This window comes from Zhongshania aquimaris, from assembly GCF_019312595.1.
In the GTDB taxonomy this organism is placed as follows: domain Bacteria; phylum Pseudomonadota; class Gammaproteobacteria; order Pseudomonadales; family Spongiibacteraceae; genus Spongiibacter; species Spongiibacter aquimaris.
The window spans coordinates 1,610,597-1,668,267 of record NZ_JAHWDQ010000001.1; the positions used below are offsets into that span (position 1 = coordinate 1,610,597).

The window sequence follows — 57,671 nt, forward strand, 5'->3', positions numbered from 1 at the left end:
CGACTGGGCGATCTGGATGGCAGGTCATGTCACCGTACCGCTGTATCCCACACTCAATGCCGAAACTGTGCGCTACATTCTTGACCACAGCGAGGCACGGCTGGTGTTCATCGGCAAACTTGATGACTGGGAGATGATGCGCGGCGGTATTCCCAAAGATCTACCCGGTGTGGTTTTGCCGCTGGCGCCCACTGATACCGGCTATACCGACTGGGCTACGCTTTGCGCTACGCAGACGCCGCTGGCCGGCGATATTGAACGCGATCCGCAGGAAATGGCCACCATCGTCTACACCTCAGGCAGCACTGGCCAGCCCAAAGGCGTGATGCATAGTTTCAATACATTCCGTGTCGTTGGAGAGATCTATTCCAAAATTCTCGGGTTCGGCCAGGAGGATCGCTGCCTGTCGTATCTGCCACTGGCGCACATCTACGAGCGCATGGGCGTGGAAATTCCGTCCTGTTACGCGGGTTTCAAAGTCTTCTTTGCAGAAAGCCTGCAAACGTTTCCGGCGGACCTGCGTCGCGCACGACCCACTGGCTTTCTTTCCGTGCCACGACTGTGGACCAAATTTGAATCCGCGGTGGACGCCAAGATACCGAAGAAAAAACAGCGAATCCTTTTTCGCATTCCCATTATCGGCAAGAAGGTCAAGCACAAGATCCTAATCCAGCTCGGCCTTCAGGATTGCCGCTTCGCTGCCACCGGCTCGGCGCCGCTGCCACCGACAACGGTCGAATGGTACCGCAGCCTGGGCCTAGAGTTGCTAGAAGGCTATGGCATGTCCGAAGATTTCGGCATCTCACACGTCACACGGCCTGGCGAGTCCAAAATCGGCTACGTCGGGCGGCCCAACGAAGGCGTCGAGGCGCGCATTGAAGCCAATGGAGAGATAGTAATCAAGAGTCCCGCAGGCATGATGGGCTATTTCAAAGATCCGGAGAAAACCGCTGAATCCTTCACCGCCGACGGCTTCTTCAAGACCGGTGACATGGGTGAGTACGACGCACAGGGCAAGCTCAGAATCACCGGTCGTATCAAGGAATTGTTCAAGACATCCAAAGGCAAGTACGTGGCGCCGGTACCCATCGAGAACCGCCTTGGCAGAAGTTCAAATGTGGAAGTGGCCTGTGTCGGCGGTGCTAATCAGCCTGCCACCCACGCCCTGATTTTGCTCTCTGAAGATCTGCGTGTAGCACTCGACAAGGGCGCCGATCGCAAGTCCGTAGAGAAGGAACTAATGCAGGCCATGGAAGAAGCCAACGCCGAGCTAGACCCACACGAACATCTGCAGTTTTTAGTTGTGGTCAAGGACGTGTGGACCATCGAAAACGAATTCCTCACGCCGACGATGAAGATCAAACGCAACGTCATTGAAAAGCACTACGCCGACCGAACAGATGGCTGGTACTCACAGCAGCAGAAGGTAATCTGGGAGTAGTGCCGCAGTTTACGCTCAATGCCTACGCAGTTAGGCATTGAGCCTTTCACACTCCAGCTTGGTTTAAACGACTGCATTCTTCTTTTCAAATTTTGTAAATTAAGAGCCACAGCACTACAGTTAGAACAGCGCTATGAAGGCAGAATAAATGCCATTAATAGATTGTGGTTTTAAAATAATCGGAAGTGGCTAACTTACCGTACTGATTAGTAGTGGACTGAAAAAGGCTTAATTATGCGTAAAAAACCCATCATCAGTACCTTGGCCACCTTGGTATGCCTGACCTTAGCAGGATGTGGCAATGATGGCTCGACGGCGAATGGTAAAGTACGTGCAGTCAGTGACATCAAGGCCTCTGGCGAACTTAGAGTGCTGATGCGCAATGCACCTACAATTTACTACTTAGATAAATACAACCATCCGGCTGGGCCGGAATACCAGATGGCCGAGGCATTTGCCGAGCATCTTGGGGTTAAGCTTGTTGTTGTGCTTGAAGAAACTATCAACGACACGTTGACCGCGCTGAAAGCCGGAAAAGCCGATATGGCGGCGTCTGGCCTCACCATCACGGACCAACGCAAATCACAGTTCCTTTTCACTAAACAAATTGAGAGCGTTACTGAGCAGTTAGTCTGTCGACGTGGTGGCAATGTAGCGAAATCATTAGAGCAGCTTAGCAAGGTCTCAATAGAGGTAGTCACGGGTAGTAGCTACGAAGAAACACTAGAGACCCTTAAACTTAGCAACCCTCAGTTAAGTTGGAAAAGTAATACGCAAACGGGCACTGAAGCGCTATTGCAAAAAGTGTGGAATAGCAAAATTGATTGCACCATAGCAGATTCAACTATTGTCGACGTGAATCGCCGCTTCATGCCAGAGCTTATAGTTTTACTAGACGTGAGCAAGCCGAAGTCACAAGCCTGGATGATGCCTAACAGTGGCAAATCACTCAAATCTGAAGCGGATACGTGGCTGAATAGCAGCGCAGGTAAAGCTATCGCCAAGACAGTACACAACCGTTATTACAGTTACATAGAGCAGTTTGATTTCGTCGATATACGCACTTTAACAAAGCGAATTGAAGACCGGCTGCCTAAGTATGAGTCGATCTTTGCCAAAGCGGCTAAAACGCACAATATCGATGAATCGCTAATGGCCGCGCAGGCCTACCAGGAATCGCATTGGGATGCCCAAGCCAAAAGCCCCACCGGGGTAAGAGGCATAATGATGCTGACTCAAAACACCGCAAAATCTTTGGGCGTAAAAGATCGCCTAAACCCCAAGGAAGCCATTCCGGCTGGCGCCCTGTATCTAGATCAGATGCGAGAAAAATTTGACGAGGCGATTCCCGAACCAGATCGCACCTATATGGCATTGGCTGCCTACAATATAGGTCGAGCGCATATGCACGATGCTCAGACCTTAGCGCGGAAACTCGGCAAAGACCCCAAAAAGTGGTCTGATCTTAGAGAAGTCCTGCCCATGCTGTCGGACAAGCGTTACTACAAAGATTTAAAATACGGATACGCACGGGGCTTAGAGCCGGTGCGCTATGTACAACGCATCCGCAACTACGAAGATATCATTAAAGAATACGACAACTGAGCCAGTGGTGCCGCCTAGCGCAAACACAAGCTTGTTTGTGCTAGACGGCATTGAATGGCTAAACTAATTTCCATCCACCTAAGATATTTGCAGAACTATAAAAGCAGCCTAACTACCCCCTAGCGAACACTGCCAATTCACATCCCTCCTCCATACAGGTGATCACTATCTCGGCCATAGCGGCTATCCTTGTCTCATTGTCACCATTAGATGGTAGGCGCCCAAGGATACGTTGATCTTCGTTTATTTTTGCGAGCTCAATCTTGATTCCGGCGTTTATAAGTGCTCAGCGAGTACGCTGATTTCGATCTCACATAATATAAACATCAAAAGAGCCTGATTATGCCAGCACCCCAATCCGCGTTTAGCCCTCTCACTATCGGGCCCATCACCTTGGCAAACCGTTTTATCAAGTCTGGTGCCAATGAAAATATGTACCGCAAGGGCTTCCCAACCAAAGCCTTGCTCAAACACCATCGCGAACTGGCAGCGGGTGGCGTGGGCTTAACGACCTTAGCCTATGCTGCAGTAGCCAAGATTGGCCGCACGTTGCCTGACCAACTTTGGCTGCGCGACGAGGTGATACCTGACCTAAAGGCGATCACTGATGCCATACACGCGGAGGGCGGCAAGGCGTCTTTGCAAATCACCCACGGCGGCTCGTTTGTTACCAGTATCTGGGTTCCTCGGCCCACTATCAGCGCGTCTAGCGGATTAAATGTCGCAGGCCTATTCCACGGTAATATCTGGCAACGGGCTATGAACGAAGACGATATGAGCCGAGTGATCAACGAATTTGCAGAGGGCGCAAAATTCGCCGAGCGCGCTGGCTTTGACGCGGTGGAAATTCACATGGGTCACGGCTACTTGCTGAACCAATTTATTTCACCGCTAAGTAACAAACGCAGTGACGAGTACGGTGGTAATGCCGCAAATCGCGCGCGCTTTCCTGCCCGCGTGCTTAGCGCTGTTAAACAAGCGGTAGGTGACAAACTCGCGGTTATCGCCAAAATCAATGTCGCCGATGGTGTGAGGCGCGGTTCGAACGCCGAAGATGCAGCGGTTACAGCGAAGGTACTGGAGGAGGCCGGAGCGGATTTGCTGGTACTTTCCGGTGGTCGCAATGTGGAATCCACGTGGTTTATGTTTGGCAGCCCAATGAATCAAGAGGCCTTTGCTGAGGTGTTTAAGTACAAACCCTTGCAGCGCCTGTTAATGAAAGCCGCCGCGATGGGAACACCCAAAGACCTAAAATTCAAAGAGATGTATTTTCGGGATTACTCCCTCAAGGTTAGAGAGGCGGTAACAATGCCGCTTGCCTATCTGGGCGGAATTAAAAGCTTAGCAAATATCGAACAGGCCATGTCAGATGGTTTTGATGCAGTAGTCATGGCTAGAGTACTGCTGCACGACGCCGCATTAGTGAACAAATTAAAAAGTGGCGAAATCTCCGCGTCAGGCTGCACTAACTGCAATGCCTGTATTCCACAGATCTACAATGAAGCGGGCACCTACTGTGTGTTAAACACACCCAACGATCCAGCACTGAATAAAATTCGCGCCGCTGAGTAGCATTTTCCCTTCAATGCAATTCCAAAACACTTAACAATAAATTTGCCCTCAGTCCCTTAGACGGGATCGAGGGCGGGGCGCACACACAAAAACAAACCGTCACCTATTTGACAAACTTATACCTACAGATTTGTTATCATCGCTAACATTTAGGCGCGATCTACGCGCCCATTGCTTAATAGAGGGAGTGGCAATGCGACTGATCAAGACTGTACTGCTGTTATTACTGCTGGTGCTTGCCATTGGCTTGTTTCTTATTAGTCGCCCGCTGACACCAGTCGGCCCTGCACTTGTGGCTAATACTCCAGTTGACCGCGCTGCAGCAGAGCTGCAAAGCGCCGTTGTGGTGGGCAGCAATTGGGACGGCACCGCCGAGGTATTCGACCCCGAATCCTTTGCGATTTTAGCGCGCTATAACCTGGTACCGGATATTGAGGAGCGCTTTGCCGAGATTAACGACAGCCTCTATCGACGCATTGCCGCGCGTTTTATTCGCACCGTAATCGGCGAAGGCAACGACCAGTTGGTAGACGACCTTTTCCCCTCAAAAGATGGCCGTTATCTATTTGTGTCTCGCCCAAGTTTCGCCGATGCCATCGCACTGGACGTCACGACCGGGAAAATCGCGTGGCGCACCAAGGTGAAAGGCGTTCGCTCTGACCATGCTGCGCTCTCGCCAGACGGCAAGATCTTTTTAATTTCTGCGTCTACCGGTGGCGTCGTTCATGCCATTGATACCGCCACCGGCGACATCGTCGATAACTTTTACCCAGGCGACCAGCCTCACGAAAGTAACTACTCCAAAGACGGCCAACGCATTTACCATGCCTCTATTGGCCGCGTGTTCGTACCCACAACAGCCGACTGGCTAGATGGACTCAAGGGCGAACGTCGCTTTGTCATTGCCGACGCCAACACCTACGAGGTACTAAACACCGTGGACATGCGCGAAAAGCTCGAGGAGTACGGCATGGACTGGGTGGATTCTGCAGTGCGCCCTATGGCGATCATGCCTGATGAAAGCTACGCCTATATGCAAATTTCCTTCTATCACGGATTCTTCGAATACGATCTGAAAAAACACCGCATCACTCGTCACCTTGAATTGCCGGTACCGCCACAAATTCAGGCGATGCCCCTGCGACAATACCAGCTTAATTCCGCCCACCACGGCTTGGCACTCAACCACACAGGCACAAAGCTATGTGTTGCCGCCACTATGTCTGGTTATGCGGCCATTGTGGATCGGGAAAGTTTCGAATACACCATTGTTACACTGTCAGAAGAGCCACTGGGCTCCAAGCCTTACTGGTCAACTGAAAGCGAAGACGGCAAGCACTGTTACGTGTCGAGCAGCGAACAGGATACCGTTGTCGTCATCGACTTTGAGACGGCTGAGCAAGTGGCCACCGTGCCGGTAGGTAACCACCCGCAAAGGATTCGCACCGGCAAATTATTGCTGCCCGCGCGTTAAGACTATTGGATGGATAAGTGCGGCAGTGAGATCCGCACTTGTCCTATTCAAAGGCCACCGACGGCTTTGCCAGTTGCTGCCATGATGAACATCCCATAAATCGTGACCGAATAAAATCGCGCCGCAACTCAACGCTACACGAAATAAAAAATTATTTTTTATGAAATCGTCACTTCGCGAAACTAACTAAAGTCTCGCCATTCAATGCTGCGCATTGCCTGCACCGCCGTTGACCGACGGCGATACGTAAACTACACCCAATCCAAATCTGATTTAGGCTTCCTTATTCAAACTGATGGCGCGCAAACAGCTTAAGTTTTAACGAAAATCCATATTGCTTCTAAGCAGAAGCGCTACCCGTTTTACTTAAAATATCGGTTATTGCACAGACACCAAAGAAACTATTTCCTTATTATTTCCAATAAGATCGGCCGCAGCAAACCCGCTTTTTTCAAACCAAAACTTGACTTAATCTCATAACATGCTAATTTTTTAGCACATGCTACATTTTTAGCAGACAACGAGAGCAATGAAATGGCAGAAAAGCTGAGTCGCAGAGAGCGCCAGATTATGGACGCGCTCTATGAGCAAGGTCGGATTAGTGCGCGGGATGTTCAAGACGCCATCCCCGAAGCGCCAGGATACTCGGCGGTGCGAGCACTATTAGCACGCTTGGTCGAAAAAGGCGATGTGGTGTCGATTCAAGAGGGACAGCGATTGTTATATCAACCCGCCAAACCCTTACAGCAGGCGCGTGGCTCAGCGTTGAAACGTTTGGTAAGTACCTTTTTTGGCGGCTCTGGTTTTAATGCGGCCACCGCGCTACTGGAACAAGAAGAGCTCAAGCCGGACGAACTCGAAACGCTCCAACGCCTAATTGATCAAGCACGTAAGCGCGACTAGGAGAGCAGCCATGCTCAGTGCCCAGTTGATATCTTCACTCTTCGAAACAACCTTGCTGCTAATAGCAGGTCGAGAGGTTTTAGAGTTGTGGCGCCACCGCCCCTCAAGATTACTTCAACGCTGCACATTCGTTCTGCTTACGGCAGCATTACTAAGTCTATTAATTAGCCCCTGGTTACGCCCACTGCTTTTACCTGTGCTTCCACACACTGTCATTCTCGACCCGATTACACTTACCCCTCAGAACGAACAACTGGCAAGCAACCCGCTGGTCGCGCTGCTCATGAAAATATATCTCGTGGGCGTATGCATATTAATTAGCTACTGGCTTATTAGTCTTCTCACATTGTTGTACAGCCACTACCACGCCACAGCGATACCCAATTCTCCCTGGCAAAGTCATTTATTAAACTTAAGTTCGCGCCGTATTCGCCTGCGCTGCACTCATCAGATAACTGGGCCAATGACGTGGGGCACGGTCTGGCCAGTAATCGCCGTACCAACGAAAGCATTGAACTGGTCGGATGCGCATATTCGCTGGGCACTGCAACACGAGATTAGCCACATTGAGAATCACGACTGGCTCACACAACAACTTGGGCGTTTGAGCTGTATATTTTTCTGGCCCATTCCGATTGTGTGGCAGATTTACCGAAGCATGTGCCAAGAAGCCGAAGTTGCCGCCGACCAACGTGCGCTACATGCAGGTGCAGCGCCAGCAGAATACGCAGCATGGTTGCTTTGTCAGGCGAGAGGTGTGCGCACCACGGCGGGTGTTGCATTGGCGCCGACATCCAGTCTGGGATACCGCTTACGGAATATACTAGACCCGCGGCAAGGCGAATCTTGTAAAGCTTCACCCACGATTTTGCCGTGGCTATTACTAGCGTTAGTAATGGCTTTACCGCTAGCTGCGATTCAATTCACCACCTTGCAAGTAACTCACACACCTCAATTTGGTGAAGCGGCGTGGCAAAGATCCCGGCCGGTTGTCATTGCCGAACCCGGTACTGCGCTCTTAAAACGTTTAGCTTCACCGCTAGAAGCACAGGCCATCCAACTCCCGCCCGCCCCTCCCACGGTCGACCGCGCGCCGCGGTATCCGCCCGCCAATGCGCCACCGTAATCTTCATTGAAGTAAATCAACTCATTTATCTTTCGTAACCACCTATCGGTTTCCAAAACAGGACACCGAGAGGGATATCTGCGCGTTAACAACGCGATTGGAGAGTAACTATGACTGCAATAAGTGCCAATGCACAGGCAAATAACGCCATTCCAATTCCGCACCAGCTATATCGCATACCCTGCCTAATACTTGGAGCACTCGCGGTAACAGTACTGATCTTGCTATTGATGGAACGATTAGTACACAACGATATGCTCGCCCCACCCGAGCAGGGGCCTCACAAAATTAACACCGTAGTAATGGACCCACCCGGACCGCCGGAGATACTGCCGCCACCATTTGTTCGTCCCGAGCCTGTTGAACCTCCGCCAGAAATGCCACCAATAACCCAAACTATTGCGAAGAATGTCGATTTCACAATTGACCTAACACCACCTTCACATAGCGAAAAAATTAGCCACAATCATTCGGGGCCGACCGATTCCACCGCCATTCCAATCGTGCGAATAGCACCAGATTACCCCAACAGAATGGCCACCCGAGGCATTGAGGGCTACGTGGATTTAATATTTGATATTTCTACTGCCGGTGTACCCACAAATATACGAGTCACCGAATCAGAACCAGAAGGTGCTTTCGACAAAGCTGCAATACGCGCCTTGGCAAGATGGAAGTATCGACCTAAACAAGTCGATGGTTATCCGGTGACACAAACCGGCCAGCAAACTCGAATTCGATTTGACCTGAGCGACTGACCCAACAGTCACAGCGCCACGAAAGACAACTCGTATTAAAAATTTCGGCGCGTGAGAAAACTGATTTCCCTAGTATTCACGTAATAGAAAAGACATTCAGAGAGTCGTCGCCGCAGGCCGATGGGGCGCGAATAAGGTCGCAGCGCGATTCTCTGCTAATGTACTGAAGCCGCATACCGTAAAATTTATTCAGTATTGGCCAGCCGACTAACGGATCTATAAAAATGTGTGTATTGCTAAAACTATGACAGACACCCTCACCTCGGCGCTACTAAACAATCCGCAGTATGCCCTCGCTATTGTGTTCCTAAATGCGCTCTGCGAGGCCACTGTCTTAGTGGGGCTGTTTGTTCCCGGCGCGGTGCTTGTGGTCGTCACGACATTTATTTACTCACAGGGCATTGCGACTATTCCAGAGATTATGTCCGCCGCGTTTATGGGCGCCTTGCTTGCGGACAATGCCGGTTATCACCTGGGAAAGCTCGCCGGCCCTAAATTTCACGAATCGGGCTTTGCGCTGCGTTACGCTTCTAAATTGCAAAAAGCCGAGAATTTAATACAGCGCTTTGGCTGGGGCGCGATACTTATTGGTCGCTTGTTAACGGCCATCCGCAGTATTGTTCCACTGTTGACTGGCATCAGCGGTTTTTCTGCGTGGCGGTATTTGATCTTTGATATTCTTGCCTGTGCTATTTGGGCAATGGGGCTTGGCTTAATTATCACCGGCGTGGATGGCGTTATAGGCTGAGACATACGCTAAGCATCCCAGCGCTTTCGCTACGCCAATATCCAAGACTCGAAACGCGCTTGCAATAGCCTCTCTGTTCCCCGACTATCGGGGTTGGATATCTGCCTCACTCGTCGTTCAACTTACGCCTCGGGCGACGTTGGCAACGCCAATAGATATTAGAATAAGGCCCTCGCAGCGAACTCAGTATTTACTATGCCGACATGCTCTCTCATGCAATTACCTAAACGGCGGCACTTAGCCTTTGGCGCGGCGCTTGGTATTGTATTGATTCCCGGCCCTGCGCTGGCGCACAGCTTCGGTGAGGTCTTCACCCTGCCGATGCCCTTCTGGCTCTATGGTTGGGGCAGCGCCGCTGCACTTATTTTGTCGTTTTTACTTATTGCCCTTAGCGCCGGAAACGCACTACCCGCAACAAGCACAGGCCGCGATTTAAGCCAACATCGCTCGATCAGATTGATGCGCAAACTACACCTGAAAACCCTGGCGCAATCTCTTAGCGTTGGCGCGCTGTTACTCTGCATTGTTAGTGGCCTTTGGGGCGTTCGCAGCCCCTATGGCAATTTCAATATGACTTTCTTCTGGATTGTTTTTTTACTCGGAGCCAGCTATGGCAGCGCGCTGTTTGGCAATATTTATTCAGTCATCAATCCCTGGTATTGCCTAAGCGCCGCCATCAACCGCTTCTGCAGGGCCTTTGACCGTGCCCGCGTCACATGGCCTTCATGGCTAAGCTATTGGCCGGCAATTTTGCTTTATGGCGCGCTCATTTGGCTGGAACTTCTCGGCGCCAGTACGCCCTATGTACTATCTATTATGCTACTGGCTTATAGCCTATTGAACCTTGTGGCGGTCGCCGTTTTCGGTAGCCGCAACTGGTTTCGCTACGGCGAAATATTCAGCGTCTTATTTGCTCTGCTCTCGCGACTTTCGCCACTGGAATATATTGCAACTGACCGAGGACAAGCTGCAAAACACACTGAGCCCGGCAAGTTACAGCTGCGCTGGCCGCTGGCGCACTTAACCGACTTGCGAGTAGGCCATTGGAGTTTGCTGATCTTTATTTTGTTTATGCTGTCGTCTACTGCCTTCGATGGTCTGCATGAAACCACATTATGGAAGCAATGGTTCTGGCTAGATTTGTATCAAAATCTGCTACGCGATTTCAGCAGCAGCAATCCCTTGGCGGCGTTTCCACAAATGCGCCAGTGGTTTGTTTACTGGCAAGGATTCTGGTTGTTTGCGTCTGTGACGCTATATTTGCTCGCCTATTTATTAAGCCTGCAGCTGGGCAAGTGGCTGGCGAATAGTTCGCACAGTATCACCGAACTAGCACTGGGTTTTGCGCCGTCACTGCTACCCATTGCACTGGCATACCACATAGCGCATTACTACACCCTCATTCAAACTCAAGGCATTAAAATTATTAGTCTGATATCAGACCCGCTAGGCCGCGGCGACAATATTTTTGGCACCGCCAACTGGCTGCAGCGGCAGTTTATTCCCGATGCAAATACCGTTTGGCATATTCAATTAGGCAGTATTTTAATTGGCCACGTTCTCGGCGCACTGGTGGCACACCGGCTCGCGCAGCGTTTGTTTGAAGGTGAGCGGAAAGTCATTCTGAGCCAGCTACCGATGCTGGCGCTAATGGTCGGCCTGACCACCAGCGGCTTGTGGATTCTATCGCTACCCCACTGACGCACGGCAAACCTGATAAAGCACAGGTAAAAAAAAGCCCGGACATAGCCGGGCATATTAAAGAACAACTTATTTAAGGCGCGAAACTACCTTCCGGTGGTGCCGGCCGCAATATACCGCCGGGATTAATCACGCCGCCTCGTCCTTGTATAGCCGCACTCGATGCTTCGGTGAGCTCCCAGGTTCGCAGATAGGCCTCGGCAGAGTTAAATAGGTGCTTGGTCTGCTGTGCAGGCTTATCACTATCAATGACCACCTCTTCAACAAAGTCGGCGAGCATACCGTAGTGCGCATTGCCGTCCACGTCTTCATGCCACGTGCGCACCACTTCGCCGTCGACATTGGCACTGGCGGGTTGCGAAAAGACAATCGGCTGCACATTGGCAAACCCGGTCAAACTAGTGAACGGCTCGCCATCAAACAGGGTGAACGGATAGGTGATGGGGTTTTCAGGGTTGTTGCGCGGGCCACTCTGCGCCGACAGACCATTGGTGTCGGTGCCGTAGCCAAAGCCGAATAATAGTGGCTCCAACCCTTTGGCAGCGCGCAGCGCCATTGCCGCGGTGTATATGCCAGCGGTTTCGTCCATATCTTCACGGAAGCCACGACTTGACCCGTTGCTGGGATATAGGAAGCCGCCGTTAGCCAACATCCGCGTCGCCTGATCTATAGTGGTGCCACCAAACGTGCCATGAGTCGAGACAAAGGGGTAGGCCGGCGTCTGCGCCTCGGCCAATTCTAGGGCTTGGGTTTTCATGCCCATTTCCATGTGATCCCAGTCAAACAGGAATCCCAACTCCATCATTTTACTGTAGGTATACAGACCTGCCGGCGTCATCCAGCGCGCATTACACTGATTTATGTCTGCCGGATAACAGGGCGTAGAACCGCCGGAACGCCCTCCCTGACCAGTTGGAATACATGGAGGCTGGGGCAAATAGCTTTGAACGGCGCCGCCGCTGCTACCCCACAGATAACCACTAAAGCCCGGCGTTACACCCTCAATCGGACAGTTATAAGTTGTCCACCATTCGCCGGTAGGAAGCTCCGTATTCGGCAGATTGGCTATCAATGATTCAAACTGGGATTGATTGGGCTGACCAGAAAATAGGTCTAGCAATCCAGCGATATCACCCGAGGGCACACCGCCGCTATTTTCGCGGTTACCTAGGTTAAGAATGAGGCCATCGAAAATACCGTTCCCACCAAAGGCATTGTCAAATTCGTGGATGGAAATAATCTGCCGCACACCCCAGTCCTTTATCCGCTGCATCTGGGTAAGTATCGAGTTAGGTTTGCCCTCTTCCGTGGTGCAGTTGTACTTATTCTCCAAGAAGCCGCTGTTATCCGAAGGCTCCTCTTCAGGACCCAGCTGACGCAGCGGGTTGTACTTGACCTTGCAATCAAACAAATTGGAAATTTCTATGCCCAACACCACGGCGATTTTGCCGTCTTCGATAACGCTGCGCGCCTTACTCGGCGTGTGCACTATCTGGAAAAAGCCTTTGCCGGGGCCACCGTATTGCGCGTCGATGTAATTTTCCATCGCGTACATAGTGCCGGCCTGACGACCCGCATTGTTCATTGAATTACAGTCGCGCAGAGGATCGGAGCTCACGTTACGCTGAAGCTCACAAAGCGTTTCATTGTCGACCAAGTCGTTGACGATCACTCGTAATCCGCCCGCCCAAGCGCGCTCTATCCACTTCCAGTAAATGGCTTCGTGGGTAAGATTGTCCCGCGATGGCCAATCAGAAAAGCTTGGATAGCCGTCAGTGGCATGACCATCAACGTCCTGTGTGAACAGACCACCGATCAGATCTAAATGACCGGTCTCGCCGTGAGCGCCACTGCAGTTGCCCAGGGCGTGCTCTACGCCGAATTTATGAAAGGGGTGCCCCCAATGGCCGCCGCCTAAAAATTCAGTTGCGCTTATATGAACATGGGCGTCGGCATGGCCCAGTACGCTGCCATCTGGCTGTGTGCCTTTGAAGGGTTCGCCGGTAAAATTACTCTGCGCCTCAGGGAAGTTAGCGCAGCCACTCGTTGTTTCAAAACTAAAACTATCAAGGTTGCCGTCGGCATTGGCGGCGGTTTTAGCCGCACCGCTGCCATCGACTATCAGTTCCCTCGCAGTAACATCAGAGCCAATCGTGAAAGCATTTGAACGGACCAGCGGGTCCTGGAATTCTTGCCACAAGGTCACTTGTTCAGCGCTGGGTTCAACATTAATAGCCGGAGTTGCGGGATAATCCGTGGTATCTCCTACCGCCAATACGGTCCACTCGGCGTTATCGGTCGCCGCTGCAATAGCCACATTCGCTAGATTACCATTGCCAGCGGCGGCTACTAGCTCACGGCTGGCACTGTAAATCATGTATTTACCCAAAGCCGTGGGTTTCAAGTAAAACGGTTCTGCCCCAGCCACGTCGGCCGCCGAGGCGCGATAACCCGCGCCATCAGCGGCGAGATACTGACCGCTGGCGTTGTCTTTAATCGCCCAGCAGGCATTGCTCAAATCGTAACGGGTAAGGCGGTTGTCTTCATTGTCGTCAGCGGCGTCGGCGCAACCGTCGTCGGCCAAGTCAATTTTGCCATCTAGATCATTGTCGATACCGTCGGCACACTGAACTGGGGCTACCGGATCGGTTTCATCGTTATCTGTCGCGCTGTCGCAGCCGGGGTCGGCTAAGTCAATTTTGCCGTCTGAGTCGTTGTCGACGCCATCGGCACACTGGGCTGCTGGCACTGGATCGGTTTCATCGTTATCTGCAGCGCTATCGCAGCCGGGGTCGGCTAAATCAATTTTACCATCTGAGTCATTGTCGATACCGTCGGCACACAGCGCTGCAGGCACTGGATCGGTTTCGTCATTATCGCCTACGCTATCGCAACCGGGGTCAGCCGAATCAACTTTGCCATCTTCGTCATTGTCTATGCCGTCTGAACATTCCGGCGGTGTCACCGGATCAATTTCATCGTTGTCACTGGGGCTAGTGCAGCCGGGATCGGCTAAATCAATTTTGCCATCTTCGTCATTGTCTATGCCGTCAGAACATTGCGCGTCTGCTACTACCGGATCGGTTTCGTCATTGTCGCTAATGTTCGCGCAACCGGGGTCGGCCAAATCGATTTTGCCGTCCAGGTCATTGTCGATCCCGTCAGCACATTGCGCCAATGGCGCAGGATCCGTTTCGTCGGTATCACTCGCGCTACTGCAACCGGGGTCGGCGGGAAAGTCGATCAAATTGTCACCGTCGTTATCGCGGTTGTCAGAACACGCCGCAGGCGTCGGGTTAGAGCGTGGGGTGGTAGATACGGAATCACCGCCACAGGCCGCCAATAAGAAAGTGATACTGAGCGCAACTAAGGCTCTGGATATATACAACATCGGTGGTGCTCCCATAATTATTCTAGCACTGCGGCGACGGGTGGAACTGACCACAGCGGTTCTCAGGGCATTACTAAGCTATAGCCTAGCACTAGTTTTGCTAAATTGCGGGCGCTAAACGCGGCACAAAATCACATTATAATCACAAAGTGTCATAGCCACACTAACCAGCGCCACTGCCTGAGCAGTATCTAGTAAAAAAACCACACTGATCGATAAGGTATTGTGAATTGACTAGGTGAACTTACGGGCTTACCGGCTTAGCCGCAATTGAGGCAACAAACCACATTACAAGCGCAAAAAGTGGCTTCCAAAGATTAAAAACAATGGGGAGTATTGATGGCCGACTAATGATTTAGTAGTCGGCTGGGTCTTTGAAGATAATGTCTAGCGGACTGTCTTGCGAAGCTCATCGCTAGACGCCCTATGACTAAATCGCTTTTGCTGGAATAGCAGACCGCCCAAATGCAACCAAGCCCGCGCCATACGCGTACATAGTTAAGCCGTATACCATTGACGGAATTGCCATCTCCTGCGAACCAAGAATTGTGGTCGCTACCAGAATGCCGATAGTACTGTTTTTGATTCCCAGCTCTACCGCGATGGCCACCTGATCACCTTTTGCCACACCCGCAAGGCGCGCAATACCAAAGCCAGCGCCTATTCCCAGGATATTAAGAAGTAGGCAAGCGGGCCCCGCTTGTATCAACAGCTCTAAAAGATGATCGCGCAGCCCGTAGGAGATAATGACGATTAATACCAGCAGTACCAATGCACCGAAACCATTCAGTGGTTTTTCAGCGCGCAGGGCTAGCATCGGCGCTTTGGCGCGAATGAGCATACCAATGCCAGTGGGTAGCAAGACAATAATGACTAACATGGTAATCGTGTCGACAACCGGCATTGTGACATCCGCCGACTTACCGAGCTGCCAGCTCAGCGCTTGGTTCACCAATAGCGGTAAAGTCATAATCGTCGCGATGCTAGCAATGGCGGTCACCACTATTGATAAGGCCACATTCCCTCTGGCTAAGTAGGTAATCACATTAGACGTCGCCCCGCCGGGGCACGCCGCCAATATCACCAAGCCAACGGCAATCGCCGGCGGTAGCCCTAAGCCCCACGCCACCAAAAATCCCAGCGCAGGCAAAACCACCAATTGCCCAATACTTCCCACTATTGCTGCACGAGGATGCTTGGCCTCCTTTGCAAAATCGCCAAGCGTTAAACCAAGACCCATGCCAATCATGATAATAAAAAGGGAAACCGGTAGACCGATACTAATAAACAGACTCTGTCCCATCTTTCTTTTGCCTTATTGTTATAACCGAATTGTTTAGAACGCTAGTGTAGAGTGAAACGCGGCCTTTATCTGTTACAAAGGTGACAAATTTGTTTAGTTCGCAGTCGCCCGAGACTTAGCGTTCGCTCTGACTTATCCAGCTCTGCAGATCAAGCCATAAGCGCTCTGCAACATCGGAATCATTTGCCTCTGCACTGGCCACAGCGACCTGCATATTGCGATAGTAGGCACCAGAAACTAATTCGTCTTTGGCGGCAGTGGCGCAATGAATTTGTGTTTGCGCGCCCTGCTTTGGCGTTTTCATAAAAAAGCGTTCAATCGGCGCCAAAGCGTTTCGCACCGCCGCAATCGAGCCAGTGCCCGCCAGCCCCTTGTCCGCCACATTGGTGTATACCGCGCCCGGATGCAGGCAATAACTAGTAATACCATCTCTCGCAAAATGCCTATCAATACTGCGTGTTAAATGCACCAGAGCCAGCTTTGACTGCCCATAGGCATTCCAGGAATTATAGGGTCGTCGCGGTTGAATAAACTCGCTATTCAGACCTCGGCTGTGCAGCTGTGACACGACATTCACAATGCGACTGTCACCGGAAGTCGCGGCCGAGGCTTGCAGTAAAGGCAATAGGCGATACGTTAAATGTGCCGAGCCCAAATAATTAACCCGCCATTGAATCTCAAAACCATCGCCGCTTAATGTTGGCGAAGTCCATCTCGACATGAGATCAAGATGAATACCCGCATTATTTATTAGCACATCTAAGGCTAAGCCCGCTGTTTTATAGGCTTGGACAAAGGCTTCAACAGAATCATAGCTCGCTAAATCCAGATCAAAGGCATGCATATGTGGATGATAGGAAGCTGCCAATTGCTGGCGTAGAGCATCGGCAATCACCGCGCTATTCTTGCGCACCGTTACTGATACCACCGCGCCCTGCTCCAGTAGCTGCAAGGCGGTAGCATAGCCCAATGAGCCTTCGGCACAGCCGGTCACAATAAAATGACGCCCTTGCAATTTGAACGTTTCCGCCATTTTTGCGCCGCTTACAAAGCCCTGTATTTTTCCAAACATGCCCGTCATAATCCCTTGCTATAAGCTTAAATTAATGTCTCAAGCTCTCTTGCACGAACCGCGATCGCAGTAAATTTTGATTGATGTGCAGTAGTCGCAGCGTAATCTAGTCTAATACCAGCAATCAACGAGCAATCTCTTCGAGCCCATGATTACACAAAGCAAAGACAAGCTACTCAGTAAATATCGCACACGCATCCGCGAAGGCGCCATCGCCAATGCTAAGAAGCAACTGGCACTTCGAGGTATCACCGCTGCGGAATTAGATCCCGATGAGCTGGAAATTCTGGTACATGACGAGGAAGTGAAGCTGCGGGGAAGGCTTAAGAATTATAGCCTTGCCGCGCTTATTGCGGCATTAACACTGGGCCACTTTTAATGTTGATCCCCTTACTGCGCAGCGGTGTGCTGTATATGATTTGGCGGCGCCATATTAAGCAGCGCGCGCTAGGGATCATCGCGACGGTGCTCTTTGTGCTGGCGGTGAATTTAATTCACTCAGAAGCCCTGGCTTTTTTCAGCGCCACAGATAAATCGACTTTAGCCCCATTCGCTTTCTACTTTCGATGGCTGGCATGGTTAGCAGCAGGCGTTAGCTATCTGTGGTTTGTTGAACGCAAAATAGCCAAAACCGCTGAAGCCCAAAGAAATGCCTCCAGTAAAAAAAACCAACCACAAAACAAGCCAAAAGCAGAGCCAATTGAACAGCACGATGGTTTCGACAGCTTGCGCCATAACACGCCCTTGCGCTCGCGAGCAGACATTATGCTAGAACGGAAAAAGCGTGATAAGCCAGACTGAACTTAAACACCTCATTACAGATTGGGACGAGCGCGACAAAACCATTCTGGCCATACTCTGCGATCTCGGCGAAAACAACACCGCGACTGATGCTATCGTCGACAAGATACGGTGGATGTACAACTCGCGAACGAGGCACCGTATTACACGGAATTTTAAGCGCGTAACAAGACAAGATAGTAGTGAAGAAATGCCATGCCCAAGCTACGAGACACTGCTCGCTGGCGCGGCAAAAAAGCTACGCATTCACAAACACTGCAAGACGGTGGACGAATACGAACGTTATATTCCTCAAGCTATTATCATTGCGGCACTTGCGAAAATGAACCCCGCGCAACGAGACCGATTTTTTAGCGAAGAATTTAACGCGACACCAATGTGGGACGCCGCAGGAATCAAAAGCCGCAACATCACGGGCCTACGCACGGCGGCAAGCGTATTAGCGCTGGCCAATGCATCTGGCTATGCGGTGTATGCAGGCGCGACCACCGCGCTTGGTTTTGCCACCCACGCCATGGGCATCACCCTACCCTATGCCGCGTATACCGGATTATCTGCAACCATCGCCCAACTCATTGGCCCACCAGGCTGGCTCGCGCTAGCGACGTATAGCTTTTTTAAAGTCACCGGCACCGACTGGAATAAATTAATGCCGGTGCTGCTGACCATTATCGCCACAAAACATCGCTATGACATTTTGGCTCGCGGTCACACTCAATAAGCCCAGCAAGTTCAATATCGCAGACAGAACTCAGATAAAAACCCCGTTAATTATCGCGATAGGCATTAACTTCAACTTCTGAATAATCCTGCTATCCGCACAATATCTAGCCGTCGAAACAAATCTCAAACTGTATTTTCATCCACAAAATGTCCGCTTTGGTCGACGAATGTTAAAACCGAAATGTATTGTGCAAAGAAGCGCCGTTGTTGATAAGAGCGGACCGTCAAAAATCCAAATATGATGAAATATGGTAGGTTTTTTACAGCCTCAACGCTTGGGTAATGTTCGGCAAACCGCAGGTTTTGGAGTCGCACTGACCTATTTGCTGCAACTTGCCTCATTTGTGGCATATTGCTACAATATTAGCAATATTGACCCCAAAGAGGATATAACAGTGGCAACTACTAGCATACGATTAGACCAAGACCTTATTGATAAAGCCACTATTATGGCAAGGGCTCTGAACCGAACACCACCCAAGCAAATTGAGCATTGGGCTAAAATTGGTGAAATGATGGAAGACAACCCGGATTTGCCATACGAGTTCGTTAAGCAAGCAATAATTGCGAAAGCTGAAAAAGAGGCTGGAAAACTAGAGAGCTACGATTTTGGCTAAGGCAACTGGTGTTTTACAAACTCCGAGTTTCAAAAAAGCTGTAAAGAAACTTAAGCCCAATCAAAAGAAAGATCTGGATAATGCCATTAAAGAACTAATGTCGAAACCGACGCTTGGTGAGCAGAAAAAAGGAGATCTCTCTTTTTTGCGTGTACACAAATTCAAGATGAGTAAGCAGCTTACACTATTAGGATACAGTTTTAATGATGGCACGCTGACTCTTGAATTAATGGCACTTGGTTCACATGAAAATTTTTACCGCGATATCAAACGCAGCACCTAAAGTCGTAACGCTCGCCGCAGCCGCGCCGCTTTTTGGCGTCGGCCTGCCGGCGCTTGTTATGTCTATTTTTGATACTGCTCGTCAATTTCTTCAGCAATTTTTGCGAATGCTTCATGCTCGTTACGGAGATATGACCAGTATATGCGAGCATCTGGCTCTTCCATTGACTCACTGTTGCCGGATAAATAGCCTTCTACTCTCTCTATTGCATGAAAGTATTGGTCAAGATCGAATTTGGTATATTCGCCAAGCTCGTTCCTCTCTTCCATTGCGCATTGGAAATTTTCGTACGTCTCTTTTAGCATTCTAGGATTAGCTTGCCCAAATTCCCGGTCACCTGACGAATGAGCCCAAATACCTTGGCCTATTTTTTCGAAGAAGTAACCCATGGCCGACGGAAAAACATCTCGGAGTCGTGACTCTTTAAACCTATCCTTATGCATTTTATCGGCCTCTGCTAATCTATTTGCGATTTCCGTGTATCCCAAGATCACTTCGGCTAGCTGCTTTCCGACCATAGCCTGAATATCCACATTGATCATGTCAAAGCTTCTGTGTTCGGAATGCCGCAATAGGTCGAATCCATGCTTTGACATCGACACTCTCGATATATAGTTATGGAAACGTGTGCCCTTCTGATTCTGCTTGGTTGGGTGTCCTATCGACGCGTTACGTATACCTCTTATTTCCATAAGGATAGGCGAGGGACTGAGCTGAATATCGAAGGCCTCACTCAGGTGACGCAAGGCATCTTGCTGCAAGAAAAGGGACTGCAGCAAACCGTACGTATAAATATACTTGAGCCCAGAGTCCTTTGGGAATTCACTAACTTCATACGAGCCTATTGCGTAAATCGTGTCTCCAATAACATCAAGTGAGCTGCATATCTGATTCCAATTTGACGAATCTTGGAGTAGATCGACTTGGTATCGGTGAGTGTTGATGTGTCTTCGAATCGCTTCTTCAAGGTCACCAATTTGGCATATCAAAGTGTCAATTTCCACTTGCTGACTGGCTCCTGGTTGTAGACATAACAGCAAATTCAAATGCGTTGCGCTTTATAACTCGTGCACATAGCGAGTCTAAGCTTCAGGGTGATTAAGCAGGATAATTCTATTTGAATCAGGGTGATAGTAAGCTTGGGATGATTTTTCATTTGTGTGCGTCCTGCATTTGATGTGGAATCCCTTTGTTCTGAGCATAATCGCTTCTCAATAAAAATCAATTGCTTAAGTGAATTCCATCCGAATTAGTGAGCGCCATGCTGCTGAATACGAGTTTGACCGCTTTAATATTGCCAACTACTGCATATATGATCCGCAGCTGTAGGCATTGTTATAGACGACATCAGGCACCACACAACAGAGCGCACCGCATAGGAATCAGAAATTAACAGATGTAAGAAAAGAGACTCGATCTAAAGGAAGGCTTACGCTGCACCAAGGTTCTGCACTGCACCAGCATAAACCCCATTCCTGCCATGTCGTTTCGCGTGGTACATATATTGATCTGCAGCTTCGATCAGCTGCTTACCGTTGAGGTCGCTACCCCAGTCACTGGTGACGCCGATGCTAAGAGGAATATCCAACTTAGTACCTTTATAGCTAAATGGCCTTGAGATGGTTTTTTTCAATTTTTCAGCAACCGCGACCACTTGTTCATTTGAGACAACACCGGTAATCACAACAACAAATTCGTCACCGCCGACTCGCGCAATCAAATCTTCTTCGCGCAGCATCGACCTCGCCCTTGCAACTACCTCAACAAGAATGGCATCTCCGGTAGCATGACCGTGGGTATCATTCACACGCTTAAAATTGTCGAGGTCAATGAATATTACTCCCACGCTCTCGTTAGCGCGCCGCCCTTTAAAAAGCGCGTACTCAAGCCTGTCTTCCAACACATGAGGCCGCAGCGCTCCCGTTAGCGAGTCTAAGTTAGCCATTTTGTACAATTCGGTCTGGGAAGCGGCTATCTCTTTAGCCAAACTCGTCACGACATTGGAAAGCCGACCAAAGGACGTAAATATGATAATAGGTAGCCACACCGCCACCACTAAATACGCTCCCCATGTAGTCATCGAATGCATATATGTATCGACACTAACGGATGGGCTGAGTTGAAGTGTTCCAGACATGAAACCATAGGCGACCAGACAGGTAACCGTCATTGCAGCGAACGCCAGTATTACCCCCACTCGGCAGGAATACAGCATTCCACCCAGTAAGGCACTGGTGGCCAACCACCACGTCCCGGCACCAAGCATGCCAAAATTAAATAAACCGACTACGCCGATACACCACATCAACAATATCAGCGACCAAAATTTAAATTGGTAAGATGTCTTTCTCGCGGACGCCCAAAGGAAAATGGCATAGGCGCCAATAATAAGATGTGCGCTATACATTGGCAGCCAGCCGGTAAGCACAGAGCGCAGTGCAGAAAGTGGTCCACCGACTGCACCAACCACCGCAAAGCAGAACAAAATTTGATTTAGCGCTTTGCATCGCGCATTTTCGATGACGACATACGGGTCGATTGGTTTGATGCTATTTATCATGCCCGGTGATCGCACTTTAACAGGGTGTAGGCCTTTTGATCCTATCCGAAAAACGTGAACACGTAGCTAGGTGTTTACCCCTACTTTATGCCCCAAATAGAACAGCAAATTCACAACAATATGACAATGTCACCGAAGGCAGAAAAAGTGCTTGGGGAAATTAGCACCGATCGTCATCCAAAAGGCTTTTGATTAAGTCGGCAATAATTTTCACGCTCGCGGACTTACTCATTGATTGACTGACATGGAGTCTATGCCAGAAGTCAAAAGACGCAATCGCATCTATCGCCTCACGTGTAGCTGTCGATACTTCCTTTAGTTCAGGCAGCCAATTATCCAGGTCTATTCTCAATTTTTGTTGATTTTCTTCGTAGCATTTTGTCAGTGTTGGCGAGCGCCAAAGCAAGGCACGCGTTGCCAGCATAACCGGCGACAAGGTGGTGTAGGCATTTGCGTGACGCTCTATCGCATGCTGCAAGCGGGTATCTAGTGTGCCGCTCCGATCTCCACCACGGAATAAATCTAAATAATGCTCTCGAATCTGCGCATCCAGTTCATTGTAAAGCTGCTCCATCTCTGAAAAATGTCTAAAGACGGTACGTATCGCAATATTAGCGCGGTCCGCCACTTGCTGCGCGGTCGGGATTAACACCCCCTCGTTAATTAAATCCAGCATCGCCTCGATAATGAGCTGCCGACTGCGCCTGCTGCGTTGAACGCGACCATCGGCAGCTCCCTTTTTGGTCGGTGATTGCGTTTCATCCATAATTATCAAAACCGTAAAGCACTATTATTAATTTACAAGTGAGGCTGGCAGCAGCTCAAAAAAAGCAAAACAACACCGCCTTTACAAAATTACTTTTGCAGCATATTCCGAGCGGAATCTTTGAATTTCTCCGCCGCAGTATCATCTAGATCATCCAATAAGTTACCCAGACTGAAAGGGACTTCAATGCCTTTTTCCATACCGGGCTGATTTTTCATTACCTGTAACCAGCGCGCTAAATTATCTAATCCCTCAACAGAAACTCCCGACCATTTATAGGTTCTCACCCAACACCAATTCGCAATATCTGCAATTGAATAGTCATCCGCTAACCATTCATGATCTGCTAAATGACCATCCAACACCTCAAACAAACGGCGGCATTCATTTTGATAGCGATCGATAGCGGGCTGTATTTTTTCCGGGAAGTAGCGATGGAAAACATTCGCCTGCCCCATCATTGGCCCCACCCCGCCCATTTGAAACATTAGCCACTGAATAACTTTTGAGCGCCCCTTGGCGTCACTGGGCATTAGCTTGCCGGTCATTTCCGCCAAGTAAATCATGATAGCGCCAGATTCAAACACGGCAAAATTATCGTTGTCACGATCAACAATGGCGGGAATACGCCCATTGGGATTTAAGGCTAAAAACGCCGGCTTTTTCTGCTCGCCTGCGCCGATGTCAACGTAATGAGTCTCATACGCTAAACCCAGTGCCTCCAGGGTACAGGATGCTTTATGGCCGTTAGGTGTCGGTGCGGTATACAAATCGATCATGTTTATCTCCCGATGAGTCAATGTCAAAAGCCATACCGGCTATTATTAAATTTATTATCTAAACATTATACGAAGTGACTCTTGGCAAATCCTGCCAGTCACACCGCTTATTTATATCGTTGCCAAGCGCTAAACTCAGTTGAATTGCGAGCCAAATTATATTGACATATACTATGACAAAAAAATGCTGACAAACATAGCATTGCGGTAAATAATAAGCTCGGCGGGCATTAGCCATAGCCATTCCCGCTGCGAATTCAAATAAAAACAATGAGATGGACTGAATATACCGATGCTGAAATTACTCCGTATTATCGTGGCACTGCCCGCTATCCTGTTTCTTATCATTGGTCTGCAATGGGCAGTTGATCCAGCCGCCGCCGCAGAAAGCTTAGGAATGCCCCTATTAGATGGTCTCGGCCGAAGCTCGCAGATTGCCGATACTGGCGCCCTATTTATTGCAATGGGCCTAATGATATTAAGCGGCTTGCTCACTGGGCGGAAAACATGGTTTTACGCTCCCGCGCTGATGCTTTTTTCTGCAGCGGCACTTCGCCTTATTGCGTGGCTAATCCACGACGCGGCCTTTGCACCAGACATGATTGCCGTCGAAATTGTCGTTGCCTGCTTGCTACTTATTTCATCGCCAAAATTGGCCGACAAACAGTGAAGCTATCACCCCAAGCGGTATGCATCACACTGCTAGCGACGCTCTTTAATCTTGCCCACGCTGAAGTGGCAAGACCAAATATTGTCCTCATACTCGCGGATGATCTGGGCTTCAGTGACATTGCGTCCTACGGCAGTGAGATTCAAACTCCGTCATTGGATGCCTTAGCGGCGAATGGGATCAGCTTCACCAATTATCATACCGCCGCGAGCTGCGCGCCCACCCGGGCCATGTTGCTCACCGGCGTAGACAGCCATAGAAATGGGGTTCCCAATATCCCCGAGAGCATTCCGCCTGCGCATCAAGTCCACGAAAATTACCGCGGCGTACTAAGCCGCGATGTAGTAACCGTAGCCAGTCTATTGCAGAACGCCGGCTACCATACCTACATGGCCGGCAAGTGGCACTTGGGTAAAGCCCGTGACGAACTCCCGTATCGGCGCGGATTTTCTCGCACCATTACCCTGGCTGATACCGGTGCCGACAACTGGGAACAAAAGCCATACATCCCCATTTATGAAAAGGCCAATTGGTTTGCGGATGGCGAGGAAACAACGCTACCGGAGGATTTTTATTCGTCAGAGTTTCTAATCGATAAAACAATTGAGTTCATCGACTCTAATTCAGACTCGCAGCCGTTCTTTGCCTACATTCCTTTTCAGGCCGTTCACATTCCAGTACAAGCGCCAAAGGAGTTTACAGACAAATACCTCGATACCTATCAGCAGGGCTGGACCGCGCTGAGAGAACAGCGCCAAAAAAGAAGCAAGGAGCTTGGCATTATCCCAGCCAATGCCGAAATGCAAACCATGAGCAGCACCCACGACTGGGACAGCCTCAGCGCAGAAGAAAAACGCTTTCATGCCAAACGCATGGCCGTTTACGCCGGCATGGTCGACGCGATGGATCACCACATCGGTCGCTTAGTTGCCCACCTTAAAGCAACTGGCCGCTACGACAATACCATTTTTATATTCTCATCAGATAACGGCAGCGAAGCTACCGGTGGCGACAATCCACGCAGTTTACTCAACCGTCTCGGCTTGAGAATACAAGGCTACACCAATGACTACGACACCTTGGGCAGCAAAGGTAGCTTTAATACTATTGGCCCCAGCTTTGCCAGTGCAGCGGCGTCGCCGCTCGCCTACTACAAATTTTATGCAGGCGAAGGCGGCATGCGTGTTCCGCTCATCATTGCCGGCAAGCCCATTAGCGACAAAGCCAAACGGAGCAATGCATTTACCTTCGTAACCGATATCACGCCCACCATTCTTGAATTCACCTCAACGCCCGCACCGCCAGAGTTCTTTGGTGGTCGGCGTATCGTCCCCATGATTGGCCGCAGCCTGGCAGCACTAAGCCGTGGCGAGGTTGAGCAGGTGTATACCGAATCTGACTATATTGGCTATGAGCTGGGCGGCAACGCGGCACTGTTTCAAGGACCATATAAGATAGTTAAAAACCGGGGGCCGGTTGGCGATAGCGAATGGCATTTGTTTAATATCGTCGATGACCCCGGCGAAACAAATGATCTACGGGAGGCAATGCCAGACAAGTTGGCCGACTTACTGGAGCACTATAATCAATACGCCGCAGAAAATGGGGTCTTGGACGTTCCCGCCAATTTCAATGGTACGACCCAGGTTGCCATCAATGGTATCCGTGACCGTTTCGGTAAACAGCTTTTAGTGCTGCTATTAACGAGCATTATTTGCGGCGTTTTTTATATTTTATATCGAAGAAAATAGAACTAAACGCCAGCATTGGCGTAGCGACAATGAAGCAATAGCGACCAATATAGCAATTTCATATTTAGGAGCACTTATGATTGTATTACATGGCAACTCGGTATCTCCCTTTGTTCGCAAGGTGCTCGTCGCCCTGGCGATAAAAGGAATCGATTTTGAACAAGTACAGCAAATGCCCTACTCGGGAGATGCCGAGTACTTAAAAATAAGTCCGCTGGGTAAAATTCCCGCACTGCAAGACGGCGATCTAAATCTTTGCGACTCCACCGTCATCTGCGAATACCTAGAAGACAGCTATCCCGACAACCCGATCTACCCAACAAATCCAAAGCAAAAAGCGAAAGCGCGCTGGGTTGAGGAACTAGCGGGCAGCAGAGTCACCGAACTTGCCGCCGGTATTTTTTTCCAGCGCTTTATGCGCCCCATGTTTTTAAATCAAGAGACCGACGAGGCCCTGGTTCAAAAAATTATAGAAAAACAACTGCCACCGATCTTGGATTACGTTGAAACGCTGATACCGAAAGAGGGCTTTATATTCGGCGATTTCAGCATGGCCGACATTAGCATCATCAGCCCATTTATAAATGCGGGATACGCCAATTACCAGATCGACGCAGCACGCTGGCCGCTATTCGCTGCGTTCATCAAACGGGTCAAAAGTCACCCCGTAGTCGCACCCCTGCTTGCAGCAGAAGCGGCAATACTTGGCCTTTGAGCTTGTGATGTGCAGCGCTCTACAGACTGAGTTGCTGCACATGCCAGACAATGCCTAGCCTGCAAATAGCGCGGCCGCGAGCAAACCCACTAGAAGCTAACAAGGAGAATTAATAATGCCCTTCACAAGCAAGGAAATAGACGCACTTATTAGCGAGCTGGATCTACACGAATCTGGAAACCTAGGCCCCACGGCAAGCCAAATCAGATCGCTATTAGCTGAAGATCTCGGCGGGCCGCTGCAGTTTGTTAATTTTTTAGCCTTTCATGAAGTCGCGCAATACAAACATAGCGATGATTCAACCAAGGTAAGCGGAGAGGAAGCCTACAACCGCTACGGCGCAGTGGCGATCCAGCATGTGACGGAAGGCGGCGGCAGCCTGTTTGCGCTAAACACGGTTGAGCAAACCCTTATCGGCGCCGATGACGAATGGCAGCAGATAATTATTGTGCAATACCCCAATGTCGATGTATTCATCAATATGCTGCGCTCGCCGAGCTACCACGCGGCACTGCATCATCGCAACGCGGGCCTGAAAGCCACCAAACTAATAGTAACTCGTCCACTGCTGGTATAGCGATAAGCCGAATAGGATGCGCTGTCGATATTATAGTTTCGCTGTCGACACCCAAAACATTTCATAACAGAGTGTATTTATGAGTTTTCTGGCACCTTATGTTTTGAATTTAATATGCAGCGAAGGCTTGCAAAACTGGCAGCGCGGCCTAGGGGAATGGCGTCGAAAAAAGTCAGGCAAGCCGCATACCGTCACGGTATTTTTGCGGATAAACGATCCCTATAGCTATATCTTACTTCAGGTACTAGAAAGGCTTTCTCAGCGTTACAACATCGAATTTGATTTTAGAACCATCCTGCAACTGCAAGAAGATATGTATCCCGCTCCAGCGCTTTGGGAAAAAAATGCCTTCGCCGACAGCGCCTACCTAGCAAACAAATATTCCCTCGATTTTCCCCGCAGCGGACCGGTCTCGACCGTTGAACGAAACCAAAGCGCAAGCGCACAACTTTTACACGCCGAACTACAAGGCGATTATTTGCAGCGCGCACTAGCCATTTTTACAGCGTATTGGGCCGACAATATTGAACTGCTAGACACGCTAATAGATCCGCGCATCGCCCGCAATACAGAGTGCTATCGACACCACTTGCTTGCCAACGAATCGCTCCTTAAAAGCAAAGGCCACTATTTGACTGCCATGCTGCACTATGGTGAAAAGCCCGGCGGCGAGTGGTACTGGGGGCTCAGTCGTCTCGAGTTTTTGGAGCAGCGTCTGGCTGCCATCAATGCGATCAAGAACCATGACATTGCCGCGATAAGCCAAGCACCACCGGTTCGGAATGACGTCTTCAGCGGCACGAATACATCAGACAAACCTATTATTATTTACTGGTCAGCACGAAGCCCGTATTCCTATCTCGGTCTAGTGAGAGCAAGAGAACTGTCTGAGCACTATGGCCTAGACTTAATCGTAAAACCGGTTTTGCCGATGGTAATGCGGCGTATGCAAGTACCCCAAACAAAGGGCATGTATATTTTTAAAGACACCAAACGCGAAGCCAAAAAATATGGCATCGACTTTGGATTTTCCGCCGATCCCTTGGGTGCTGGCGTAGAACGCTGCTACGCCCTGTTCGATTACGCCGTGTCGCTGGGACGAGGAAACCGTTACCTCGAAACCTTTGCTCGCAGTGTTTGGGCAGAGGGTATCGACGCTGCCAGTGATTCGGGAATGAAAAAAATAGTGACTGCCGCCGGACTTGATTGGTCCATCGCTAAACCACTTTTGCAAAATGATCATTGGCGTGAATGGGCCCAGGAAAATCTACTGGATATGTATGACAAAGGTTTATGGGGCGTACCCAGCTTTCGCTACGGACAACTTTGTACCTTCGGCCAAGACCGGCTTGACCGCTTAGAACACGCCATTATCGAAGAGCGAACTGGACACACAATCTAGCTCGCATTCTTCGCGCTAATTTGGCCAGTAAATATATTCGTCGCCCTCTACAAATTTATCTGCCAAGGTTTTATCGACTGCAACCGGTGCCTCTAGTGTGTAGGGATAAATGGGGTCGCGCCCCGATGCGGCATGCTCAGCCAACAAGCCTTTTAACCTTGCCACCAGCTCTGGACGCGACGCGGCCAAATTGTTTTGCTCGGTTGGGTCTTCGGCAAGATTGTATAACCAATCCTTCTTGGGCCGCTCTGATACGTGCAGCTTCCAGTCACCGTCGCGCACCACGCGATAATAGCCACTTTGCCAAAACAGGGTCTTATGAGGTGCGGACTGTAATTCACTACCCTGCGCCCAAGGCATTATGTCACGACCATCTACAACTAGGTCGTCAGGCAGATTGGCACCACTTGCGGCGCTAAGGGTAGGCATAATATCAATGTGATTAACCGGCGTGTTCACCTGCGAGCCCGCCGGTATTTTTGCTGGCCAACGCATAAATAGTGGCACGCGAATGCCACCCTCAAACATGGTGATTTTCCAGCCGCGATACGGCGCATTGATTTTGGGTAAACCGAGGTATCCCGCGCCGCCATTATCGCTGGTGAAAACAACAATCGTATTTTCGGCGAGACCCTCTTCTTCCAAGCTATCCATGATACGACCGAAACTGCGATCCATAGCACGCACCATTGCTGCGTAAACTCGCAGACGATGAGGTTTTATATCGCCCACCGCCACGTAATCCTCCCTCGTAGCTTGCAGTGGCGTGTGCACACCCCAGTGCGCCAAGTATAAGAAGAACGGTCTATTCTTATTTGCCTTGATGACTTTTATCGATTCATCGGTCCAATAGTCCGACAGGTATCCCGCCGGCCGAAACCGATCATCACCGCTATTATTAAAGGACGCCGCATACTGCATTTTCGCCCACTCGAATTTATCGATGGGGTCGAAATCTAATTTTGCGTTGACAACATCGGGGTCATCTTCTGGTAAATGCATACCGCTTGCCATAAACAAGCTTTCATCGAAACCCTGGGCGTTTGGCGTTGACGCCGCTCCCCGTCCTAAATGCCATTTACCAATATGAACGGTGTGGTAGCCACGCTCTTTTAAGACTTCTGCAATAGTGATTTCTGACCCTGGCAGGCCCTTATCTTCGTAACTCAATCCACTGGCATCTGCTTCACGGTTATAAAATGCCGGTGGCAAACCGTTGTTAACACTGTTCGCAATTTGTACCACTGACGACCCCATTCCATTGGGCAGCGGTGTGAATTCAAAACCGGTTCGGGTCGGGTAGCGACCGGTCATAATCATTGCCCGAGACGCCGCACAAATTGGCGCCCCGGCATAGGATTGATTAAATACCGCGCCACCAGCAGCGAGTCTATCTATGCTCGGTGTCTGCACTCGGCCGTCGGCAACACCGCCACCAAAGCTTGAGATATCATTTATGCCTAAATCGTCAGCCAAAATAACAATAATGTTCGGGGGAGCTGGCGTATCACTCGATGCCGCAACAGCGGGCCCCTGCTGCCAGTCAATCTGACGATTAGGGCCTACCGGCACCTCACGTGCAGCTTTAAACTTAACAAGGGCAAGCATTACGTCGACGCGATTTAACCACAAACCACTGCCGGTAAAAATGACTGCAAGAAGAAGGCCCAGCAATACTTTCATTTTCACGATCTATCCCTTTTTATTATATTTATTCCGCCACAAAAACTAATGTCACATATAATGACATTTAAATCAAGAAAGGAGATCAGCGCTAAACAAATCGCAGAAATATCCCATTTATTGCGAGTAAAACAGCAGAATCACAAAATATATACACCCTGTAAAAAATGACCCTAGCGCGACCGAAATACGGTAGTATTAGCCCCACAACAAATTCGCGCACAAACACCCATAATGAGAATATTTTCCACCCTGGCGCTACTGCTATTTTTAATAAGTTTCGCTTCCGGCAGTTTCGCCGATGACAGCCAGTGCCTGAATTGCCACGCAGCGCAAGCGACAGCATGGCAGCAATCCGATCATTACAAATCGATGCAAATTGCCGAGGCAGAAACTGTGCTTGGCCGTTTTGATGGCAGTGGCGCAAGCTATAATCAGGACTCGTTTTCCTTCTATCGCGAAAGCGGAAAATATCTGGTCGCGATTAGTCATGCAGGCCAGCAAGCGACACGCTATGAAATTAAGTACACCTTTGGCTTTTATCCTCTACAACAATATCTCGCACAACTTCCGCAGGGAAAATTTCAAGCTCTACCTGTTGCCTGGGATAGCCGGACCAAAGCAGAAGGTGGTCAACGCTGGTACGCGTTGACGTCAGATTTGGAGTGGGATCACTTCGCTTACACTTGGAATACCAGCTGCGCAGAGTGCCATTCAACTCAATTTCAAAAAGCTTACGATGTGGAAAGCGCGTCGTTTAAAAGTCACTTTCAGGAAATAAATGTCAGCTGCACAGCCTGTCACGGCGATGCCAGCGGACACACGACCTGGCTCAAAAATGGGCAACAAAAGCAGGCTCACGCAGGCTTTAGCCACTCGCTAAATGAATCGGGAACGTGGACAAGAACCCTTGGTCAGCGAATAGCTGAGCGGGAAACACCACCGCTGGGAACCCAATTATCCAGCTGCGCACAATGCCACGCTCATCGCACGATTATCGAACCCTGGTCGCTGGACAAATCCATGCTCGACCACATCCAGCTCTCACTGATTTCACCGCCGCTTTACCACCCTGACGGACAAATAAAGGAAGAGGTATTTGTCAGCGGCTCATTTTTGCAAAGTAAAATGCACGCCGCCGGCGTCGTCTGCAGTAATTGCCACAACCCGCACACGTCGAAACTCAAGGCCGAGGGAAATGCCCTGTGTAGCCAATGCCATGCGCCGGAGGTATTCGACACCAAAAAGCACAGCCTACACGATAGTCCAAATGCGGGAAGCTTGTGCGTTAACTGCCATATGCCCGCCACAACCTATATGGGTGTCGACGCTCGACGCGACCATCGTTTCGGTATTCCAAACCCACAAAATACCATTGATCACGGCACTCCCAATGCGTGCAACCAGTGTCATTCAGATGAAAGCCCTGAATGGGCGCTAGAGAAAATGTCGGCGGGTTTCCAAAGTAAAAATCCTTATCCGCACACCGACATGTTTGCAGCACTAGACGAGCAGCCTTGGTTAAGCAGCAATGATCTAAGCAACCTGCTCAGCAAGGATAGGCTCGCCGATATCATTTACGCCTCGGCACTTACTCGCCTCAACACCGCAACAGAAAGCGCCGCTTTCCAGCTTGCTATCAGCAATCTAAAAAACCCAGCCCCGCTGCGAAGATTGGGCGCGGTAAGAGCCCTTGAAGTACTGCCACAAGATCAACGCACACACTATTTAAAAGACTTAATTAACGACCAAAGCAAATCCGTGCGTATGACTGTCGCCCGGCTTTTGGCGGGCTCCCTAAGCAGTTTGGCACTGAGCGATGGCCAAAAATCTGATTTAAATAATCTACTAAAAGAATACGAAGACTCACTGCGAATCAATGAAGACAACCCGGGCGTACAATTAGCGCTGGGCGAGCTATACCAGGGACGCGGCCACAATGAACAAGCGAAACTTGCTTATAAGCGCGCCATTGCCATCGACGATCAATACAGTCCCGCCTATATCAATCTTGCCGACTTATACCGGCGCACGGGGGACGATAAAACGGCGCTCGGCAGTCTTATCCACGCTAGTCAGATAATACCGAAAGATAGCTCCGTACTTTATGCCCTGTCACTCGCCTACTTTCGTCATCAACAATACGATAAAGGTATAAGCAGCGTAAGCCTCGCTCATGACCTGGCACCAAGTAATAGCGACATTAACTATGTATATGCTGTTGCACTAGAGAGTGTTGGCAAACCCCAGCAAGCACTGGCAATTTTACAAACTTACCTCCACAGTTTTCCGAGCAATGTACAGATATTGGAGTTAAGCGCCCGCTACCATTTAAAATACCGACACACCGAACAAGCGCTACGCGAAATTAGAGCCTGGTTAATCCTTAGCCCCAATTCAGACAATGCGAAAGCGCTTTACAGACAAGCACAACGCTTGGATCAACGCGAAAATAACGAGTAAGGAAGGATCATGGCTCGACCTTATATGAATAAAATCGCGCGCCGGCAAATGCTGCTAGATACCGCGTCGGGCATTGTTGACGAATACGGTTGGAACACGCTCAGCATGATATCCCTTGCCGAACACGGCGGGGTGAGTCGGCAGTTGGTGTATCAAAATTTTGACTCCATCAACACCCTCACGGAACAGACCGCGTCCTATATGTTTGAGGAGCTCTATACCGAAACTCAAGATATCTTGCGCAAGCACAGCGATGACATTGTTGTTGCCATTACCAAGGCCCAACACGTTTTATTTAGCTTTCCCGAGGGGCGAGTACAAGCGCTGTGGGCACTGCTGGCCGACAACACCTCGCACAACACGCCGTTTAGCGCGGTTAGTCGTCGATACAGAAAACTCATTTCCGATCTGTATACACCGATGATTTCACGGACAATGAATATCGATACCCAGCACGCGGGCCAAGTCGCTTGGCTGTTAATGATGTCATTCTGGGGAGGCCAGCAACTCATTCACGACAAGACCATTAGCAAAACCAAGTCGCTAGAATTAATACAATGGTATATCGAACGCCTAGTGGCGGGATGCAAAGCGAGCAAGGCGTAACGCTAGCATCAGCGCGGCCTTGCTCCCAATAAACAGATAACTGATAAGACCTGTCTTAGTAGGTATAACGCGCCGTTATTCCCACTGTGCGCTGCGGCAATGTAAAGGCTTGATAAGATCCCTCTGGCGAGCCCACTCTCTCATCAACCACGGTGTGAATATTCGCCGGCGCCACCTGATTTATAATAACCTCATCGGTGATATTTTTGCCCCATACCGCAAAGTCGACGCTGTCATTTCGCCAGCCAACACGAAGATTCGTTACATTGGATGCGGGCATATCAAATTGTGGATCGAGTGAGGAGCTCGCGTTAGCCGAACTTGAGTACACATGATCTAGGCGAGAATATAAGTCGCCACCCGAAAAGGGCCTGCGCCAATTCAAGGCTATATTGGCTTTAAATTTTGTACCAGAAGGTAGCCCCTCACCACTCAGATCGCACTGACCAGCTTCATTATCTGGACTGCGTCCGTAAAAGCATTGACCACCGGTGTACTTATCATAAAGGGTGTCGATATAGGCGAGATTAAAGGTAGCCATCATATTTTCTGTCAAAATCATCGTCGAATCGATTTCGATACCATCGACCGTTACCAACTCCGCGTTGTTAACAATAAAGACTAAGCCCGCGTAACTCGCATTTTGAAAATCTTTATATTCGGTGTGAAAAATGGAGGCGTTGACACGCGCGCGACGATCAAGAAACTCGGTTTTAGCACCTAACTCAACGTTAATGACATTCTCTTCATCAAAGGGACGCAACTCGTCAGTAGACGTGCCATTCTGCAAACTAAATCCACCCGATTTAAATCCTGACGACAGCGAGCCGTAGAACATGGTATCGCTGCTCAGAAAGTAGCTCGCCGACAGGGAGCCAGTAACGGCCTCAAACGCATCTTTTTGATCGAAGTCATTGCCGTCTGGCGTTACCTGACACAACAAGTTTGTATTCAGCGGAGGCACACAACCTAAAGGAGACAATTGCGTGGTTTGGGTGACGACGCCATGTTTGTCCTCATAGGAATAGCGAATCCCTACAGCGCCCTTCCATTTCTCATTAAACTCATAATCAAACTTGGCGAATACGCCAATATTGCTGGTGTCTTGAGTAATGTAGTAATCGCCGCGATCACCCTCCACACCAAAGGCGGGAATAACCAGGGGCAATAAATTTAAAGGCAAAGCCCCTCGGGAAATGAGTTCATCGACAATGGCATCACCGTAGGCTTCAACATCTTCGGTGGCAATAAATTCGGGCAGCGATTTATCGCCGCGAATAAACTCATTGCTAAAGTAATACCCACCAAACAACCAATTGAAATCATTGCCGCCATCAGAGGCGATACGAAATTCTTGAGAATAAGAACTGCCGCGCTGCCTGTCGTTAAAGTCAGCCACCTTCAAACTACTTTGCTCTACATCGCCGACATAATTCAGCCCGTCATAATCGTCGTAACTGCTTACCGAAGTAAGGCTATAGCCATCGCCGAGATAGCTAATATTTAAAATAATGTCGTTTGAATCGCCCTTGTAAAAACTCCCATCCGCGTATTCTATGAGTCTGTCACTAGGGTCATTTGGAATCGTAAGACTTCCTCCCGCATTGCCAACGATGCGCTGACTCGCCTCGCTCAAGAAAACATCACCCGTTAAGGTATTCATATCTTTCTCAGCGTAGCCCATTATCAGTCTTGCGCTGAGCGCATCTGAAAAGTCTGCTCTAAGTTGTCCGCGAACGGCATAGCTGTTTAAGTCATCGGCTCCGGGACCGGCGACGTTGTCGATAAGTTCACCGCGGCGAGAATCTACAAAACTCAGACGACCACTGAGCCAATCGTTAAGCGGGCCGCTCACATAGGATTTAACTTGTCTGAGTTCATCGCTGCCGAGATTGACCTCAAACATTGCTTCAAGCTGCTCAGTTGGCCCCTGAGTCTGCACACTGATAACACCGGCCGTCACGTTTTTACCGTGCAAAGTACTTTGCGGCCCCTTCAAGACCTCAACAGAACTGACGTCAACTAAATCGCCAATACCAATACCCGATCGGGCACGGAAGGCACCATCAATAAACAGGCCGGTGGCTGGCTCAAAGTTAGGAATATTGCCGGCGTTGCCAATATTGCGAATTCGAAAAGTAGTGGCCAATGGGCTGATATTAGTCAGGACGATAAGTGAGGGGACTTGCGCGGCGATGTCACCAATATCATTAAAGCCCATATCGGTGAGCTGATCTGCAGTAATCGCGGATACCGATACCGGCACCGTCTGCATATCTTCTTGACGCTTTTGAGCGGTAACAATGACCTCCTCTAGCTGAGCCGCATAAAGCGGAGTAGAAAATACCGCAGCGGCGATAGCTAACGTACCGAAATTCTGATTCTTCTTTTTATTAATTTTCATTTTTTACACCAGACTAGGTCTGAAAGAGCGCTAGCTCACAACCACTACAGCAATAAGCACGCACTTGTTGGTTATTATAGTCATGAATCTATCAAAAAATTTACACGGCGTAAACTTTTAAATATGATGAGCGGCAAGCCTTAAAATTTACCAACGGCTTAGGGTCTGTTGACGTTTAGGCATCAGCAGTGGGGATGCTCAAACGTCAACAGACCCTAAACCAATAAAGATAATAAGCAGCAGGACCTTAAGATGACTAAAAAACTGACACTCCTCCTATCTGTCATTGCCTTATCGGGCTGTATTCCACCCGAACTGGCTAACCGCATAATGGAAAAAGGCATCGAACAACGGATGTCGAGCAATACCATGAAGCAACTCGACGACGGTCTGCATTTTGCCCTCTGCGGTGCAGGTGGCCCAATGCCTGCGCCAAAAGCATCCGGCCCCTGCGCTATGGTAATTGCCGGCCAGCGACTGTTTATAGTCGATGCGGGTACCGACGGTGTGCGCAATATCATGCGCATGGGTTATCAAGTCGGCGACATTGAAGCGGTGTTTCTAACTCACTTTCATTCAGACCATATCGATGGCCTGGGCGAAATGGGCACCCTGCGCTGGGCTGGCGGTGCGAATACCTCGCCGCTAACGGTGTTTGGGCCCCAAGGGGTAGAGAGCGTGGTCAATGGTTTTAATATGGCCTACAGCCACGACTTCAGCTATCGCCACGCACATCACGGCGACGTTGTTGCTCCCACCAGTGGTGCGGGACTTGCCGCCCAGCCATTCATCCAACCCCAGCAAGGCGAACTAACCGTGCTGCTCCAAAACGACGATTTACGTATTGAAGCACTGGCCGTTGATCACGCCCCGGTCGCCCCCTCGGTCGCATATCGCTTTAGCTATAAGGGTCGCTCACTACTCATCAGTGGCGACACGGTGAAGTCTGCCAATATTCAAAAATTTGCCCAGGGCGTGGATTTACTTGTTCACGAAGCCTTGGCACCTAACCTCGTCACCCTAATGAACAAAGTCGCGAAAGAAACCGGCAACATTGTTGCGGAGCACATAGCACACGATATTCTCGATTATCACGCCAGCCCCGTAGAGGCTGCGGAAACCGCCCGCGACGCCGGTGTCGGCCACCTTGTGTATTACCACATTGTTCCGCCGTTAGTGATACCCGGACAAAAAGCGCTCTTTCTCAATGGCGCGGACAAAATCTTCAAAAATTACACGATTGGCGAAGATGGGGTGGCGTTTAGCCTGCCAAGCGGCTCCAGGGAAATCATTCAAACTAGTAAGGGCTTATAAGATAATTTTACAGGACGCCGGCTGTTATGGGCGTGACCGCTAGTGAGCGCGACCTGCCGCGGAGCTGTATTTTGCAACGCTTCGCTGGCAGTAACATCCAGAGAAGATGTCATGTTGATATCGCAATATGCCACGCAGACATCAATGTAAATAAAGGCCTCGGCTTGCTTGAAACAGCCCCAACGCCCCTCCCATTGCAAGTTCAACTCGGCACGGCTAGGCACTTACGTTTCGCAATTAAACTACTCGTCGTCAGCGCAGTGTTTACCGCCCCTACGGCAGCGGCCTAACACACGGGCGAACTCTCTTTAAAAATCAGCATTACCATTTAATAATAATTCTCATTAGCACTACGAATTGCATTAAATAATTGCGATAATACTCAATCAATCTTAATACCCTCGGATTAACGTTATGCCCTCTAGTCGATATCTCCTCGCCGCAACCGCGCTACTCATACCCATTAGCAGCACGGCTGCGGATACCAATAAGCTAAAAATTGAAGAGGTGCTGGTGACCGGCGACCCAATGAGCCGCAGCAGCTTAGATACTGTGTCGAGTATTAGCATTGTGCCGGATGAGCAACTGCGAGCGCTGAATATTCGCGACCTGTACGACCTGCTGCTACGCAGCCCAAATTTAAATGCGGCGCGGGAAGACAAATTCTCGGTGCGAGGTATTAGCAACGAAGGTATTGGTCCTGGCGGCACCGGCCGGCCAACGGTGAGTATTTTCATTGACGGCGCAAGACAGCCCGGACGCGGCGTGGCCAATAGCTGGGACGTTAAGCAAATGGAGTTTTATCGCGGACCACAGTCCACCGCCTTTGGCCCGGGCTCACTGGCGGGCGCCGTGGTTGTACAAACCCGTGATCCCTCGACCCAGGAATACAGCGGCGAGGCGAAGGTCGGCGCCGGCAACTACGGCGGCCGTGAAGCGGGTATCGCACTCGGCGGGCCGTTAGCTGCGGGCTTTGCATTTCGCTACGCTGCAGAAACCAATCAAACCGACGGCGAAGCCACCAACACCACCCTAAACGACGATGAGTGGCAGGCGCGCAAACGTTATATGCAGCGCTTAAAACTCAGCTGGAATGCCACCGATTGGTATTCCGCGATGCTCACGATCCAGGACAGTAAGTTGCGCGAGGGCAACGAATACCTGCCCCCGGAAACCGCAGAGGATGGCATCTCTACCGACAATATCGATGGTTTCTATCGCGACAACAGTCAGCTCTGGGTATTAAGCCAACACGCCGAGCTCAACGATGATTTGCGTTTAAGCCTAATTGCCAGCCACGCCAAAAATTACAATCAACGCAAAGGTGACTACGATATTTCAGACGCGAACAACGGCTATTTTATTAATACCGTCAACACCGAAAACGACTCCCTAGAAGTCCGCCTGCAATATCAAACTAGCGCAATAAAAGCGGTGGCTGGTTTGTATTACGCCAACGATGAGTTAGTCGGCACCTCAAGTTCGATTGACCTGCCTTACAATGTCAGCGGCATGCAATTGCGCGCCGACGCAGACCTTGCCGCCGACCGCGACGCGACTACCCGCGCCGTTTACAGCGAAGCTGATATTAATTTGAGCACTCGCTGGACGCTGACTTTAGGTGCTCGCTACGAAGAAAATGAAGCCACAAATCGCAGTGCATTTATTGTGACCGGCGCGGAATTAATCGATCCCGTAACGGGCACAACCATCCCCGGCGATATCAGCCCGCTGTTAAAACCGATATTAGACAACGACACCACTGCTCCTAGCGGTGACGATGTTCTACTGCCAAAGATTGCCCTTAGCTTTCAGATTAATGACGAGTTAAGTGCTTTTCTTACCCGCAGCCAAGGCTATCGCGCAGGCTCAGTTGACTTTGTTAGCTCAGGTAATTCTCCCAGCTATGGGCCGGAATACACCAACAACTACGATCTTGGGCTTAAGCTCCAGCGCGGCAGCTGGTTTGTGCAGGGCACGATATTCCGCATCGATTACGACGACATGCAAATCGGCGTGCGCGTAGATGCCTCCAACTTCCGTACCGACAATGCGGGCGAGGCAAAATCTGAGGGAGCGGAACTGGAATTCCGTGGTGATTTAGCCTACGGATTTAGTGTATTTGGCGGTATCGGCTACGTAGACACCGCCTTTGTTGAATACCAAGATGACGGCGTAAATTACGCTGACAATCACTTCCCCAACGCGCCGCGCAATACGGCCAATTTCAGCTTGCGCTATGCAAACGACTGGGGCTTTTTTAGCGATATTAGCTGGTCGCGAACAGATGACAGCTATATCGATCGCGAGAACACCCCCACGTTGCTAGCCGACGCCCGAGATTTATTCGGCGCCCGCATTGGCTACCAAGGCGAGCACTTTGGCGCAGAATTATACGGCCAAAATCTCACCGATAAATTCTATATCACCGACCGCTTCAACAGCCCATCGCTGGGCATTAATACGGTGTACGTTGGCGACCCCAAGGAGATTGGGGCACGTATTACCTATAAATTTTAAAATGCTTAAGCTAGACCTGCGCCGCTTATTTCTATGGCGCAGGATTGGGAAGACGCTGGTGAATATCTTCAATCTCTTTTAGCACCACCTCGCTCAACTGCAACTCGGCGCTGTCGATATTTTCTTTTAACTGCGCCATGGTGGTAGCGCCAATAATATTACTCGTTAAGAAAGCGCGACTCGTCACAAAAGCTAATGCCATTTGCGCCGGCGCAAGCTCATGACGTTCGGCCAAAGCCACGTAGGCCTCGCTAGCGGCTACTGCTTGCGGATTGCTGTAACGCTGAAAACGCTCAAACAAGGTAATACGGCCATCAACAGGTCGCGCACCGTTGCGGTATTTTCCGCTCAACATACCGAAAGCCAAGGGTGAATAGGCGAGCAAGCCGACGTCTTCGCGAATCGCCATTTCCGCCAAACCAATTTCAAACGTTCGGTTCAATAGACTGTAAGGGTTTTGAATACTGGCAATGCGCGGCAAACCATATTGCTCCGCCAGATTTAAATAACTCATCACACCCCAGGGGGTTTCATTACTAATACCAATGGCTTTCACTACGCCGCTACCAACCAGCTCAGATAGGGTTTCCAGGATTTCATGTAAATCCCGCTCAGCGTCATCATCACTGTGCTGATAGCCCAATTTACCAAAGAAATTGGTGGCGCGATTAGGCCAGTGAATTTGGTATAGATCGATGTAATCTGTTTGCAGGCGGGCCAAACTGCCGTCTATTGCCGCTAAAATCGCACTGCGATTAAGTGGCTTTGCATCGCGCACATGGGGGTGGCCAGGACCGGTAGCCTTACTCGCAAGAACAATCTGCTTGCGCTTACCGCACTGCCGAAACCATTCGCCGATATATTCCTCGGTCTTACCCTGGGTCTCTGGAATAGGGGGCACAGGATACATTTCGGCGGTATCAAAAAAATTAATGCCCCGCGACACCGCGTAATCCATTTGTTCGAAGGCTTGCTCCTGGGTATTTTGTTGGCCCCAGGTCATTGTCCCTAAGCAAATTTCACTGACGTTGATACCCGTTCGGCCCAGTTCACGCATGTCCATTTCAATCCCCCTATTCGATTCCGAATCCCTCAATCAGACTCATCCTATTGGACTTAGTGTACGGCAATTTTGACGCCAATGAACAAAGACCCGCGCATCCAATTTAGAGCATCGTCATTTACATACCAATTCATATATGGATATACATATATACAAACATACATTAAAATCAACTGACTTGTCTCAAACCAAACACAAGGCCATGAACCCAAGCCAGCTATTTAAATGCTTATCTGACGACACGCGACTGCTGTCCACGCTACTCATTCGCAGCGAAGGTGAGCTGTGCGTATGTGAATTAATGGCCGCACTAGACGACAGCCAACCCAAGATTTCACGTCACTTAGCTCAATTGCGCAGCTGCGGCGTTCTCACTGACCGCCGGGATAAACAGTGGGTGTATTACCGTCTTCACCCCCAATTGCCGGCGTGGATTACACAAATATTGGACACCACCGTGAGCGCCCAAAAAGAACAGCTGCACGTCTGCCTCCAAAAGCTCAAGGCAATGCAATGCCGCCCCGCAAACTGCGCATAAGGCAAGGTTATGCAACATAAGGACGCAAGATGAACCTACTCTTTATCTGCACCCACAATCGCTGCCGCAGTATTTTGTGCGAAGCGATCACGAATAGCTTTGACGATCCACGCGTCCGCGCCTTTAGTGCAGGCAGTCAACCCGCCGGTGAAGTTCACCCACTCTCGTTGAAGTACCTCGCCAAACAGGGTATTCCCACGGCGAACTTACGCAGCCAATCTTGGGATGACTTCGCGGGACAGGCAATTGATATTGCGATTACCGTCTGTGACAGCGCCGCCGGCGAAAGCTGCCCGCTGTGGCTAGGCAACTCGCCAAAGGTGCACTGGGGTTTAAGCGACCCGTCTAAACTCAGCGCCAGCGATGCCGACATCGAAGCCGCGTTTAATACCTGCATCGCCTCCATACAAGCACGAGTACAAGCGCTGCTGGCACTGGATATAGAAAACCTCGATAAAGCCGACCTTATTTCTGCCCTAAAGAAAATTCACAGCAATGTCAGCGACGGAGTCAAAACCTAATGGGCCTGTTTGAACGGTATTTAAGCGTCTGGGTAGGACTCTGCATTGTCGCAGGTTTAATCCTTGGCAACGTCATGCCTGAGCTATTTCAACTTATTGCGAGTATGGAAATAGCTCACGTAAATTTGCCCGTTGCGGCTTTTATCTGGGTGATGATTTATCCGATGATGGTGCAGGTAGATTTTTCTGCCATTAAAGACGTCGGCAAAAAGCCCAAGGGCTTGGCCTTAACGCTAGTGGTTAACTGGCTGATAAAGCCTTTCACAATGGCGGCGCTGGGCTGGCTTTTCTTCCGCGTGATCTTCGCAGATTGGGTTGACCCGCAGACCGCCAGTGAATACATCGCCGGTATGATTTTGCTCGGCGTCGCCCCGTGCACGGCCATGGTGTTTGTTTGGAGTCAGCTCACCAAAGGCGACGCCAATTACACCCTGGCGCAGGTCTCTATCAATGACGTCATCATGATATTTGCCTTCGCGCCTATCGCCGCATTTTTATTAGGCATTAGCGACGTTACGGTACCATGGGACACCTTAGTTCTATCCGTTGTGCTCTACGTGCTTATACCGCTCATCGCCGGGGTACTGACTCGCCGCGCACTGGACAAGCCCGACAATCACCAACGCCTGCAAGACTTTTTAGGCCGCGTAAAACCCATTTCGATAAGCGGCCTACTGGCAACCGTCGTCTTATTGTTTGGCTTTCAAGCGGAAGTTATATTGCAAAACCCCATCGCAATCGTACTTATCGCTATACCCCTGCTGATCCAAACCTACGGCATCTTTGCGATTACGTTTTACGGCGCCAAAGCCTTGCGCCTGCCGCACAATATTGCCGGCCCAGCCTGCCTTATCGGCACATCCAACTTTTTTGAGCTGGCAGTCGCCGTCGCCATTTCACTATTTGGATTACAGTCTGGCGCCGCACTGGCAACTGTGGTCGGAGTATTGGTTGAGGTGCCCGTTATGTTGTCGCTAGTCGCCATCGTCAATCGCAGCCGCAACGCCTTCCCCTCTTAAGTAACACGCAAAAACGGATATTGTATGAACGATCTTCCCAACGTCGACGCCGAGTTACTCAAGCCCATCGACGCCAGTAAATTATTTAAAAGCCAAGAACACCCACCTAAAATTTTATTATTATACGGTTCCTTGCGAGAGCGCTCGTTTAGCCGCCTCGCCACCGAAGAAGCCGCCCGCCTGCTGCAGTGCTTCGGCGCAGAAACCCGAATCTTTAACCCCTCGGGACTACCACTCCCCGACGATGCCGACGACAGCCACCCCAAGGTGCAAGAATTACGAGAACTCGCCAGCTGGTGCGAAGGCATGGTGTGGTGCTCGCCAGAACGTCACGGCGCCATGACCGGCATTATGAAAGCGCAGATAGACTGGATTCCGCTCTCGATCGGCGCCGTAAGACCCACCCAAGGTAAAACCCTTGCAGTGATGCAAGTCTGCGGTGGCTCACAAAGTTTTAATGCGGTAAATCAATTGCGGGTACTGGGACGCTGGATGCGTATGCTCACCATACCCAATCAATCATCGGTCGCCAAAGCATGGCTTGAGTTTGACGAAAACGACCGCATGAAACCGTCCTCGTACTACGATCGCATTGTGGACGTGATGGAGGAGTTGGTGAAATTCACCCTGCTAACACGCGGCAGCGCAGCGTATTTCGTCGACCGCTATTCTGAACGCAAAGAAGACTTAGCGGCATTTAAAAAGCGTATTGCTGAGCGCGCAAGTGACTGAGAACAAATACGAGGAATGAGATCCATTCATTCCTCGCTTACTAGCAACATGGCGCGCCTTCTCTTAAGTCATCTACAGAAAACGGTAAAGCCACACCACAGCCCTCAAAAATGCCGTAGTGACGACTAAAATCACCAATAAACTCGAAGTGTTGGGCTAAACGAGTATCGTGGAGCATTCGCCATGTATTACCGCATACCGTGAAGACTTTGCCTGTTTGAATATCGTGGTGCTTATCTAATACAAAGCGATGCGGGCTCTCTGCGATAGTACCGCGATATATCACCGCTTGACCGTAGTCCTCGCAATCGCTTTCTAAGGCATCAATATTAAATAAACGATAGGTCGCCGAGAAAAATTTACTATTCCCGCAGCGGGCAGCCAACAAAGGGTCGCTAATGTCTAAGGGGCGATCCTCCACCAACCTAGAGTCCGCAAAGCCATGGCGCTTCGCCATTTGTATAAAGTCATTCCAATACAGGGCGCCACCTAAACACTCACCATAGAGCACCGGGTCATTTTTCACTTCATCAGGTACTCGCCGGTCGGCATACACATCTGAGAAATAGAATTCACCACCGGGTTTTAATAAACGCTTTATACTCTGCAGCACGGCGTCTTTATCTGGCGATAAATTAATCACACAATTCGAAACAACAATATCGAAACTGCCTGACTCTAAACCTAGCTCGTCGAGCTTTTCGATATAGCCTTTCAAAAAATGCACATTATCAAAACCGAATTTTTCAGCATGGTAGGCTTGATGCGCTTTGGCGATAGCCAATTGCTCATCGGTCATATCCACACCAACAACCTCACCCGTGGGACCCACTAACTGTGCCAAGGCATAGACATCTCTGCCGCTACCGCAGCCAAGATCCAGCACGCGACAACCAGTCAACACCGGAGGACACACTAAGCCGCAGCCGTAATACCGAGACAAGACGTCGCCATGAATATTTGCCAATACCGGTTTTAGCCACTGGGGCATAAGCGTGATATCGCAACAGGCGCTGGTTTTTAAATCAGCCGAACTTTGCAACTGCTTACCGTAATAGTCCTGCACTAGCTCGTGCATACCTTCTCCCAACAACTTAGAAAATGATTATAAAATAGCAATAGCTGCGAACACTGCCACGAGAAATAGGCAAAATAGCGCAAGGACATCGATTGCCTTTATTTTATAAAGCTCTAGCGGCGACTCATACGAGGCTCGCTTTAACTCCCGCGCGGCCATAAAGAGCGGGAACGCCACACTAATAGCAATTAAAACTCCCCCGACAACATAAGCGTAAATATATTTCACACCCAATCGCCGCCCCTCGACGATCATCCAAACATTGCAGGTAAAGGCCAGGAATAAAATATCTATCACTAAAAATTTTCCCGCAGGATTGGCATTAAACAGCGCATCCTTCCAGAATTGAATATTCGCTTCAACAATGCCGTTGCCGAGATAAGCCGGTAAATGTATCCACGTTGTTAGCAATGCCAGTAGCGCTATCACGACGTAAAGCGATACCAGTAATTTTGTTTTCACTTCCATTGTTGTTCCCCTTTTATTTTTATGCTTTTTATTTTTACGCTCTTTGTTTATACGGAATGGTTTGCCCAGCTATCACAACGCGCCACCGCAACTACTGCCCTGCCCCGCTGTGCAGCCAAAACAATGATCAGCAATGGCAATATCATGCCCCTCAACATCAACACGTAATAGATCGCGCAAATGCTTGGCAGATTTACCCACGGTGGAAAGGCTCAATTGCTGGTTAAAATCGCAGTCGTATAAATTGCCCAGCCAGTCCACACTGACTAAATTACGGCACATCAGCGATTCCAAATTATCGGCACTAAAATTGTTTTTTAACAACTCCATATAAGGCTTGAATTGGCCCTTGGAAACCAAGGTCGAACCAAAGCGCTGTATCGGCATATTCGCCAAGGCAAATAAATGATTAAATTCAATATTAAAATTCGCACGTAGCTCGCGACGATAATCAGCCTCTAGGGTTTGCTGATTGGGCGGCAACGAAGGCCCCTGCGGATTGTAGACTAGGTTCAGTACCAAACCCGAATCCGGCATACCGTAACCTAGGGAGTTGAGTAATTGCAGGCCCGCGATGCTTTTATCAAACACACCTTCGCCTCGCTGTGCGTCGACATTTTCAAGCGAATAACAGGGTAGCGAGGCAACAATTTCGACTTTATTCGCCGCCAAAAACGCCGCCAAACTTTCCTGCCCAGGCTCAAATAAAATAGTTAAATTGCAGCGATCGACGACCTTAACGCCCATCGCCGTCGCCGCACTGACCAATTCGCAAAATTGCTCGTGAAGCTCCGGTGCGCCGCCGGTGAGATCAAGGGTAGTGATATTCCGCGCCGCAAGGACCTGCGGAATAAGGGTGATGGTCTCTGCCGCCATCATTTCTGTGCGCGTCGGACCTGCATTTACGTGGCAATGCAGACAGCGCTGATTGCACTTATAACCCAGATTAACTTGCAGGGTATCCAGCTGTTTTCTGGAAATGGGTGGGAAGTCTGTGACCTCCAACAACGCCAAGGTATCGTGCATTTTCGCCCCTGTATTTATGATTAAACTCGCGTCTACGGCTCGACTTCTAAGTCGCAACCTACCATGACTAGATCACTATTAATTAGCCGCTAACTGACCTTTACGTGACGGTTTCGCCGTCAGACCATAGCGCGATGGCCTTCAACACTCAAAAAACGCAATTTTGTGCAAAATATACACAAACCACTCAGGCAGTAATCAGAAAATATTTTTCTTGCCATTACAATAACTTATCCGGCATACCGAGACTTGCGATGGGGCATTTTGCTTGTTGAAATCGGTGTTTTGACGAGATTTATAATGAGATTCGGCCTAATCGCAGGAATTCCCGTATAATACGCCGCTTTCACGCGAAGAGAGCATAGCAATGAGCGCAAAAGTTGCCCTGATCATGGGCTCAAAAAGTGACTGGGAGACCATGCGCCCAGCCACCGAGATCATGAGCGAACTTGGCGTCGAGCACCATGTAGAAGTGGTCTCAGCCCATCGCACTCCGGACAAACTAATGGAATTTGCCAGCCAGGCAGTCAGCCGTGGCTTTGACGTTATTATTGCGGGCGCCGGCGGCGCAGCGCATTTGCCTGGTATGGTGGCGGCAAAGACTCGCTTACCGGTGTTGGGCGTACCGGTGCAAAGCAAAGCGCTTAATGGTGTCGACAGCTTGCTCTCTATCGCGCAAATGCCAAAAGGTATTGCGGTTGGCACCTTGGCCATCGGCAGTGCAGGCGCCTTCAACGCCGGCTTAATGGCATGCCAAATTTTGGCGCTGACCGATGCTGACTTAGCAGCTCGCTTAGAGGCCTTCCGCACCAAACAAACCCAAGATGTATTAGACAACCCGGATCCGAGGAACGCCTAATGCCGACGGTTTGGGTTCTGGGCGCCGGACAATTAGGCGCAATGCTAAAGCAGGCTGCTTATCCACTGGCCATTAATGTTGAGCCGGTAGAGCCTGAAAGTGAGCAATTGCCAAACATCATTGACGGCGACACTGTCACCGTTGAGCGAGAACAGTGGCCAGACACCCCAGTAACCCGCCATATGAGCCAACAACGCGGCTTTATGAACGCGGATATCTTCGGCAAAATCGCGGATCGTTTTCATCAAAAGACCATGCTCGATACCCTTGGCATTAACACCGCGCCATGGCGATCCGTCGAGGTAAACACCAAAGCAGAATCGCTACATGCAGAATTAGGTCCCGACGTATTATTAAAGCGTCGCGAAGGCGGCTACGATGGCAAGGGACAATACTGGCTGTACGAAGATCAGGGTGACGAAGTCCCCACCGACTGGTTAGGCACCGGCATTGCCGAAAAGAAAATCCCCTTCAATGAGGAACTGTCTTTGGTTGGCGCCAGAGACAAAGACGGCAATAAAGTCTTCTACCCATTGACGCTAAACCTGCACAGCAACGGTATTTTGATGGCGTCTATTTCGCCGCTTTCCCGGGTTGCACATTTACAGCCCATGGCTGAGTCAATGCTGGGGAAAATCATGGACTCAGCCAATTATATTGGCGTCATGGCCATGGAGTGTTTCCGAGTTGGCGAACAACTAATTGTAAACGAACTAGCACCCCGCGTTCACAACAGCGGACACTGGACCCAAGCTGGCGCCTGCGTGAGCCAGTTTGAAATGCATCTACGAGCTGTCTGCGATTTACCGATTAAAGCGCCAGAAGTACGCGGCCAAAGTGTGATGATAAATATCATTGGCGTAGAGCGTGAAATCGCTTGGCTAAAGATTCCATCGACCCAATGTTACTGGTATGGCAAGGATGTTAGACCCGGGCGCAAACTCGGCCACATCAACATCAATCACCCACAAAAAAGCGCCGTGCAAACGGCGCTGAATGAATTGCGCAAGTTGCTGCCCGAGAACTATCAGGATGTATTTAACTGGGTAGAAAAAGAGTTAAAACGCATATAGCTCTTTGGCTCGCAAGGCGGGCCTTAGAGTAGCCCCAAGCCATGTAAAACAAACATAATCAAGCTAGCGGTAAAAAGCGAACCCAGCGTGGTGAGTACGATAATATTTGCTGCTAGCGCCGAATTCCCCCCCATCGCTCTCACCATCACATAACTTGCGGCTGCGGTTGGCGCCGACGACATCAGGGCCAACACACCTAATTCAACATCTCTAAAACCAAGCACAACGCCGCCACCTATTAGCAATATCGGCACCACTAACAATTTACAAATCGCACTCAGCATTGCACTGTTTATATCGGCACGAAGCGCTTTAAAATTTAAACTGGCCCCGGTGCAGAGCAAGGCCAGGGGCAGCGTCATTTGTGCGAAGTACTCACCACTGCGCACTAATAAGCTGGGCAGCGGCCATTCAAAAGCCGCGAATGGCAGCGCCGCAAGAATACTCAGAATAATTGGGTTACCAACTATGCCACGAATATACGTGGCGCTACTGCCATCTCGATTCATGCTGCGATTAAGAGTAAACACCGACAAGATATTATATAAAATTGTCACCAAGGCTAAATAAAACGAGGCGGCCACCAGTCCCGAGTGACCATAGGCATTTACGCAATACGCCAAACCAATAATGCCCATATTTGAGCGGAACGCACCTTGCACCACCACCCCGCGATCTTCACGTTTTGCAACCGCAAATCGCGCCAACAGCTCCAACATCGCATACGTCACAGCCGTGCCTATCAGCCCGTATATCACTAGTTTAACGTTGGCAGATTCAGCGATACTGGTTCGACTGATACTTATGAACATCAATGCAGGTAAGGTGACGTTAAACACCAGCTTGCTACCCACTTCGATAAAGTTGTCGTTAATAAAATGCGTTCGGTTTAGATAGATACCAAGCAGCAGCACGACAAAAATCGGGCCGGTGATGGAAAACGAAAAAGACAGCGACTGTAAGAAGTCTTGCATGAAAGGCTACTTTGAATTTGCGACTAGGCGGTGAGGGCGCCGGCCAGTATCTCACACTCAATGCCGACCATCGACAATATCTAGCAGCTTCTCGCAAACCGCAAATAAAAAAGAAGAAACAACGCCGAGACGCCATTTCTTCAATGCCCCTTTCCACGGAGAAATTCAAAATCACATCAGTGACTAATCATCCAGGGTCGTTGAGAGGGGAAAACCTTGCTGCCGTCCGCCATATAAATCGCCTTCTGGCGAAGGCTGCTGCGATCCGGGTGAGCGGTGTGGTCGCCGCAGCCACAACCTTTCCTGGCTGCCTCGTGGGCGCGGCGCTGAGCCTGATCTTCCCTGTAGTCCACTGTTGAAAAAATCGGCTGATGTACTGCCTTTTCATTTTTTGTCATTGCTTGGCGTCGTGCTGGCGACATCGCCAACACTTCGGGGGGAATCATAATCACCCGCGCACTCAGCTTGCCGCAGCTGGGGCAAGCACAGGGCATTGCTGCTTGCTCCATGCTGGCTAGCTCATGAAACAAACCGTGTTCATTGCATTTGTAGTCGTATACCGGCATCACCTGCCTCCCATTTTATAAAGCAATGATTAACACAGGACATTTAATCAACGCTTCCCAAACTATTGAATGGCGTGCCCGTGTTGCTGTTGCGCAACTCTATTTTGTACGGGCACGCCCAGTCTCTTCCCTCGTCTTTACCGCTACAGATCCGGTGACAGCGGCACATCTACCGTGCCGTCCACCACCTTGGTGGGACCGTCGGCATTGGGCTGCATATCAAAGTCAAAGATATCGGTGGGCAGCCACAAAGTCGCACAGGCATTCGGTATGTCAACCACCCCGCTGATATGTCCCTGCACCGGCGCGACCCCGAGTATGGTATAGGCCTGCGCTCGGCTATATCCAAACTTGGTCATATACTCGATGGCATTTAAGCAGGCTTGGCGATAGGCAATATGCACGTCCAGGTAATGCTGCTTGCCACCCTCGTCGACCGAGATACCTTCAAAAATAAGATAGTCGTCATACTTAGGCGTGATCGGGCTGGGTTTAAAGATCGGGTTTTTAATGCCGTATTTCTTCATACCGCCTTTAATCAAATTGACCCGCAGGTGAATCCAACCCGCCATTTCAATAGCACCGCAGAAGGTGATTTCGCCGTCGCCCTGACTAAAGTGAAGATCGCCCACACTCAAACCAGCGTCTTTGACATACACGGGAAAATACACTTTGGCACCGCGCGATAAATCTTTAATGTCACAGTTGCCACCGTGCTCTCTTGGCGGCACTGTACGAGCGCCTTCGGCGGCGGCTGCTTTTGCTGCATCACCGGTCATACGCCCCATGTGCGCAGTATCAGCATAAGGTAAGGTGGCCAATGCGGGAACACGATCAGGCTCGGTATCGTACAAGCCCTTTTCACGCGTGTTCCACTCGTCCAGCATTTCACGGGAAGGCAGACAGCCAATCAAACCGGGATGGATCAAACCCGCGAATTCGACATTGGGTACATGGCGAGATTTGGTGAACATGCCATTGAAATCCCAAATTGACTTTTGCGCCTCTGGAAAATGTTCGGTTAGAAATCCACCGCCATTTTGCTTTGAGAAAAATCCATTAAAACCCCACTGGCTTTCCTCGAAGGTGCCGATATCTAAAATATCCACTACTAATAAATCGCCGGGTTCAGCCCCCTCAACACCCACTGGACCAGACAAGAAATGGACTTTACTTAAATCGACATCACGCACATCATCGGCGGAGTCATCATTGTTAATCTGCCCACCAGTCCAATCTACACACTCAATTTTAAAGTCATCACCGGGCTTAACCATTGACACCATCGGTATGTCTGGATGCCAACGGTTATGGATCATGTCGTTGTCGTATGCCGATTTACTCAAGTCTACTTTGATGATTGTTTCAGCCATCGCTCTTCTCCGGACCAGTCATAGAAAATTCGAGACAACACCACGAAACTATTGTTATATCTTGCCTAGCGCCCGATATGACTCAACACAGTGATTGCCATGGCCTTACTATCGGTAATCACGGACAATACGGGTATTAGTTAATTGCCCTTGGCGCTACGTTAAATGACGTATTCTTAGCAATGTAAAAACGCATCTAGCTAGTTTCAGCAGGCCCCATACCCACAATTCGACGGCTGGAAAGTTAATTCCATATCATCTTCATACGATGTTTCGACGTATAGAATTTTTCGGTCTTCTTTAGAAAATTGACCCAGGTGAATCTCGTGACAAAGACGTTGTTAATACTAAGCACCCTACTCCTTAGCGCATGTTTGGGCATGCCTGAACGGGTAAAACCTGTGACGGGTTTTGAACTCAATAAATATTTAGGTAAATGGTATGAGATCGCCAGACTTGATCATTCTTTTGAAGAGGGTCTCAGCCAGGTAACAGCGGAATATAGTTTGCGGGACGATGGCGGTGTTTTAGTTGTTAATCGCGGCTTTTTTGCCGAAGACAATATATGGAAGGAAGCAGAAGGCAAAGCCTATTTTGTTAATTCCGACACAGAGGCATATTTAAAGGTATCTTTCTTTGGGCCATTCTACGGCTCATATGTGGTATTTGAACTCGACCATGACGACTATCAATACGCCTTTATTTCCGGCCCGAATCACAAGTATCTCTGGCTGCTATCACGAACACCAACTGTGAAACCTGAGCTAATCGAGAAGTTTAAACGGATGTCAGCAGATCGAGGCTTTGATACCACGAAGCTCATCTTCCCAGAGCAAAAATAGGTAGCTCGCAAGATAGTCTATTGTAGCGCTTCAACCACTATGCGCTCATTCTGAATAAAGGCAATAAACTCGCGCTCGTCTGGCTTAGCCAGCATAGCGCGAGCTACCGCCGGCTTCCAGTCACGACGTAAGCGCCTTGCAAAGTGCCTAGCACCGTAACGCGCATCATATTTTTCAACTAGATAATTTCGACAGTTAAGATCTAGCTGCAGCGCACCCTGACGTTTGTCCAGTCGCAGCTGCAATTTCGCCAACTCAAGATCTAGAACACGGGTTAAATGCTCTCGCTGCAAATGCCGAAATGACTAAATTGCATCTATACGGTTTATGAATTCAGGATCAAACTTTTTATGCAGGGCGCGCTCAACAATACGTCGCTCTTGCTTGCCCCGCCCCAAAAAACGTCGCCATCATCTCCTCGTTATCGTACATAATGCCCATGGTGCTGTATTCAGGGAAGACCACCAGATCCATGCCAGGCAGACCGATCTTCGTGCCCTTAATCATATCCGCTATATTGCGGGCATTTTCCAAAACTTGCTCGCGGGTGTGCAACCGCGGCATCTTGTAATTGACGACAGCGACACCGACCGTATCCGGGCTGCTGGAAATATCACCGTGTCTCATCTTTATCTCCTATTGCTAAGAAATTAGTCGACGCGCACTGCTGAATAATCACACTGACAAATAGGCCTTTATTTTGTCGGTATCGACTTCTTCACGCAGGTTTTCGTGAATAAAGTTGCCTTTGTCGATCACAATGATGCGATCTGCGACCGTCATGGTAAAACTCAAAACTTGCTCAGACACAATGATAGTAATGTCCCGCAATTTTTTAATTTCATTTAAGACATTAGCGATATCTTTAATAATGGAGGGCTGAATCCCTTCGGTGGGCTCATCTAGCAACAATACCTTAGGATTGGTCACTAATGCCCTGGCAATAGCTAACTGTTGTTGCTGACCACCAGAAAGGTTTCCGCCTTTACGCTTGCGCATTTCTGCCAATACCGGAAACAGAGCGTAGATATCATCGGGAATCTTTTTAAGTTTGGAGACCTCCATGCCGGTTTCGATATTTTCCTGTACTGTTAACGACGGAAATATCATTCGCCCTTGCGGCACATAGGCAATGCCGCTCTCGACACGCTGGAAACTTTCCTTTTGGGTAACATCAACACCGTCAATACTGATGCTGCCTTCTGACGTGGGCAGAATACCAATCAACGATTTAAACAGCGTGGTTTTTCCCATACCATTCCGCCCCATGATGGCAAGCGTCTCATTTTTCGGCACGGTAAAATCCAAGCCGTGAATAACTTCACTCTGGCCGTAACACACTTTCAAATTAGATACGTTTAACATAAATCTATTTCACCTCACCGTAGCAGCCTGTGTCGCAAACGATTGCTTAACTTTTTAGTGACCCAAATACACTTCAATTACCTTAGGGTCTTTTTGCACTTCTTCCATTTCACCTGCGGCGAGAATTTTACCTTGATGCAATACCGTGACCTTGTGGGCAATACGCGCCACAAACTCCATATCATGTTCAATAACCAGCACCGAGCGACCCTGACTAATTTTGTTAAGCAGCTCTGCCGTTTGCTCGCGCTCCTTTACACTCATGCCAGCAACGGGCTCGTCCAGCATCAATAGCTGTGGGTCTTGTATCAGCAACATACCAATTTCAAGCCACTGCTTTTGGCCGTGGCTGAGCAACCCCGCCTCGGTATCCAAGAAATCGACCAACATGATTTGACTAGCTACTTCCATGATCTTGCTGTGCACTTCATCGTCGTGTTTAAACATCAACGAACCAAAAACACCGCGTCCGCGAGGATAGGAGATCTCGAGATTTTCCATCACACTGAGATTTTCGTAGATCGAAGGCGTCTGAAATTTACGGCCCACGCCCGCTCGAACGATCTCGTGCTCAGATAAATTGGTGAGTTCTTTATTTAAAAATTTGATACTGCCTGAGGTGGATTTGGTTTTTCCGCAAATCAAATCCAATACCGTGGTTTTACCTGCGCCGTTCGGGCCAATAACGACATGGAGTTCATTTTTATCTAGATAGAAGCTCAATGAATCAACGGCTTTAAAGCCATCAAAGGACACCGTTAAATCTTCAATCGCCAGAGTAAAATCTGTGTTGGTAGACATATTCATTAGTTGGCCCCCTCGAGCTTGCCATCAACGCTTGTCGATTCGATTTTTCCCTTAGCAAAAAAGCGCTTAAGGAAGGCAAAACGTTTAGTGATGTGATGGCCGTAGTCCTCCCACAAGCCAGCCAAACCGTTTGGAAAGAACATAACAACGGCAATAAACAAGCCGCCCATTAAGAACAACCAAAGTTCTGGAAAGGATTCGGAAAATGCGGTTTTGCCAAAGTTAATCAACAAGGTGCCGTATACTGCGCCGATTAAAGACATACGCCCACCGATGGCGGCAAAGATCACCATTTCGATTGAAGGCACAATGCCGACAAAGGACGGTGACATAAACCCAACTTGCAGAGTAAACATCGCACCGCCGATCGCCGATATCATCGCGGCGAAACAGAAAATAAAGATTTTGAAGTTGGCGACGTCGTAGCCCGAGAAACGCACCCTATCTTCTTTATCACGCATCGCTAGCAGTAGGCGACCAAACTTACTGGTTAAGATAAAGCGTGACGCAATGATTACCCCAAGAAGAAGAAAGCAGTTAATAAAGTAGAATAAGTTTTTTGCGCTGTCGGAGGTGATGTCCCAGCCATTCAAGGTACGCAGGTCCGTGATGCCATTAATACCGCCAGTCAGGCCCTGCTGACCTACAATTAATACCGTTAGAATAACGGAGATAACCTGGGTAATAATGGCGAAGTAAACGCCACCGACTCGGCGCTTAAACATCGCCGCGCCAATGATATATGCAAATATGGTTGGCACCACGAGCACAGCAATAATGGTAAATGTAAAGCTATTGAAAGGCATCCAGAACATGGGCAGTTCGGTAAGCTGATTCCAGTCCATAAAATCAGGAATACCGGGGGTCGACTGAATGGCGGTATTTTCTGGCGACGAGGCCTCTAACTTTAAAAACATCGCCATGGCGTAACCGCCAATACCAAAGAAGATACCCTGACCCAAACTTAAGGTGCCACCGTAACCCCAGAGCAAGACTAAACTCACCGCCGCAAACGCGTAGGTTAAATATTTACCAACCAAATTCAGTCGAAACGAATCCAAGAAAAGTGGAAAGACAACCAGGATTAGCGCTGCGAGGATGCAAAACCCTACCATGCCCTTTTTATCGCCAAATAATTTTTCGTAAACGAAGCTCATCGTTAACTCCCAATAATTTACAACCGAACTCGCTGTGTCTGAGCGGGGCTCGCCTTAGCGGCGAACCTTGCTGGCAAACAAGCCTTCAGGTTTGAACATCAAAATTATTACCAAGGTGAGCAAGGTAAAGACTTTGGCCATTGATCCACTGATAAAAAATTCGAGGATTGATTGTGCTTGAGCAATTGAGAAAGCCGACGCGATGGTTCCGAACAAACTGGCCGCACCACCGAACACCACAACCATAAACGTATCGACGATATACAAGGTTCCCGTCGTGGGCCCCGTAGACGCGATAGTGGTAAATGCCGCACCCGCCATGCCCGCTATGCCGCAGCCCAGCGCAAAGGTATAGCGATCAACTTTTTTAGTATTGATACCCACCGCGCCAGCCATTAATCGATTCTGGGTGGTGGCGCGAACACGCAAACCCCAACTGGATTTAAACATCAGATAAAACACTGCCAAGGTCGTAAATATGGTCAAGCCCAGAACAAACATGCCGTTAATGGGAATATCGATCATATCGGTGGCGGGATAAGCTCCCATTAACCAATCCGGCAAAGTGGGACTCACTTCCCGGGCGCCAAAGATCGACCGGTAGGACTGCTGCATAATCAAGCTCAAACCCCAGGTCGCCAACAGCGTATCTAAAGGGCGCTTGTAGAGATGCCTTATCAAGACAAATTCTGCTAGATAGCCCAATATGCCGGCAACTAAGAAGGCCGCCACTATCGAGAACACAAAATAGTAGGGCATAAATGCCGGAATATAAGTTTCTGTGAGCGAAGAGATGAGGTAGGTGGTATATGCCCCCGCGGCCATGAATTCGCCGTGGGCCATATTGATAACCCCCATCTGCCCAAAAATAATTGCGAGCCCCAAGGCCATCAGCAACAGTACGCTGAACAAGCTGATGCCGGCGAAGCCCTGCATTGCGAAGATCGCGCCTAACTCGTCGTAGCTATAACCGCCCATTACTTAGCCTCCGCTAAAAAGTAATTCAATATTCTTTTCACTGCTGCTGTTCCACTGCATGAATTCGGTGAAGAGCTTGGCGAGCATTGCTGCTCGCCGGTATTGCAAGATTTTTCTAAGAAGCCCTCGGGCTTATTGATAACCTTCTGGGAATGGATCTGGCTCGATCAATTCAGAGGTGTAGACCACTTCTGCTTGGCCATCTTTCTTCCACATACCTACCCGCGCCTTACTCCAAAGATGGTGGTTAGGATGCAGCTTCACATAACCTTCTGGTGCGGTAGTTAGCTCGATATCGCCTTCTTCCGAAGCTTTAACAACCGCATCAACATCAAAGGTACCAGCCTTCTCGACAGCCGCTTTCCACAACCAAGGACCCAGGTAAGCGGCCTGTGTTACGTCACCGATAACACTGTCTTCGCCCCACATTTCTTTAAAGGCTTTAACAAAGGCTACGTTGTTAGGATTATCCTGGCTTTGGAAATACTTCATGATGGAGTAGAAGCCTTCGAGGTTTTCACCGCCGATGCCCAACACTTCATCTTCCGTTACCGAGATGGTTAGCAAAGTTTGCTTCTTGGAGGTGATACCCGCCGCTTTAAGCTGTTTAAACCACGCTACGTTACTGCCGCCTACCACTGCTGCGTAAATCACATCAGGCTTTTTCAGACGGATTTTGTTGATCACCGAACCAAACTGGGTATCGCCCAGCGGCTTGTACTCTTCACCCACGACCTTGCCACCCAACACGTTTTCTATGTGTTTACGGGCAATTTTCATGGAGGTACGTGGCCAGATGTAGTCAGAGCCAATTAGATAGAAGGTTTTAGCGCCCTTCTCTTTAGCCACCCAGTTCAAACCGTCTAGAATCTGTTGGGTTGCTTCCTGGCCGGTGTAAATTACGTTTTTAGACTGCTCTAGTCCTTCGTAAAACGTGGGGTAGTAAAGCAAGCCATTCTCTTTCTCAAACACGGGCAGCGCCGCTTTACGCGAAGCTGATGTCCAGCATCCGAATACGGCTGCCACCTTATCGTTCACTAATAACTTGCGACTTTTCTCAGCAAAAGTTGGCCAATCGCTGGCGCCATCTTCCTGAATGATTTTGATTTGGCGACCTAAAATACCGCCTGATTCATTGATTTGTTTGATGGCCAGCTTTTCGGCTTCTTGAGCACCGGTTTCACTGATCGCCATGGTCCCCGTCAGCGAGTGCAAAATGCCCACGGTAACAGTGTCATCGGTAACCGCCTGCCCAGTGGTGGTGGCAGGTGCCGCCCAACTTAACTGCGATGCTAGTATAATACCCAGCGGTAGTGCGCCAAGGGCACGAACTACCTTGCGGCGCCCCCAAGAACGCTGATTATCGGATTTATCACTCATCGTTACTTCTCCTACCCTACGGTTGCTTGATTGACAGCAAACAGTCTCCTTAGAAGTTCCCCGCTGCACCATGAGGCGAATGCTCCCCCCCGCTAAGTTAAATGACGTATACCGTCAGCGTGGT

Annotated in this window: 53 protein-coding genes (1 of these 53 cut by a window edge); 30 read left to right on the forward strand and 23 right to left on the reverse strand. The window is 49.6% G+C overall.

All coding sequences use genetic code 11. The annotated features are described in order from the left end of the window. From KXJ70_RS07275 to KXJ70_RS07315, 9 genes are all read left to right on the forward strand, one after another. A protein-coding gene (locus KXJ70_RS07275) for an AMP-binding protein (RefSeq protein ID WP_219042755.1) crosses the window boundary here: on the forward strand, positions 1–1,441 show its 3' portion. The gene continues 233 nt to the left of window position 1, outside the view; 1,441 of the gene's 1,674 nt are visible here — the last part of the coding sequence; its start codon lies off the left edge, out of view; its stop codon occupies positions 1,439–1,441. Positions 1,442–1,675: 234 nt separating this feature from the next. Then, positions 1,676–3,046, forward strand: coding sequence for a membrane-bound lytic murein transglycosylase MltF (gene mltF / locus KXJ70_RS07280; RefSeq protein ID WP_219042756.1), 1,371 nt, complete (start codon positions 1,676–1,678; stop codon positions 3,044–3,046). A gap of 342 nt (positions 3,047–3,388) precedes the next feature. Further along, the gene (locus KXJ70_RS07285; protein WP_219042757.1) at positions 3,389–4,618 is read left to right on the forward strand and encodes an NADH:flavin oxidoreductase; all 1,230 of its coding nucleotides are present in this window, start codon (positions 3,389–3,391) and stop codon (positions 4,616–4,618) included. Positions 4,619–4,811: 193 nt separating this feature from the next. Continuing rightward, positions 4,812–6,092, forward strand: a complete 1,281-nt coding sequence (locus KXJ70_RS07290) for a YncE family protein (protein WP_219042758.1) — start codon at positions 4,812–4,814, stop codon at positions 6,090–6,092. Between the two features lie 534 nt (positions 6,093–6,626). After that, a complete protein-coding gene (locus KXJ70_RS07295) occupies positions 6,627–6,995 on the forward strand; it encodes a BlaI/MecI/CopY family transcriptional regulator (RefSeq protein ID WP_219042759.1) in 369 nt (122 codons plus the stop codon). A 10-nt stretch (positions 6,996–7,005) separates the two neighbouring features. Then, complete coding sequence (locus KXJ70_RS07300; RefSeq protein WP_219042760.1) at positions 7,006–8,121, forward strand: M56 family metallopeptidase; 1,116 nt, start codon at positions 7,006–7,008, stop codon at positions 8,119–8,121. 110 nt (positions 8,122–8,231) lie between these two features. After that, a complete protein-coding gene (locus KXJ70_RS07305) occupies positions 8,232–8,879 on the forward strand; it encodes an energy transducer TonB (protein WP_219042761.1) in 648 nt (215 codons plus the stop codon). Between the two features lie 244 nt (positions 8,880–9,123). Then, positions 9,124–9,627: a DedA family protein gene (locus tag KXJ70_RS07310; protein ID WP_219042762.1), complete on the forward strand. Its 504-nt coding sequence runs from the start codon at positions 9,124–9,126 to the stop codon at positions 9,625–9,627. 213 nt (positions 9,628–9,840) lie between these two features. After that, positions 9,841–11,328, forward strand: a complete 1,488-nt coding sequence (locus tag KXJ70_RS07315; protein ID WP_219042763.1) for a hypothetical protein — start codon at positions 9,841–9,843, stop codon at positions 11,326–11,328. 73 nt (positions 11,329–11,401) lie between these two features. Here KXJ70_RS07315 and KXJ70_RS07320 read toward each other — a convergent pair whose 3' ends face one another. The 3 genes from KXJ70_RS07320 to KXJ70_RS07330 all read right to left on the reverse strand — a co-directional run bounded on the left by KXJ70_RS07320 (position 11,402) and on the right by KXJ70_RS07330 (position 17,103). Further along, positions 11,402–14,719, reverse strand: a complete 3,318-nt coding sequence (locus tag KXJ70_RS07320; protein WP_219042764.1) for a hypothetical protein — start codon at positions 14,717–14,719, stop codon at positions 11,402–11,404. A gap of 430 nt (positions 14,720–15,149) precedes the next feature. Next, the gene (locus KXJ70_RS07325; protein WP_219042765.1) at positions 15,150–16,022 is read right to left on the reverse strand and encodes a bile acid:sodium symporter family protein; all 873 of its coding nucleotides are present in this window, start codon (positions 16,020–16,022) and stop codon (positions 15,150–15,152) included. 115 nt (positions 16,023–16,137) lie between these two features. Beyond that, positions 16,138–17,103: an SDR family NAD(P)-dependent oxidoreductase gene (locus KXJ70_RS07330; RefSeq protein WP_219042766.1), complete on the reverse strand. Its 966-nt coding sequence runs from the start codon at positions 17,101–17,103 to the stop codon at positions 16,138–16,140. Between the two features lie 139 nt (positions 17,104–17,242). Between KXJ70_RS07330 and KXJ70_RS07335 the strand changes: the two genes are divergently transcribed. From KXJ70_RS07335 to KXJ70_RS07355, 5 genes are all read left to right on the forward strand, one after another. Then, entirely contained in the window at positions 17,243–17,473 is a 231-nt protein-coding gene (locus tag KXJ70_RS07335) for a hypothetical protein (protein WP_219042767.1), read from the forward strand. Continuing rightward, positions 17,473–17,895, forward strand: coding sequence for a hypothetical protein (locus KXJ70_RS07340; RefSeq protein ID WP_219042768.1), 423 nt, complete (start codon positions 17,473–17,475; stop codon positions 17,893–17,895). The genes KXJ70_RS07335 and KXJ70_RS07340 overlap by 1 nt, the downstream gene beginning before the upstream one ends. Next, positions 17,879–18,616, forward strand: coding sequence for a hypothetical protein (locus tag KXJ70_RS07345; RefSeq protein ID WP_219042769.1), 738 nt, complete (start codon positions 17,879–17,881; stop codon positions 18,614–18,616). Before KXJ70_RS07340 ends, KXJ70_RS07345 begins: the two co-directional genes overlap by 17 nt. Before the next feature lie 250 nt (positions 18,617–18,866). Further along, positions 18,867–19,235, forward strand: coding sequence for a TA system antitoxin ParD family protein (locus tag KXJ70_RS19630; protein WP_255558215.1), 369 nt, complete (start codon positions 18,867–18,869; stop codon positions 19,233–19,235). Further along, positions 19,228–19,518, forward strand: coding sequence for a type II toxin-antitoxin system RelE/ParE family toxin (locus KXJ70_RS07355; RefSeq protein ID WP_219042770.1), 291 nt, complete (start codon positions 19,228–19,230; stop codon positions 19,516–19,518). Before KXJ70_RS19630 ends, KXJ70_RS07355 begins: the two co-directional genes overlap by 8 nt. A gap of 62 nt (positions 19,519–19,580) precedes the next feature. Here the strand turns inward: KXJ70_RS07355 and KXJ70_RS07360 are convergent, their stop codons facing one another. From KXJ70_RS07360 to KXJ70_RS07375, 4 genes are all read right to left on the reverse strand, one after another. Beyond that, complete coding sequence (locus KXJ70_RS07360; protein WP_219042771.1) at positions 19,581–20,522, reverse strand: hypothetical protein; 942 nt, start codon at positions 20,520–20,522, stop codon at positions 19,581–19,583. 425 nt (positions 20,523–20,947) lie between these two features. Continuing rightward, positions 20,948–22,078, reverse strand: a complete 1,131-nt coding sequence (locus KXJ70_RS07365; RefSeq protein ID WP_219042772.1) for a GGDEF domain-containing protein — start codon at positions 22,076–22,078, stop codon at positions 20,948–20,950. A 160-nt stretch (positions 22,079–22,238) separates the two neighbouring features. Next, positions 22,239–22,844, reverse strand: a complete 606-nt coding sequence (locus KXJ70_RS07370; protein WP_219042773.1) for a TetR/AcrR family transcriptional regulator — start codon at positions 22,842–22,844, stop codon at positions 22,239–22,241. A gap of 89 nt (positions 22,845–22,933) precedes the next feature. After that, positions 22,934–23,623 carry a glutathione S-transferase family protein gene (locus KXJ70_RS07375; protein ID WP_219042774.1) on the reverse strand — a complete coding sequence of 230 codons (690 nt, stop codon included), beginning with the start codon at positions 23,621–23,623 and terminating at the stop codon, positions 22,934–22,936. Positions 23,624–23,915: 292 nt separating this feature from the next. Here KXJ70_RS07375 and KXJ70_RS07380 point away from each other — a divergent pair, with 292 nt between their 5' ends. The 5 genes from KXJ70_RS07380 (at position 23,916) to KXJ70_RS07400 (ending at position 28,738) form a co-directional block, all read left to right on the forward strand. After that, positions 23,916–24,293: a DUF4345 family protein gene (locus KXJ70_RS07380; RefSeq protein ID WP_219042775.1), complete on the forward strand. Its 378-nt coding sequence runs from the start codon at positions 23,916–23,918 to the stop codon at positions 24,291–24,293. Continuing rightward, a complete protein-coding gene (locus tag KXJ70_RS07385) occupies positions 24,290–26,044 on the forward strand; it encodes an arylsulfatase (RefSeq protein WP_219042776.1) in 1,755 nt (584 codons plus the stop codon). Before KXJ70_RS07380 ends, KXJ70_RS07385 begins: the two co-directional genes overlap by 4 nt. Before the next feature lie 76 nt (positions 26,045–26,120). Further along, positions 26,121–26,759, forward strand: coding sequence for a glutathione S-transferase family protein (locus KXJ70_RS07390; RefSeq protein ID WP_219042777.1), 639 nt, complete (start codon positions 26,121–26,123; stop codon positions 26,757–26,759). Between the two features lie 115 nt (positions 26,760–26,874). Continuing rightward, positions 26,875–27,336: a DUF1330 domain-containing protein gene (locus KXJ70_RS07395; protein WP_219042778.1), complete on the forward strand. Its 462-nt coding sequence runs from the start codon at positions 26,875–26,877 to the stop codon at positions 27,334–27,336. 79 nt (positions 27,337–27,415) lie between these two features. Then, entirely contained in the window at positions 27,416–28,738 is a 1,323-nt protein-coding gene (locus tag KXJ70_RS07400; RefSeq protein WP_219042779.1) for a DsbA family protein, read from the forward strand. Between the two features lie 15 nt (positions 28,739–28,753). Here the strand turns inward: KXJ70_RS07400 and KXJ70_RS07405 are convergent, their stop codons facing one another. Next, positions 28,754–30,421 (reverse strand): sulfatase, encoded by a 1,668-nt coding sequence (locus KXJ70_RS07405; protein ID WP_219043117.1) that lies wholly within the window; start codon positions 30,419–30,421, stop codon positions 28,754–28,756. A gap of 234 nt (positions 30,422–30,655) precedes the next feature. Here KXJ70_RS07405 and KXJ70_RS07410 point away from each other — a divergent pair, with 234 nt between their 5' ends. Both KXJ70_RS07410 and KXJ70_RS07415 read left to right on the forward strand, forming a co-directional pair. Then, entirely contained in the window at positions 30,656–32,884 is a 2,229-nt protein-coding gene (locus KXJ70_RS07410; protein WP_219042780.1) for a cytochrome c3 family protein, read from the forward strand. Positions 32,885–32,893: 9 nt separating this feature from the next. Beyond that, positions 32,894–33,490: a TetR/AcrR family transcriptional regulator gene (locus tag KXJ70_RS07415; protein WP_219042781.1), complete on the forward strand. Its 597-nt coding sequence runs from the start codon at positions 32,894–32,896 to the stop codon at positions 33,488–33,490. Positions 33,491–33,545: 55 nt separating this feature from the next. Here KXJ70_RS07415 and KXJ70_RS07420 read toward each other — a convergent pair whose 3' ends face one another. Continuing rightward, positions 33,546–35,894, reverse strand: a complete 2,349-nt coding sequence (locus KXJ70_RS07420; RefSeq protein WP_219042782.1) for a TonB-dependent receptor — start codon at positions 35,892–35,894, stop codon at positions 33,546–33,548. Positions 35,895–36,146: 252 nt separating this feature from the next. On the opposite strand from KXJ70_RS07420, the gene KXJ70_RS07425 reads away from it, so the two are divergent. Both KXJ70_RS07425 and KXJ70_RS07430 read left to right on the forward strand, forming a co-directional pair. Then, on the forward strand, positions 36,147–37,208 hold the full coding sequence (locus KXJ70_RS07425; RefSeq protein ID WP_219042783.1) for an MBL fold metallo-hydrolase: 1,062 nt from the start codon (positions 36,147–36,149) through the stop codon (positions 37,206–37,208). Between the two features lie 414 nt (positions 37,209–37,622). Next, on the forward strand, positions 37,623–39,728 hold the full coding sequence (locus KXJ70_RS07430; RefSeq protein WP_219042784.1) for a TonB-dependent receptor: 2,106 nt from the start codon (positions 37,623–37,625) through the stop codon (positions 39,726–39,728). 31 nt (positions 39,729–39,759) lie between these two features. Here the strand turns inward: KXJ70_RS07430 and KXJ70_RS07435 are convergent, their stop codons facing one another. Beyond that, positions 39,760–40,791, reverse strand: coding sequence for an NADP(H)-dependent aldo-keto reductase (locus KXJ70_RS07435; protein WP_219042785.1), 1,032 nt, complete (start codon positions 40,789–40,791; stop codon positions 39,760–39,762). A 202-nt stretch (positions 40,792–40,993) separates the two neighbouring features. Between KXJ70_RS07435 and KXJ70_RS07440 the strand changes: the two genes are divergently transcribed. From KXJ70_RS07440 to arsH, 4 genes are read left to right on the forward strand one after another with little or no spacing between them, the layout of a single operon-like run. Continuing rightward, positions 40,994–41,329, forward strand: a complete 336-nt coding sequence (locus tag KXJ70_RS07440) for a metalloregulator ArsR/SmtB family transcription factor (protein ID WP_219043118.1) — start codon at positions 40,994–40,996, stop codon at positions 41,327–41,329. A gap of 29 nt (positions 41,330–41,358) precedes the next feature. After that, positions 41,359–41,850: an arsenate reductase ArsC gene (locus KXJ70_RS07445; protein ID WP_219042786.1), complete on the forward strand. Its 492-nt coding sequence runs from the start codon at positions 41,359–41,361 to the stop codon at positions 41,848–41,850. Next, positions 41,850–42,869 (forward strand): ACR3 family arsenite efflux transporter, encoded by a 1,020-nt coding sequence (gene arsB / locus KXJ70_RS07450; RefSeq protein WP_219042787.1) that lies wholly within the window; start codon positions 41,850–41,852, stop codon positions 42,867–42,869. The genes KXJ70_RS07445 and arsB overlap by 1 nt, the downstream gene beginning before the upstream one ends. A 24-nt stretch (positions 42,870–42,893) precedes the next feature. Beyond that, positions 42,894–43,601, forward strand: a complete 708-nt coding sequence (arsH, locus tag KXJ70_RS07455; RefSeq protein WP_219042788.1) for an arsenical resistance protein ArsH — start codon at positions 42,894–42,896, stop codon at positions 43,599–43,601. A 40-nt stretch (positions 43,602–43,641) separates the two neighbouring features. Here arsH and KXJ70_RS07460 read toward each other — a convergent pair whose 3' ends face one another. The 3 genes from KXJ70_RS07460 to arsS form a co-directional block, all read right to left on the reverse strand. Beyond that, entirely contained in the window at positions 43,642–44,679 is a 1,038-nt protein-coding gene (locus KXJ70_RS07460) for a methyltransferase domain-containing protein (protein ID WP_219042789.1), read from the reverse strand. A 27-nt stretch (positions 44,680–44,706) separates the two neighbouring features. Continuing rightward, positions 44,707–45,147 (reverse strand): DUF2834 domain-containing protein, encoded by a 441-nt coding sequence (locus KXJ70_RS07465; protein WP_219042790.1) that lies wholly within the window; start codon positions 45,145–45,147, stop codon positions 44,707–44,709. Positions 45,148–45,219: 72 nt separating this feature from the next. Next, positions 45,220–46,173 carry an arsenosugar biosynthesis radical SAM (seleno)protein ArsS gene (gene arsS, locus KXJ70_RS07470; RefSeq protein ID WP_219042791.1) on the reverse strand — a complete coding sequence of 318 codons (954 nt, stop codon included), beginning with the start codon at positions 46,171–46,173 and terminating at the stop codon, positions 45,220–45,222. Between the two features lie 367 nt (positions 46,174–46,540). On the opposite strand from arsS, the gene purE reads away from it, so the two are divergent. Together purE and purK are read left to right on the forward strand one after the other, a co-directional pair. Beyond that, the gene (gene purE / locus KXJ70_RS07475; RefSeq protein ID WP_219042792.1) at positions 46,541–47,032 is read left to right on the forward strand and encodes a 5-(carboxyamino)imidazole ribonucleotide mutase; all 492 of its coding nucleotides are present in this window, start codon (positions 46,541–46,543) and stop codon (positions 47,030–47,032) included. Beyond that, positions 47,032–48,105, forward strand: coding sequence for a 5-(carboxyamino)imidazole ribonucleotide synthase (purK, locus tag KXJ70_RS07480; protein WP_219042793.1), 1,074 nt, complete (start codon positions 47,032–47,034; stop codon positions 48,103–48,105). Before purE ends, purK begins: the two co-directional genes overlap by 1 nt. A gap of 23 nt (positions 48,106–48,128) precedes the next feature. On the opposite strand, the gene KXJ70_RS07485 is transcribed toward purK, so the two are convergent. The 3 genes from KXJ70_RS07485 to fmdA form a co-directional block, all read right to left on the reverse strand. Continuing rightward, positions 48,129–49,079 carry an AEC family transporter gene (locus tag KXJ70_RS07485; RefSeq protein WP_219042794.1) on the reverse strand — a complete coding sequence of 317 codons (951 nt, stop codon included), beginning with the start codon at positions 49,077–49,079 and terminating at the stop codon, positions 48,129–48,131. A gap of 176 nt (positions 49,080–49,255) precedes the next feature. After that, the gene (locus KXJ70_RS07490; RefSeq protein ID WP_219042795.1) at positions 49,256–49,645 is read right to left on the reverse strand and encodes an FmdB family zinc ribbon protein; all 390 of its coding nucleotides are present in this window, start codon (positions 49,643–49,645) and stop codon (positions 49,256–49,258) included. Between the two features lie 143 nt (positions 49,646–49,788). Continuing rightward, positions 49,789–51,018, reverse strand: coding sequence for a formamidase (gene fmdA / locus KXJ70_RS07495; protein ID WP_219042796.1), 1,230 nt, complete (start codon positions 51,016–51,018; stop codon positions 49,789–49,791). Between the two features lie 326 nt (positions 51,019–51,344). Here fmdA and KXJ70_RS07500 point away from each other — a divergent pair, with 326 nt between their 5' ends. Next, the gene (locus tag KXJ70_RS07500; protein WP_369409753.1) at positions 51,345–51,860 is read left to right on the forward strand and encodes a lipocalin family protein; all 516 of its coding nucleotides are present in this window, start codon (positions 51,345–51,347) and stop codon (positions 51,858–51,860) included. Positions 51,861–51,877: 17 nt separating this feature from the next. Here KXJ70_RS07500 and KXJ70_RS07505 read toward each other — a convergent pair whose 3' ends face one another. The 7 genes from KXJ70_RS07505 to urtA all read right to left on the reverse strand — a co-directional run bounded on the left by KXJ70_RS07505 (position 51,878) and on the right by urtA (position 57,547). Further along, positions 51,878–52,153 (reverse strand): ClpB D2-like domain containing protein, encoded by a 276-nt coding sequence (locus KXJ70_RS07505; RefSeq protein WP_219042797.1) that lies wholly within the window; start codon positions 52,151–52,153, stop codon positions 51,878–51,880. A 70-nt stretch (positions 52,154–52,223) separates the two neighbouring features. Next, on the reverse strand, positions 52,224–52,487 hold the full coding sequence (locus tag KXJ70_RS07510) for a carbon-nitrogen hydrolase family protein (protein WP_219042798.1): 264 nt from the start codon (positions 52,485–52,487) through the stop codon (positions 52,224–52,226). A 48-nt stretch (positions 52,488–52,535) separates the two neighbouring features. Further along, on the reverse strand, positions 52,536–53,225 hold the full coding sequence (gene urtE / locus KXJ70_RS07515) for an urea ABC transporter ATP-binding subunit UrtE (RefSeq protein ID WP_219042799.1): 690 nt from the start codon (positions 53,223–53,225) through the stop codon (positions 52,536–52,538). A gap of 54 nt (positions 53,226–53,279) precedes the next feature. After that, a complete protein-coding gene (urtD, locus tag KXJ70_RS07520) occupies positions 53,280–54,026 on the reverse strand; it encodes an urea ABC transporter ATP-binding protein UrtD (protein ID WP_219043120.1) in 747 nt (248 codons plus the stop codon). 5 nt (positions 54,027–54,031) lie between these two features. Continuing rightward, complete coding sequence (urtC, locus tag KXJ70_RS07525; protein WP_219042800.1) at positions 54,032–55,189, reverse strand: urea ABC transporter permease subunit UrtC; 1,158 nt, start codon at positions 55,187–55,189, stop codon at positions 54,032–54,034. A gap of 54 nt (positions 55,190–55,243) precedes the next feature. After that, entirely contained in the window at positions 55,244–56,167 is a 924-nt protein-coding gene (urtB, locus tag KXJ70_RS07530; RefSeq protein WP_219042801.1) for an urea ABC transporter permease subunit UrtB, read from the reverse strand. Between the two features lie 132 nt (positions 56,168–56,299). Next, positions 56,300–57,547 (reverse strand): urea ABC transporter substrate-binding protein, encoded by a 1,248-nt coding sequence (urtA, locus tag KXJ70_RS07535; RefSeq protein ID WP_219042802.1) that lies wholly within the window; start codon positions 57,545–57,547, stop codon positions 56,300–56,302. Positions 57,548–57,671: the final 124 nt, after the last annotated feature.

Bases quoted from the DNA above. Each gene is read 5' to 3' on its own strand.
- KXJ70_RS07325 (WP_219042765.1), bottom strand. From the start codon at position 16,022: ATGGGACAGAGTCTGTTTATTAGTATCGGTCTACCGGTTTCCCTTTTT.
- purK (WP_219042793.1), top strand. From the start codon at position 47,032: ATGCCGACGGTTTGGGTTCTGGGCGCCGGACAATTAGGCGCAATGCTA.
- KXJ70_RS07490 (WP_219042795.1), bottom strand. From the start codon at position 49,645: ATGCCGGTATACGACTACAAATGCAATGAACACGGTTTGTTTCATGAG.
- arsH (WP_219042788.1), top strand. From the start codon at position 42,894: ATGAACGATCTTCCCAACGTCGACGCCGAGTTACTCAAGCCCATCGAC.
- KXJ70_RS07425 (WP_219042783.1), top strand. From the start codon at position 36,147: ATGACTAAAAAACTGACACTCCTCCTATCTGTCATTGCCTTATCGGGC.
- KXJ70_RS07295 (WP_219042759.1), top strand. From the start codon at position 6,627: ATGGCAGAAAAGCTGAGTCGCAGAGAGCGCCAGATTATGGACGCGCTC.
- KXJ70_RS19630 (WP_255558215.1), top strand. From the start codon at position 18,867: ATGGTAGGTTTTTTACAGCCTCAACGCTTGGGTAATGTTCGGCAAACC.
- arsS (WP_219042791.1), bottom strand. From the start codon at position 46,173: ATGCACGATACCTTGGCGTTGTTGGAGGTCACAGACTTCCCACCCATT.
- KXJ70_RS07365 (WP_219042772.1), bottom strand. From the start codon at position 22,078: ATGATAAATAGCATCAAACCAATCGACCCGTATGTCGTCATCGAAAAT.
- KXJ70_RS07510 (WP_219042798.1), bottom strand. From the start codon at position 52,487: ATGAGACACGGTGATATTTCCAGCAGCCCGGATACGGTCGGTGTCGCT.
- KXJ70_RS07290 (WP_219042758.1), top strand. From the start codon at position 4,812: ATGCGACTGATCAAGACTGTACTGCTGTTATTACTGCTGGTGCTTGCC.
- KXJ70_RS07405 (WP_219043117.1), bottom strand. From the start codon at position 30,421: ATGAAAGTATTGCTGGGCCTTCTTCTTGCAGTCATTTTTACCGGCAGT.
- KXJ70_RS07375 (WP_219042774.1), bottom strand. From the start codon at position 23,623: ATGATCGATTTGTATACCGCACCGACACCTAACGGCCATAAAGCATCC.
- KXJ70_RS07310 (WP_219042762.1), top strand. From the start codon at position 9,124: ATGACAGACACCCTCACCTCGGCGCTACTAAACAATCCGCAGTATGCC.
- KXJ70_RS07420 (WP_219042782.1), bottom strand. From the start codon at position 35,894: ATGAAAATTAATAAAAAGAAGAATCAGAATTTCGGTACGTTAGCTATC.
- KXJ70_RS07410 (WP_219042780.1), top strand. From the start codon at position 30,656: ATGAGAATATTTTCCACCCTGGCGCTACTGCTATTTTTAATAAGTTTC.
- KXJ70_RS07460 (WP_219042789.1), bottom strand. From the start codon at position 44,679: ATGCACGAGCTAGTGCAGGACTATTACGGTAAGCAGTTGCAAAGTTCG.
- KXJ70_RS07430 (WP_219042784.1), top strand. From the start codon at position 37,623: ATGCCCTCTAGTCGATATCTCCTCGCCGCAACCGCGCTACTCATACCC.
- KXJ70_RS07485 (WP_219042794.1), bottom strand. From the start codon at position 49,079: ATGCAAGACTTCTTACAGTCGCTGTCTTTTTCGTTTTCCATCACCGGC.
- KXJ70_RS07440 (WP_219043118.1), top strand. From the start codon at position 40,994: ATGAACCCAAGCCAGCTATTTAAATGCTTATCTGACGACACGCGACTG.
- KXJ70_RS07380 (WP_219042775.1), top strand. From the start codon at position 23,916: ATGCTGAAATTACTCCGTATTATCGTGGCACTGCCCGCTATCCTGTTT.
- KXJ70_RS07335 (WP_219042767.1), top strand. From the start codon at position 17,243: ATGATTACACAAAGCAAAGACAAGCTACTCAGTAAATATCGCACACGC.
- urtC (WP_219042800.1), bottom strand. From the start codon at position 55,189: ATGAGCTTCGTTTACGAAAAATTATTTGGCGATAAAAAGGGCATGGTA.
- KXJ70_RS07315 (WP_219042763.1), top strand. From the start codon at position 9,841: ATGCAATTACCTAAACGGCGGCACTTAGCCTTTGGCGCGGCGCTTGGT.
- urtA (WP_219042802.1), bottom strand. From the start codon at position 57,547: ATGAGTGATAAATCCGATAATCAGCGTTCTTGGGGGCGCCGCAAGGTA.
- KXJ70_RS07305 (WP_219042761.1), top strand. From the start codon at position 8,232: ATGACTGCAATAAGTGCCAATGCACAGGCAAATAACGCCATTCCAATT.
- mltF (WP_219042756.1), top strand. From the start codon at position 1,676: ATGCGTAAAAAACCCATCATCAGTACCTTGGCCACCTTGGTATGCCTG.
- KXJ70_RS07370 (WP_219042773.1), bottom strand. From the start codon at position 22,844: ATGGATGAAACGCAATCACCGACCAAAAAGGGAGCTGCCGATGGTCGC.
- fmdA (WP_219042796.1), bottom strand. From the start codon at position 51,018: ATGGCTGAAACAATCATCAAAGTAGACTTGAGTAAATCGGCATACGAC.
- KXJ70_RS07300 (WP_219042760.1), top strand. From the start codon at position 7,006: ATGCTCAGTGCCCAGTTGATATCTTCACTCTTCGAAACAACCTTGCTG.
- KXJ70_RS07395 (WP_219042778.1), top strand. From the start codon at position 26,875: ATGCCCTTCACAAGCAAGGAAATAGACGCACTTATTAGCGAGCTGGAT.
- KXJ70_RS07435 (WP_219042785.1), bottom strand. From the start codon at position 40,791: ATGGACATGCGTGAACTGGGCCGAACGGGTATCAACGTCAGTGAAATT.
- KXJ70_RS07400 (WP_219042779.1), top strand. From the start codon at position 27,416: ATGAGTTTTCTGGCACCTTATGTTTTGAATTTAATATGCAGCGAAGGC.
- urtB (WP_219042801.1), bottom strand. From the start codon at position 56,167: ATGGGCGGTTATAGCTACGACGAGTTAGGCGCGATCTTCGCAATGCAG.
- purE (WP_219042792.1), top strand. From the start codon at position 46,541: ATGAGCGCAAAAGTTGCCCTGATCATGGGCTCAAAAAGTGACTGGGAG.
- KXJ70_RS07320 (WP_219042764.1), bottom strand. From the start codon at position 14,719: ATGTTGTATATATCCAGAGCCTTAGTTGCGCTCAGTATCACTTTCTTA.
- KXJ70_RS07465 (WP_219042790.1), bottom strand. From the start codon at position 45,147: ATGGAAGTGAAAACAAAATTACTGGTATCGCTTTACGTCGTGATAGCG.
- KXJ70_RS07390 (WP_219042777.1), top strand. From the start codon at position 26,121: ATGATTGTATTACATGGCAACTCGGTATCTCCCTTTGTTCGCAAGGTG.
- KXJ70_RS07340 (WP_219042768.1), top strand. From the start codon at position 17,473: ATGTTGATCCCCTTACTGCGCAGCGGTGTGCTGTATATGATTTGGCGG.
- arsB (WP_219042787.1), top strand. From the start codon at position 41,850: ATGGGCCTGTTTGAACGGTATTTAAGCGTCTGGGTAGGACTCTGCATT.
- KXJ70_RS07445 (WP_219042786.1), top strand. From the start codon at position 41,359: ATGAACCTACTCTTTATCTGCACCCACAATCGCTGCCGCAGTATTTTG.
- KXJ70_RS07285 (WP_219042757.1), top strand. From the start codon at position 3,389: ATGCCAGCACCCCAATCCGCGTTTAGCCCTCTCACTATCGGGCCCATC.
- KXJ70_RS07330 (WP_219042766.1), bottom strand. From the start codon at position 17,103: ATGACGGGCATGTTTGGAAAAATACAGGGCTTTGTAAGCGGCGCAAAA.
- urtD (WP_219043120.1), bottom strand. From the start codon at position 54,026: ATGTCTACCAACACAGATTTTACTCTGGCGATTGAAGATTTAACGGTG.
- KXJ70_RS07415 (WP_219042781.1), top strand. From the start codon at position 32,894: ATGGCTCGACCTTATATGAATAAAATCGCGCGCCGGCAAATGCTGCTA.
- urtE (WP_219042799.1), bottom strand. From the start codon at position 53,225: ATGTTAAACGTATCTAATTTGAAAGTGTGTTACGGCCAGAGTGAAGTT.